The organism is Amycolatopsis azurea DSM 43854 (genome assembly GCF_001995215.1).
Classification (GTDB): Bacteria; Actinomycetota; Actinomycetes; order Mycobacteriales; family Pseudonocardiaceae; genus Amycolatopsis; species Amycolatopsis azurea.
This window is the reverse complement of sequence record NZ_MUXN01000003.1, coordinates 1-54,556: the sequence shown is the minus strand read 5'-3', so window position 1 is coordinate 54,556 and position 54,556 is coordinate 1. Positions and strand designations below refer to the sequence as shown.

Annotated in this window: 61 protein-coding genes and 1 pseudogene (1 of these 62 cut by a window edge); 32 read left to right on the top strand and 30 right to left on the bottom strand. The window is 69.3% G+C overall.

Features of this window, described 5'->3' with window-relative positions:
* Nucleotides 1-616: the 5' portion of an acyltransferase gene (locus B0293_RS05725; protein WP_005167908.1), read on the bottom strand. Its footprint begins 143 nt before the window's first position; only the first 616 of its 759 coding nucleotides appear in the window; its start codon is at nt 614-616; its stop codon lies beyond the left edge, outside the window.
* 53 nt (nt 617-669) lie between these two features.
* Here B0293_RS05725 and B0293_RS05720 point away from each other — a divergent pair, with 53 nt between their 5' ends.
* Both B0293_RS05720 and B0293_RS05715 read left to right on the top strand, forming a co-directional pair.
* Nucleotides 670-1,629: a nucleoside hydrolase gene (locus tag B0293_RS05720; protein WP_005167907.1), complete on the top strand. Its 960-nt coding sequence runs from the start codon at nt 670-672 to the stop codon at nt 1,627-1,629.
* Complete coding sequence (locus B0293_RS05715; RefSeq protein ID WP_005167906.1) at nt 1,629-2,756, top strand: C40 family peptidase; 1,128 nt, start codon at nt 1,629-1,631, stop codon at nt 2,754-2,756. The genes B0293_RS05720 and B0293_RS05715 overlap by 1 nt, the downstream gene beginning before the upstream one ends.
* On the opposite strand, the gene B0293_RS05710 is transcribed toward B0293_RS05715, so the two are convergent.
* Nucleotides 2,726-3,595, bottom strand: coding sequence for an alpha/beta fold hydrolase (locus B0293_RS05710; protein WP_077241255.1), 870 nt, complete (start codon nt 3,593-3,595; stop codon nt 2,726-2,728). The genes B0293_RS05715 and B0293_RS05710 overlap by 31 nt on opposite strands.
* 143 nt (nt 3,596-3,738) lie before the next feature.
* Here B0293_RS05710 and B0293_RS05705 point away from each other — a divergent pair, with 143 nt between their 5' ends.
* Both B0293_RS05705 and B0293_RS05700 read left to right on the top strand, forming a co-directional pair.
* On the top strand, nt 3,739-4,101 hold the full coding sequence (locus B0293_RS05705; RefSeq protein WP_005167903.1) for a winged helix-turn-helix transcriptional regulator: 363 nt from the start codon (nt 3,739-3,741) through the stop codon (nt 4,099-4,101).
* Nucleotides 4,102-4,110: 9 nt separating this feature from the next.
* Nucleotides 4,111-4,641, top strand: coding sequence for a hypothetical protein (locus tag B0293_RS05700; protein ID WP_005167901.1), 531 nt, complete (start codon nt 4,111-4,113; stop codon nt 4,639-4,641).
* Here B0293_RS05700 and B0293_RS05695 read toward each other — a convergent pair.
* The 5 genes from B0293_RS05695 to B0293_RS05675 all read right to left on the bottom strand — a co-directional run bounded on the left by B0293_RS05695 (nt 4,617) and on the right by B0293_RS05675 (nt 9,935).
* On the bottom strand, nt 4,617-5,474 hold the full coding sequence (locus B0293_RS05695; RefSeq protein ID WP_039919959.1) for an NAD(P)H-binding protein: 858 nt from the start codon (nt 5,472-5,474) through the stop codon (nt 4,617-4,619). The two genes, B0293_RS05700 and B0293_RS05695, sit on opposite strands and share 25 nt — an antisense overlap.
* Before the next feature lie 79 nt (nt 5,475-5,553).
* Nucleotides 5,554-6,498: an RNA polymerase sigma-70 factor gene (locus B0293_RS05690; RefSeq protein WP_039919939.1), complete on the bottom strand. Its 945-nt coding sequence runs from the start codon at nt 6,496-6,498 to the stop codon at nt 5,554-5,556.
* Between the two features lie 9 nt (nt 6,499-6,507).
* Nucleotides 6,508-7,638: an FAD-dependent oxidoreductase gene (locus tag B0293_RS05685; protein ID WP_005167895.1), complete on the bottom strand. Its 1,131-nt coding sequence runs from the start codon at nt 7,636-7,638 to the stop codon at nt 6,508-6,510.
* A 100-nt stretch (nt 7,639-7,738) separates the two neighbouring features.
* Complete coding sequence (locus tag B0293_RS05680) at nt 7,739-9,016, bottom strand: carboxylesterase/lipase family protein (RefSeq protein ID WP_005167893.1); 1,278 nt, start codon at nt 9,014-9,016, stop codon at nt 7,739-7,741.
* Between the two features lie 13 nt (nt 9,017-9,029).
* Nucleotides 9,030-9,935: an MBL fold metallo-hydrolase gene (locus B0293_RS05675; protein ID WP_005167892.1), complete on the bottom strand. Its 906-nt coding sequence runs from the start codon at nt 9,933-9,935 to the stop codon at nt 9,030-9,032.
* On the opposite strand from B0293_RS05675, the pseudogene B0293_RS05670 reads away from it, so the two are divergent.
* Nucleotides 9,816-10,856: pseudogene (locus B0293_RS05670) on the top strand (helix-turn-helix domain-containing protein); the annotation flags it as partial. The gene B0293_RS05675 and the pseudogene B0293_RS05670 overlap by 120 nt on opposite strands.
* A gap of 24 nt (nt 10,857-10,880) precedes the next feature.
* Here B0293_RS05670 and B0293_RS05665 read toward each other — a convergent pair.
* Nucleotides 10,881-11,252, bottom strand: a complete 372-nt coding sequence (locus B0293_RS05665) for a VOC family protein (RefSeq protein WP_077241250.1) — start codon at nt 11,250-11,252, stop codon at nt 10,881-10,883.
* 54 nt (nt 11,253-11,306) lie between these two features.
* On the opposite strand from B0293_RS05665, the gene B0293_RS05660 reads away from it, so the two are divergent.
* Nucleotides 11,307-11,756, top strand: coding sequence for a MarR family winged helix-turn-helix transcriptional regulator (locus tag B0293_RS05660; RefSeq protein WP_005167888.1), 450 nt, complete (start codon nt 11,307-11,309; stop codon nt 11,754-11,756).
* Between the two features lies 1 nt (nt 11,757).
* Here B0293_RS05660 and B0293_RS05655 read toward each other — a convergent pair whose 3' ends face one another.
* On the bottom strand, nt 11,758-12,192 hold the full coding sequence (locus B0293_RS05655; protein ID WP_005167885.1) for a hypothetical protein: 435 nt from the start codon (nt 12,190-12,192) through the stop codon (nt 11,758-11,760).
* A 129-nt stretch (nt 12,193-12,321) separates the two neighbouring features.
* Here B0293_RS05655 and B0293_RS05650 point away from each other — a divergent pair, with 129 nt between their 5' ends.
* Nucleotides 12,322-12,783, top strand: coding sequence for a nuclear transport factor 2 family protein (locus tag B0293_RS05650; RefSeq protein WP_245192181.1), 462 nt, complete (start codon nt 12,322-12,324; stop codon nt 12,781-12,783).
* On the top strand, nt 12,761-13,417 hold the full coding sequence (gene lexA, locus B0293_RS05645) for a transcriptional repressor LexA (RefSeq protein ID WP_039919936.1): 657 nt from the start codon (nt 12,761-12,763) through the stop codon (nt 13,415-13,417). Before B0293_RS05650 ends, lexA begins: the two co-directional genes overlap by 23 nt.
* Before the next feature lie 2 nt (nt 13,418-13,419).
* Here the strand turns inward: lexA and B0293_RS05640 are convergent, their stop codons facing one another.
* A complete protein-coding gene (locus B0293_RS05640; protein WP_005167880.1) occupies nt 13,420-13,767 on the bottom strand; it encodes a DoxX family protein in 348 nt (115 codons plus the stop codon).
* A gap of 157 nt (nt 13,768-13,924) precedes the next feature.
* Here B0293_RS05640 and B0293_RS05635 point away from each other — a divergent pair, with 157 nt between their 5' ends.
* The 5 genes from B0293_RS05635 to B0293_RS05615 are packed head-to-tail and all read left to right on the top strand — an operon-like array spanning nt 13,925 to nt 17,624.
* Nucleotides 13,925-14,533, top strand: coding sequence for a TetR/AcrR family transcriptional regulator (locus tag B0293_RS05635; RefSeq protein WP_039919935.1), 609 nt, complete (start codon nt 13,925-13,927; stop codon nt 14,531-14,533).
* 2 nt (nt 14,534-14,535) lie between these two features.
* Nucleotides 14,536-15,192: an enoyl-CoA hydratase-related protein gene (locus B0293_RS05630; protein ID WP_005167878.1), complete on the top strand. Its 657-nt coding sequence runs from the start codon at nt 14,536-14,538 to the stop codon at nt 15,190-15,192.
* A gap of 17 nt (nt 15,193-15,209) precedes the next feature.
* A complete protein-coding gene (locus tag B0293_RS05625; protein WP_005167876.1) occupies nt 15,210-16,232 on the top strand; it encodes a sigma-70 family RNA polymerase sigma factor in 1,023 nt (340 codons plus the stop codon).
* Between the two features lie 58 nt (nt 16,233-16,290).
* The gene (locus B0293_RS05620; protein ID WP_005167875.1) at nt 16,291-17,139 is read left to right on the top strand and encodes a DUF4436 family protein; all 849 of its coding nucleotides are present in this window, start codon (nt 16,291-16,293) and stop codon (nt 17,137-17,139) included.
* 5 nt (nt 17,140-17,144) lie between these two features.
* Nucleotides 17,145-17,624: an alpha/beta hydrolase gene (locus B0293_RS05615; protein ID WP_245192180.1), complete on the top strand. Its 480-nt coding sequence runs from the start codon at nt 17,145-17,147 to the stop codon at nt 17,622-17,624.
* Here B0293_RS05615 and B0293_RS05610 read toward each other — a convergent pair.
* Entirely contained in the window at nt 17,604-18,581 is a 978-nt protein-coding gene (locus B0293_RS05610; RefSeq protein WP_209437374.1) for an acyl-CoA desaturase, read from the bottom strand. The two genes, B0293_RS05615 and B0293_RS05610, sit on opposite strands and share 21 nt — an antisense overlap.
* A 449-nt stretch (nt 18,582-19,030) precedes the next feature.
* Nucleotides 19,031-19,882, bottom strand: coding sequence for a nitroreductase/quinone reductase family protein (locus tag B0293_RS05605; RefSeq protein ID WP_005167869.1), 852 nt, complete (start codon nt 19,880-19,882; stop codon nt 19,031-19,033).
* Nucleotides 19,883-20,669: 787 nt separating this feature from the next.
* Between B0293_RS05605 and B0293_RS05600 the strand changes: the two genes are divergently transcribed.
* Nucleotides 20,670-21,935: an HNH endonuclease signature motif containing protein gene (locus tag B0293_RS05600; RefSeq protein ID WP_005167866.1), complete on the top strand. Its 1,266-nt coding sequence runs from the start codon at nt 20,670-20,672 to the stop codon at nt 21,933-21,935.
* Between the two features lie 383 nt (nt 21,936-22,318).
* Here B0293_RS05600 and B0293_RS44780 read toward each other — a convergent pair whose 3' ends face one another.
* Together B0293_RS44780 and B0293_RS05590 are read right to left on the bottom strand one after the other, a co-directional pair.
* A complete protein-coding gene (locus B0293_RS44780; RefSeq protein WP_005167864.1) occupies nt 22,319-22,543 on the bottom strand; it encodes a hypothetical protein in 225 nt (74 codons plus the stop codon).
* 21 nt (nt 22,544-22,564) lie between these two features.
* A complete protein-coding gene (locus B0293_RS05590; RefSeq protein ID WP_005167862.1) occupies nt 22,565-23,098 on the bottom strand; it encodes a phosphotransferase in 534 nt (177 codons plus the stop codon).
* 277 nt (nt 23,099-23,375) lie between these two features.
* Here B0293_RS05590 and B0293_RS05585 point away from each other — a divergent pair, with 277 nt between their 5' ends.
* Nucleotides 23,376-23,897, top strand: coding sequence for a GNAT family N-acetyltransferase (locus tag B0293_RS05585; RefSeq protein ID WP_005167860.1), 522 nt, complete (start codon nt 23,376-23,378; stop codon nt 23,895-23,897).
* On the opposite strand, the gene B0293_RS05580 is transcribed toward B0293_RS05585, so the two are convergent.
* Complete coding sequence (locus B0293_RS05580; protein WP_005167858.1) at nt 23,898-24,323, bottom strand: acyl-CoA thioesterase; 426 nt, start codon at nt 24,321-24,323, stop codon at nt 23,898-23,900. It lies immediately after the preceding gene.
* Between the two features lie 28 nt (nt 24,324-24,351).
* Complete coding sequence (locus tag B0293_RS05575) at nt 24,352-25,128, bottom strand: helix-turn-helix domain-containing protein (protein WP_005167855.1); 777 nt, start codon at nt 25,126-25,128, stop codon at nt 24,352-24,354.
* 87 nt (nt 25,129-25,215) lie between these two features.
* Between B0293_RS05575 and B0293_RS05570 the strand changes: the two genes are divergently transcribed.
* Complete coding sequence (locus B0293_RS05570) at nt 25,216-25,935, top strand: hypothetical protein (protein WP_005167854.1); 720 nt, start codon at nt 25,216-25,218, stop codon at nt 25,933-25,935.
* A gap of 39 nt (nt 25,936-25,974) precedes the next feature.
* Here the strand turns inward: B0293_RS05570 and B0293_RS05565 are convergent, their stop codons facing one another.
* The 6 genes from B0293_RS05565 to B0293_RS05540 form a co-directional block, all read right to left on the bottom strand.
* Complete coding sequence (locus tag B0293_RS05565; protein WP_005167852.1) at nt 25,975-26,349, bottom strand: DUF427 domain-containing protein; 375 nt, start codon at nt 26,347-26,349, stop codon at nt 25,975-25,977.
* A 65-nt stretch (nt 26,350-26,414) separates the two neighbouring features.
* Nucleotides 26,415-27,176, bottom strand: a complete 762-nt coding sequence (locus B0293_RS05560; protein ID WP_005167850.1) for an HAD family acid phosphatase — start codon at nt 27,174-27,176, stop codon at nt 26,415-26,417.
* Between the two features lie 11 nt (nt 27,177-27,187).
* Complete coding sequence (locus tag B0293_RS05555) at nt 27,188-28,357, bottom strand: class I SAM-dependent methyltransferase (RefSeq protein ID WP_005167848.1); 1,170 nt, start codon at nt 28,355-28,357, stop codon at nt 27,188-27,190.
* Nucleotides 28,358-29,320 (bottom strand): class I SAM-dependent methyltransferase, encoded by a 963-nt coding sequence (locus B0293_RS05550; protein WP_005167847.1) that lies wholly within the window; start codon nt 29,318-29,320, stop codon nt 28,358-28,360.
* A 5-nt stretch (nt 29,321-29,325) separates the two neighbouring features.
* A complete protein-coding gene (locus B0293_RS05545) occupies nt 29,326-30,105 on the bottom strand; it encodes an enoyl-CoA hydratase/isomerase family protein (protein WP_005167845.1) in 780 nt (259 codons plus the stop codon).
* 55 nt (nt 30,106-30,160) lie between these two features.
* Nucleotides 30,161-30,973 carry an ABC transporter ATP-binding protein gene (locus B0293_RS05540; RefSeq protein ID WP_005167843.1) on the bottom strand — a complete coding sequence of 271 codons (813 nt, stop codon included), beginning with the start codon at nt 30,971-30,973 and terminating at the stop codon, nt 30,161-30,163.
* 327 nt (nt 30,974-31,300) lie between these two features.
* Here B0293_RS05540 and B0293_RS05535 point away from each other — a divergent pair, with 327 nt between their 5' ends.
* Together B0293_RS05535 and B0293_RS05530 are read left to right on the top strand one after the other, a co-directional pair.
* On the top strand, nt 31,301-31,849 hold the full coding sequence (locus tag B0293_RS05535) for a cysteine dioxygenase (protein ID WP_005167840.1): 549 nt from the start codon (nt 31,301-31,303) through the stop codon (nt 31,847-31,849).
* Nucleotides 31,846-32,241 (top strand): rhodanese-like domain-containing protein, encoded by a 396-nt coding sequence (locus B0293_RS05530; protein WP_005167838.1) that lies wholly within the window; start codon nt 31,846-31,848, stop codon nt 32,239-32,241. Before B0293_RS05535 ends, B0293_RS05530 begins: the two co-directional genes overlap by 4 nt.
* Here B0293_RS05530 and B0293_RS05525 read toward each other — a convergent pair.
* Genes B0293_RS05525 through glgP form a run of 3 tightly spaced genes read right to left on the bottom strand, consistent with a single transcriptional unit; the run spans nt 32,238 to nt 35,965 of the window.
* Nucleotides 32,238-33,071: a hypothetical protein gene (locus B0293_RS05525; protein ID WP_039919931.1), complete on the bottom strand. Its 834-nt coding sequence runs from the start codon at nt 33,069-33,071 to the stop codon at nt 32,238-32,240. The genes B0293_RS05530 and B0293_RS05525 overlap by 4 nt on opposite strands.
* Before the next feature lie 37 nt (nt 33,072-33,108).
* Nucleotides 33,109-33,402, bottom strand: a complete 294-nt coding sequence (locus B0293_RS05520; protein ID WP_005167834.1) for a hypothetical protein — start codon at nt 33,400-33,402, stop codon at nt 33,109-33,111.
* Between the two features lie 22 nt (nt 33,403-33,424).
* Nucleotides 33,425-35,965, bottom strand: a complete 2,541-nt coding sequence (gene glgP, locus B0293_RS05515; RefSeq protein ID WP_005167832.1) for an alpha-glucan family phosphorylase — start codon at nt 35,963-35,965, stop codon at nt 33,425-33,427.
* A 146-nt stretch (nt 35,966-36,111) separates the two neighbouring features.
* Between glgP and B0293_RS05510 the strand changes: the two genes are divergently transcribed.
* A complete protein-coding gene (locus tag B0293_RS05510; protein ID WP_039919952.1) occupies nt 36,112-37,578 on the top strand; it encodes a neutral zinc metallopeptidase in 1,467 nt (488 codons plus the stop codon).
* Between the two features lie 185 nt (nt 37,579-37,763).
* Here B0293_RS05510 and B0293_RS05505 read toward each other — a convergent pair whose 3' ends face one another.
* Complete coding sequence (locus tag B0293_RS05505; protein WP_039919929.1) at nt 37,764-38,741, bottom strand: tetratricopeptide repeat protein; 978 nt, start codon at nt 38,739-38,741, stop codon at nt 37,764-37,766.
* 98 nt (nt 38,742-38,839) lie between these two features.
* Here B0293_RS05505 and B0293_RS05500 point away from each other — a divergent pair, with 98 nt between their 5' ends.
* Nucleotides 38,840-39,256, top strand: coding sequence for a hypothetical protein (locus B0293_RS05500; protein WP_039919928.1), 417 nt, complete (start codon nt 38,840-38,842; stop codon nt 39,254-39,256).
* Nucleotide 39,257: 1 nt separating this feature from the next.
* On the opposite strand, the gene B0293_RS05495 is transcribed toward B0293_RS05500, so the two are convergent.
* Nucleotides 39,258-39,557, bottom strand: coding sequence for a thiamine-binding protein (locus tag B0293_RS05495; protein WP_005167823.1), 300 nt, complete (start codon nt 39,555-39,557; stop codon nt 39,258-39,260).
* Between the two features lie 87 nt (nt 39,558-39,644).
* Here B0293_RS05495 and B0293_RS05490 point away from each other — a divergent pair, with 87 nt between their 5' ends.
* Entirely contained in the window at nt 39,645-40,145 is a 501-nt protein-coding gene (locus tag B0293_RS05490) for a MarR family winged helix-turn-helix transcriptional regulator (protein WP_005167822.1), read from the top strand.
* A 61-nt stretch (nt 40,146-40,206) separates the two neighbouring features.
* Here the strand turns inward: B0293_RS05490 and B0293_RS05485 are convergent, their stop codons facing one another.
* Both B0293_RS05485 and B0293_RS05480 read right to left on the bottom strand, forming a co-directional pair.
* Nucleotides 40,207-40,575, bottom strand: coding sequence for a DUF3817 domain-containing protein (locus B0293_RS05485; protein ID WP_039919927.1), 369 nt, complete (start codon nt 40,573-40,575; stop codon nt 40,207-40,209).
* Nucleotides 40,576-40,778: 203 nt separating this feature from the next.
* A complete protein-coding gene (locus tag B0293_RS05480) occupies nt 40,779-43,166 on the bottom strand; it encodes a GH92 family glycosyl hydrolase (RefSeq protein ID WP_005167818.1) in 2,388 nt (795 codons plus the stop codon).
* Between the two features lie 284 nt (nt 43,167-43,450).
* Between B0293_RS05480 and B0293_RS05475 the strand changes: the two genes are divergently transcribed.
* The 5 genes from B0293_RS05475 to B0293_RS05455 are packed head-to-tail and all read left to right on the top strand — an operon-like array spanning nt 43,451 to nt 48,329.
* Entirely contained in the window at nt 43,451-44,437 is a 987-nt protein-coding gene (locus B0293_RS05475; RefSeq protein WP_039919926.1) for a LacI family DNA-binding transcriptional regulator, read from the top strand.
* The gene (locus B0293_RS05470) at nt 44,434-45,489 is read left to right on the top strand and encodes a class I mannose-6-phosphate isomerase (protein WP_005167815.1); all 1,056 of its coding nucleotides are present in this window, start codon (nt 44,434-44,436) and stop codon (nt 45,487-45,489) included. The genes B0293_RS05475 and B0293_RS05470 overlap by 4 nt, the downstream gene beginning before the upstream one ends.
* The gene (locus B0293_RS05465) at nt 45,486-46,250 is read left to right on the top strand and encodes an ATP-binding cassette domain-containing protein (protein WP_005167813.1); all 765 of its coding nucleotides are present in this window, start codon (nt 45,486-45,488) and stop codon (nt 46,248-46,250) included. The genes B0293_RS05470 and B0293_RS05465 overlap by 4 nt, the downstream gene beginning before the upstream one ends.
* Nucleotides 46,247-47,308 carry an ABC transporter permease gene (locus B0293_RS05460; protein ID WP_005167811.1) on the top strand — a complete coding sequence of 354 codons (1,062 nt, stop codon included), beginning with the start codon at nt 46,247-46,249 and terminating at the stop codon, nt 47,306-47,308. The genes B0293_RS05465 and B0293_RS05460 overlap by 4 nt, the downstream gene beginning before the upstream one ends.
* Nucleotides 47,309-47,339: 31 nt before the next feature.
* Nucleotides 47,340-48,329: an ABC transporter substrate-binding protein gene (locus tag B0293_RS05455; RefSeq protein ID WP_005167809.1), complete on the top strand. Its 990-nt coding sequence runs from the start codon at nt 47,340-47,342 to the stop codon at nt 48,327-48,329.
* 92 nt (nt 48,330-48,421) lie between these two features.
* Here the strand turns inward: B0293_RS05455 and B0293_RS05450 are convergent, their stop codons facing one another.
* Entirely contained in the window at nt 48,422-48,919 is a 498-nt protein-coding gene (locus tag B0293_RS05450) for a hypothetical protein (RefSeq protein WP_245192178.1), read from the bottom strand.
* Between the two features lie 71 nt (nt 48,920-48,990).
* Between B0293_RS05450 and B0293_RS05445 the strand changes: the two genes are divergently transcribed.
* The 6 genes from B0293_RS05445 to B0293_RS05420 all read left to right on the top strand — a co-directional run.
* Complete coding sequence (locus tag B0293_RS05445; RefSeq protein ID WP_005167805.1) at nt 48,991-50,037, top strand: sensor histidine kinase; 1,047 nt, start codon at nt 48,991-48,993, stop codon at nt 50,035-50,037.
* The gene (locus B0293_RS05440; protein ID WP_005167803.1) at nt 50,034-50,804 is read left to right on the top strand and encodes a LytR/AlgR family response regulator transcription factor; all 771 of its coding nucleotides are present in this window, start codon (nt 50,034-50,036) and stop codon (nt 50,802-50,804) included. Before B0293_RS05445 ends, B0293_RS05440 begins: the two co-directional genes overlap by 4 nt.
* Complete coding sequence (locus B0293_RS05435) at nt 50,801-51,148, top strand: hypothetical protein (protein ID WP_005168537.1); 348 nt, start codon at nt 50,801-50,803, stop codon at nt 51,146-51,148. The genes B0293_RS05440 and B0293_RS05435 overlap by 4 nt, the downstream gene beginning before the upstream one ends.
* Nucleotides 51,148-52,881: a sodium/solute symporter gene (locus tag B0293_RS05430; RefSeq protein WP_005168536.1), complete on the top strand. Its 1,734-nt coding sequence runs from the start codon at nt 51,148-51,150 to the stop codon at nt 52,879-52,881. The genes B0293_RS05435 and B0293_RS05430 overlap by 1 nt, the downstream gene beginning before the upstream one ends.
* A gap of 67 nt (nt 52,882-52,948) precedes the next feature.
* Nucleotides 52,949-53,290 carry a DUF485 domain-containing protein gene (locus B0293_RS05425; protein ID WP_005168535.1) on the top strand — a complete coding sequence of 114 codons (342 nt, stop codon included), beginning with the start codon at nt 52,949-52,951 and terminating at the stop codon, nt 53,288-53,290.
* Nucleotides 53,287-54,556: solute symporter family protein (locus B0293_RS05420; RefSeq protein WP_077241249.1), on the top strand; the 1,270-nt coding region annotated here is incomplete at its 3' end. The genes B0293_RS05425 and B0293_RS05420, both read left to right, overlap by 4 nt.

Genomic DNA, 54,556 nt, shown 5'->3' with positions numbered 1-54,556 from the left:
AGTAGTCCGGGATGTCGCCGCGCACCACGGCGTGCGCGCCGAGGACGCAGCCGCGGCCGACCCGGGTGCCCTTGAGTACGGAGACCTTGGTGCCGATCCAGGTGTCCGGCCCGATCCGCACCGGCGACTTCACGATGCCCTGGTCCTTGATCGGGACGGTGATGTCGGTGGTGACGTGGTCGAAGTCGCAGATGTACACCCAGTCCGCGACGAGCGTGGCCGCGCCGAGCTCGATGTCGAGGTAGCCGTTGAGCACGTTCTGGCGCCCGAACACCGCCTTGTCGCCGATGCGCAGCGAACCCTCGTGGCAGCGGATGGCGTTGCCGTCGCCGATGTGCACCCAGCGGCCGATCTCCAGTCGCCCGTAGCCGGGGCGGCAGTGGATCTCGACGTCCTTGCCGAGGAACACCATCCCCCGCAGGATGATGTGCGGGTTCGCGACGCGGAACTTCAGCAACCGCCAGTACCGGACCAGGTACCAGGGCGTGTACGCACGGTTCCGCAGCACCCAGCGCAGCGAATCCTTGGTCAGGAACTTCGCCTGACGCGGATCACGGCGGGCCTGGCCCCAGGCACGGAGCCGCGTCAGCGCGGGCGCACCCCACATGGACGTCATACCGGTGACCGTAACCTGTGATCAGGCCGCCGACCGCAAAGGGGAGCACGCGCATGGGCACCAAGCTGATCATCGACACCGACCCGGGGGTCGACGACGCCTTCGCGCTGGCACTGGCCACGCAGTCCGAGGACGTAGACCTGCTCGGTGTGACCACGGTGTTCGGCAACGTCCCGCTGAGTCACACCACCGCGAACGCGCGCCGCCTGTTGCAGCTCTTCGGCTGCGAAGACGTTCCCGTCGCTGCCGGCGCCTCGCGTCCGCTGGTCTACGACAACGCCAAACCCGCCGGGTTCGTCCACGGTGAGGACGGCCTGTCCGGCCACGCGGGCACACTGCCGGAGGCGAAGCGCCCGCTCGACGAACGCGGCGCCGTCCGCCTGCTGGTGGATCTGCTGGAGGCCGCCGACGAACCGGTGACCATCGCCCCGATCGGCCCGCTCACGAACATCGCGCTGCTGCTGGCGGCGCATCCGGAGGTCCGCGAGAAGATCGGCCGGATCGTCATCATGGGCGGCGGGGTGACCAAGGGGAACTCCACCACGGCCGCCGAGTTCAACATCTGGAGCGACCCCGAAGCCGCGCGCCGGGTGCTGGTCGACGGGGACATCCCGACGGTGCTGGTGCCGCTGGACATCACGCACCAGTGCTCGGTCGACACCGGCTGGCTCGGCAAGCTCGCCGCGTCCGGCCCGCTCGGCGCGGCACTCGAAGCGCTGACCCCGACCTACGTCGAGCACTACACCCCGATCCTCGGTTTCCCCGGGATGGTCATGCACGACGCGGTGGCGGTGGCCGAAGCGATCCGGCCGGGCATCCTCCACACCGAGTCGTACCCCGTGGACGTCGAGTGCGGCTTCGGCCCAGCGCGCGGCGCGACACTCGTGGACCGGCGAAGGCTGCGAAGCACCGATCCGCAGGCCGTACCGGGCCGCACCATCGACGTCGCGCTGACCACCGATGTCGACGCCTTCCGCGAGTTCGTCCTCGGCTCCCTCACCGGGAGCCGGTGATGGAGCAGCAGACCTCCCGCCGCCGCAGACTTCCGGTGATCATCGCCGCCGTGGTCGTCGCCGGCGCCGCCTTGATCGCCGCCATCACCTTCGCGCCGAAGGACGAGCCGAAGACGGAGGCCGCCGCCGTCCAGTCGTCGACGCCGCCCTCACCGCCGCCTTCGTCGTCCGCCCCCGCGGAGATGCCGAAGGAACAGCCGAAGGTCCCGCAGCAGATGGGGACGGAGTTCGACGCCTGGGTTTCGAAGACCAGCGGCTGGCTCGACATCCCGCTGCGCGCGATGACCGGCTACGCGAAGACCACCGTGACGCTGAGCAAGGAGACGCCGGGCTGCCGGCTGTCCTGGGTGACGCTGGCGGCGCTCGGGAAGATCGCCTCGGACCACGGCCGCGCCACCGGTTCGAGTGTGAACGCCGACGGCGTGATGACCGTCCCGCTCGGCGCCGTCGAGGTCCGCGACTTCTACAACAAGGTCGTCTCGTCCGCGAACGCCAGCGGACCGCTACAGCTGACCCCCGCGGTGTGGAACCAGTTCCAGGCCTCGGCGAGCGGCGCGAAACCGAATCCGCAGAACATCGACGACGCCACGCTGACCGCGGGCCGCGCCCTGTGCGCGGGCGGGCGCGACCTCGGCCAGGGCCAGACCTGGTGGAACGCGGTCAGCACCCTGCAGCCCGCGCCGCTGCTGATGCACCGCACCCTCGCGACGGTGAACGTCTACGGCACCGTCGGCCAGAGCCCGCAGCCGCCGAACGCGGCGGCGCTGAGCGCGGTCAACTTCGCCATCGACAAGATCGGCCTGCCGTACGTCTGGGGCGGGAACGGCACCGGCGGCGGCGACCCCGGTTTCGACTGCTCCGGCCTGACGACGGCCGCGTACGCGAGCGCGGGCGTCCGGCTCATGCGCACCGCCCACACGCAGTACCACAGCGTCAGCAGGGTGACCGATCCCCAGCTGGGCGACCTGATCTTCTACGGCGAGCCGAACACGAAGATCCACCACGTCGGGCTGTACATCGGGAACCAGCAGATGATCGACGCCCCGCAGACCGGGCAGGCGGTGCAGGTGCACACCTACCGGAAGCAGGGCGACGACTACGCCGGAGCGGGCCGCCCGACCGCCTGATCCGGCAGGTCGGCGGCGAGGAAGGGCGCCAGGACGCGGAGCAGTTCCCGGGGCCGGTCCAGCGGAATGATGTGCCCGCAATCCTCGACGAGATGACCGGTGAGGTCGTCGGCGACGGGGCGCAGCTGCTGTTCCAGCGCACGGCCGACCGGGTGCGCGCCGATCGTCATGGTGGGCATGGTGAGCCGGCCACCCGCCACCGCTTCGCTGATCTGACGCGCGCTGGCTGGCTGGGCTCGGTAGTAGGAAAAGGCGCAGCGCAGGGCGTCGTGTCCTGTGTAGGCGCTGACGAAGGCGTCGCGGATCTCCGGCGGTACGCCGCGGCCGTGGGTGCCCGCGGTGAGGAACCAGTCGAGGTACTCCGCTTCGTGTCCGATCAGGACCGATTCGCCCAGACCGGGAACGGAGTGGAACCCGAACCACCACGGCGGGCCGCCGGTGAGGAAGTCCTCGGCGCCGGGCAGGGAACCCAGCAGCGACTCCATCACGACCAGGCGCCGCACCAGGTCCGGCCGCCGCATCGCGAGCAGGAAGGCGACCGGGGTGCCGGCGTCGATGGCGACCACGGCCGCATCGGGTTCCGCGAGGGCGTCGAGGATGCCTTCGGCGTCGGCGGCCAGCGTGCCCGCGTCGTAGCCCTCCGCCGCGCGGGTGCTGGCGCCGAGCCCGCGCAGATCCGGGGCGATGACCCGATGGTGCTCGGCCAGCGGGCCGATGACCTCGGTCCACAGCCGCCAGGTGTGCGGAAAGCCGTGCAGCAGCAGGACCGCCGGCCCGGAGCCGGCGACGGCCACGTTGGCTCGGATGCCGTTGGTGGCGATCCGCCGGAGCGAAGGGATTACGGACACGACGCCTCCAAGCTGGTTACCATTGGTTACTTGGAAACGCTAGGTAACTTCGATCGTGCTGCCAAGACGGCACCTTCCCCCCAGGTGGTGAGTTCCAGGTGACCTCCCAACCGGCACGAAGCGGGCGCGGTGACTTGTTCGATCCCCAGTGCCCGACCCGGCAGCTGCTGGACCGCATCGGCACGAAGTGGACGTCCATGGCGGTCAAGGTCCTCGCGGAGGCGGCACCGCACGAGGTGCGTTTCGCCGAGTTGCGCCGCCGGATGCCCGGCGTGTCACAGAAAATGCTGTCGACGACCTTGCGCGGCATGATCCGCGACGGGCTCGCCGCCCGCCGGGTGGAGCCCACCGTGCCACCGCGCGTGCACTACCGGCTCACCGAGCTGGGCTCGTCGCTCGAGATCCCGCTGGCGGCGCTCCGGGCCTGGGCCGAGGAGCACATGGCCCAGATCGACAACGCCAACGCGATCAGCGACAGCCAAGGTCCACCGGCATAGAGTTGCCGCGTGTACTCCCCGATCCCGGTCCTGAACGATCTGAAGGACCTTTACGACTCGACCAGTGACTTCCTCGCCGGCGGCTTCGAGCTGTACGGATACGACAACAAGAACTGCTTCCCCGGGGAAATGACCGACCCCGGGTTCCTTACGCGGTTGATCCCCATCGCCCAGGCAAACGGGACCGGCTCGACGTATGCGATCTGGCGATCCTCCGACGAGCCGGACCTCACCAAGCTGCCTGTCGTGATCTTCGGTGACGAAGGCGGCGAGTACGTCATCGCCCGCGACTTCCGAGACTTCCTACGGCTGCTGGGCTACGACGTCGAGATCACGGTCGACCACGAGTCGGCCTACTACTTCCGCGACGAAGACTACGAGCACAGCGGCTCGCACGAGCTGTTCATCGAGTGGCTCCGGGAACGCGGCCTGGAACCGGCCGAGGATCCGGACGCCGTGATCGCCGCCGCCCAGGAGATCCACGGGGAACGGTTCCGGGCGTGGATCACCCCGTTCTACGAAAAGGTCGGCTGGGCCTGAAAAGCCGGCGCGTTGTCGCGCGCCCAGTCGGCGAACGTGAGCGCGGGCCTGCCCAGGAGTTCTTCCACCGTCGTGGTCGTGGGGCCGGGGTGAACGCTGTAGTCCGCCAGGGAACCGAGCAGGCGGGCGGGGACTTCCTCGGGCAGCCCCTGCGCGAGCATCGCCTGCCGCACCTGCTCAGGGGGAAGCTCCTGAAAGGACAGTGGCCGGTGGACGGCCTCGCCGAGGAGCCGCACCTTTTCGTACTGGTCCACTGATCGAGGGCCGGTCAAGGTGTACACCGATCCCGCCGGGAAGCCGCCGAGGAGGGCTCGCGCGGCGACAGTGGCGATGTCGGTTTCGTGGATCGGGGAGCTGGCGGCCCGGCCGTACGCGCCGCGCACCACGTCGCCCGCCTTGAGCTGGGGCACCCAGGCCAGCGCGTTGGCGGCGAAATCCGCCAGGCGCAGCACCGTCCACTCCAGACCGGAGCGGGCGACGAGGTCTTCGGCGTGTTCGAACTGGGCGGCGAAACGGGCTTCCCCGGCGGGGTACTCCACAGTCGTGGCCGACAGCAGCACCACGCGCCGGACACCTCGTTCGGCGGCCAGCTTCAGGAGCTCTTCGAGGCCGGCGCCGGTGGCCCGCGGACTGATCTGGATCGCTTCGGCTCCTTCCAGCGCCGTCTCGATCCAGCTCGGGCGGGCCAAGTCCCCGACGACGGCTTCGACGTTGTCGGGGAGCCGTGTCCCGTCGGCGCCGCGAGTGACCGCGCCGACGGAGACGCCTTGCTCCAGCAACACATTCATCACGTGGCGTCCGACGACGCCGTTCGCTCCGGTGATCAGGATCATGATCGTGCCTTTCCGGTCGATGTCGCTTCCTGAACCGGACAGCGGCACGAAACCTGACAGGAGTGACCTGTGATCCGGGTCACCACTCGACGGCGAGCGGCTCCCCGCGTTCGGAGGTGGCCCACCTGCTCGCCGCGCGTTCGAGCTTGGCGGGGTTCGCCTGGGTGTGGATCGCCGTGATGCCGTCGTCGGTCACGTCGAGGGAAACGACGGCCGCGACCCTGTCCTCCACCATCAGCACCAGCGCGGGCGCGCCGTTGGCGAAGGCCGGGAACAGGGTGGGCTTCTCGCCGATCAGCGACCACTGGGCGGCGCTCGGCTTGAAAAGCCCCTGCAGGAACCTCGCCACCCGCAGCGCGCCGGTGACCGGCCGCGGCAGCGAGAAGCGCACGCCGCCGCCGTCGTCCGCGCTGATCGCGTCGTCGGTCAGCAGCCGCACCAGCGCGTCGGTGCGGCCGCTGAGCGCCGCGGCGAGGAATTCCTCGACGATCTTGCGGGCCGCGGCCGCGTCGACCTCCACCCGGCGCCGGTCGGCGGCCAGATGCTGCTTGGCACGCCGGTAGATCTGCTGGCAATTCGGCTCGGTGACGTCGAGCACCTCGGCGATCTCGGCGTGCGAGTACCCGAAAGCCTCGCGCAGGACGTACACGACGCGTTCCTTGGCCGAGAGCCGCTCCATCAGCGTGAGCATCGCGATCGACACCGATTCACGCTGCTCGGCGGTGTCGGCCGGGCCGAGCATCCGGTCCCCCTCGAAGACCGGCTCGGGAAGCCATTGGCCCACATAGCTTTCCCGCCTGGCACGAGCCGAGGTGAGCCGGTTGAGGCAGAGGTTGGTGAGCACCTTCGTCAGCCACGCCTCGGGCGTCTCGACGTACTCGCGCTCGGCGGACTGCCAGCGCAGGAACGTGTCCTGCACCGCGTCCTCGGCGTCGGTCGCCGACCCCAGCAGCCGATACGCGATCGCCTCCAACCGGCCACGGGCCTTCTCGAACACCTCGACCTCGTGCGCACCGACCGGCATCACGCCAGATTAGCCATCCCGCCGCTCGAAGATGTTGAGCAGCTGCTGGGGGATCTCGTCGCCGAAGATGCTTTCGAGCAGGAAGTCCTCCTCCAAGGGCGTTTCGCAGCGGACGAACATCGCCAGCTCGTACTCGGCGAGCGCGGCCTCGACGTCGCCGGGACGCGCCGCGAGGGCCTTGCCGAGTTCGGCGCCGTCGAGCATGGCCAGGTTGGCGCCTTCCCCGTTCGCCAGCGCGAGATGGGCGGCGTCGCCGAGCAGGGTCACGCCCGGGACGCGCTCCCACCGCAGCCCCGACGGCAGCGCGTAGGCGGGACGGTGGATCGGCGCGATGTCGCTTTCGGTGATCAGCGCGGTGAGCTCCGGAACCCAGCCCTCGAACTCCGCCACGATCCGTGCCTTGGCAGCTTCCGCGTCGGTGAAGTCGATGGCGTCGAACCACTCCAGCGGTTTGTTGAGCTCCACATAGGCGTGCAAGGTGTCGCCGCTTTCCCTGTGGGCGTTGATGCCCAGGCCCGGCTCGATGCCGTTCCCGAACATCGACCCGCCGCCGACCGTTTCCGCCACGGCGGCGTGCCGCGTTTCCGAGTCGTACAGATAGGTCTCGACGATCGAGGTCCCGCTGTATTCGGGTGTGGCGCCGGTGAGCAGCGGCCGGATCCGCGACCACGCGCCGTCCGCGCCGACCAGCAGTCCGGCGACGACGGTGGCGCCGTTCTCGAACGTCACCTCGTGACGGCCGTCGTCGAGCGTCCGGGCACCGGTGACCTTGTGGCCCCAGCGGACGGTGCCTTCGGGGAGCGAGTCGAGCAGCATCTTCCGCAGGTCGCCGCGCTGCGCCTCGGGACGGCCGCCGGTGCCGTCGTCGGCCCGCTCGAACAGCACGGTTCCGTCGACGTTGAGGACCCGCAGCGCCTGGCGCCCTTCCAGGACGATGCCGCGGAACTCGTCCATCAGTCCCGCCGCATCGAGGGCGAGCTGGCCGTTGTAGTCGTGGATGTCGAGCATCCCGCCCTGCAGCCGCGCCGTCGGGGACGCTTCCGCTTCGTAGACCGCGGACGGGATGCCGTGGACGTGCAGGACACGGGCCAGGGTGAGACCGCCGAGACCGGCGCCGATGATCGTGACAGGGGTGTTCATGGTGACTCCTCGGATTCGCTACTGGAATGACATTCCAGAGACTGTCGCGGTCCGCTGGCAGGCCACGCACACCACGCTGGCACCGGCCTGGCACGTCCTGTCAGCCGAAGAATTCGACGGCGTCGTACTCCGCCCAGCCGGGGTCGCCGGTCCTGGCGAACGCGACCCACGCGCCGTGCATCCTGGCCGCGAGCCCTTCCGGGACGGGATCGGGACCGAGCAGACCGGTTTCGCCGTGCAGCCACGGCTCGTCGGCGACGTCGAAGACGAACGGCAGCTCGACGGTGTGCGCGGCGCCGAGCCGTCCGCCCGACGCCGTCGAGCGATAGCCGAACGAGTAGACGTGCGTGCGGCCGCCCGAGGCCCGCGCGTGCGCCCGCGTCAGCTTCGCTGTTCCGGCACCGAACAGCGTTTCCCCGAGCGCGGCGGGATCCGCCGTGCCGTAGAGGTTTCCCTCCTCGGTGTTGGTGCCGATGAGCAGGTCGACGTCGCCGCCGAGGAGAGCGTCGGCGGGCTGGACCGGCAGCACCAGGCTGAACGGGCTCAGCCCCGCCAAGGGATCCGGCGCGGTTCCGGTCCGCAGATCGAGACCGGCCAACGCGGGCAGGATCTCCAGGAACCGCTCGTCCGGGATCTCCCCGAACGCTTCCGCGGTGGGCTCGACGCCGAGCGCCGAAGCCGCCGCTGCGGTGACCCGGCCCGCCTGCTCCGGCGTGAAAGCGCCGGTCCCGCTGCCACTCTGGACGATCGCCCGCCGGAACAGCCCCTTGGCCTCGGACGTCGCCAGCAACGCCCCGGTGAGCGTGGCGCCCGCGGACTGCCCGAAGACGGTGACGTTGTCCGGGTCTCCCCCGAACGCCGGGATCGTGTCCCGCACCCAGCCGAGCGCGGCGATCACGTCGAGCAGGCCCCGGTTGACGGGAGCACCCGCCAGATCGAGGAAACCGGGAACGCCGAGGCGGTAGTTCACCGTCACCAGGACGACGCCGTCGCGCGCGAACGCCCTCCCGTCGTAGAGCGCGGCACGGTTCGAGCCGGTGACGAAACCGCCGCCGTGCACGAAGACCATGACCGGCCGCCGTCCGTCGTCCGCGGCGGGCGTGGAGACGTCGACGGTCAGATACTCCTCGCCGCGCACCCAGCCCGGCCCGAAGTACGGCGTCATGTCGAGAGCGCCGAAGTCGCGCACCGGCTGGGGCGCCGTCGGCGAGGGCCTGGTCGCGTCGCGGACGCCGGACCAGCCCGGGTGCGGCACCGGCGGATGGAAGCGTCCGGGACCGACCGGAGCGGCCGCGTACGGGATTGCGCGGTAGAGCTCGCCGAAGGAATCGCGGTGGCCGCGCACCGCGCCCGTCGGGGTTTCTGCTTGCGGGTACACGAAAACGGTCCTCTCAGGAGAGGTGGGAGAAGCCTGCCCACCGCGCGATCGCGAACTTCGACCCCCGGCGTTCGACCCGCACGGCGCCCTGGGCACCGAAGTGCGCGGGGAAGACGAGGGCGTTGCCGTCGGCGGCCTGCCCGAGCAGCTTGTGCCGGGTGGCCCGGGAGCCGGCCGGGTCTTCGCAATAGGGCGAATTGGTGTCCGGCTCGACGATCTGCAGCGCGGTGTGCACGAGATCTCCCACGAACAACGCCTGTTCACCGCCCGATTCCAGGACGAGCACGGACGAGCCGGGCGTGTGACCGGGGGCGAGGTCGAGCCGCAGGTTCCGGTCGATCCGGTACGTGTCGTCCCACAGGTGGGTCAGCCCGGCCTCGTGGACCGGCGCGACGCTGTCCTCGAAGACGTTCTGATTTCCGCGTCCCAGCACGGAATCGTGCGCTTCGGCGGGGTTCCAGAACTCGAAGTCGGGCCGCGCCATCAGGTACGTGGCGTTCGGGAAGGTCGGCACCCAGGTGCGGCCGTCGAGCCGGGTGTTCCAGCCGACGTGGTCGATGTGCAGGTGGGTGTTGACGACGACGTCGACGTCCTCGGGCCGCACGCCTGCCGCCGCGAGGTTGTCGAGGTAGGCGGTGTCGAGCCGGTTCCAGACCGCCGCGTAGGGCCGGTCCTTGTGGTTGCCGACGCCGGTGTCGACGAGGATCGTGCGCCCTTCACTGCGGATCAGCCAGGACTGGAGCGCGGCGCGGCATTCGTTCGTCTCGGGGTTCCAGAAGTCGGGCACGAGCCAGCCGCGATGCTCGTCCCACGAGCCGTCCGGGCTGTCCGGCAGGAACTCCGCCGGGGCCATGCCGAGCGAGCCGTAGAACTCCTTGACGCGGGTGACCGTGACGTCTCCGAGGGTGATCTCGTCCATGGGACCGAGCCTGTCCGGCCCGCCGGACGCGAACCACGCCCCTGTTGTCCTCCCACTGGGAGGGTGTGGCTGCGGAGGGACAGGCCACGGATACTCGGGATCATGGACGGACCTGGCCCGCTCGGCGACTTCTTGCAGGCGCGAAGGGCCCAGCTGCGGCCGGAAGACGTCGGCCTGCGCGACTTCGGGGCGCGCCGCCGGGTGGCCGGGCTGCGGCGTGAGGAACTGGCCCAGCTCGCCGGTGTCAGCGTCTCGTATTACGCGCGGCTGGAGCAGGGCATGTCGCGCGGCGCCTCGGCCGAGGTGCTCGACGCCATCGCCCGCGCGCTCCGGCTCGACGGCCACGAACGCGAACACCTCGACCGGCTCGCCGATGCCGCCCGCCGCACGCCGCGGGCGCGCCGTCCACGGCCCGAGAAACTCCACGACGAGACCCGGGACCTCCTGAGCACCGTCGACGCGCCCGCGCTGGTGCTCGGCCGCCGCTCGGACGTCCTGGCGTGGAACACCCTCGGCCACGCCCTGCTGGGCGGGCATCTGGATTTCCACGCCCCGGACGACCCGGCGCGACGGCCGAACATGAGCCGGATGCTGTTCCTGGACCCGCACAACCGGGAGCTGTACGCCGACTGGAAGCGGAAGATCCGCGCGGTGGTGGGGAACCTGCGGATCTCCGTCGGCAGGCATCCCGACGATCCGCTGCTCGCGGAGCTGATCGGCGAGCTGACCATGAAGAGCCCCGAGTTCGTTTCGCTTTGGGGCGATCACCGCGTGCAGCCCTGCGACGCGGCGGCCTACGAGCTGCGTCATCCGGTCGTCGGCACAGTGACGGTGACCCAGCAGACCCTGTCGATCGCCCGCTCGCCGGATCAGCTGCTGATCGTGTGCACGACTCCCGCGGGCTCTTCCGACGCGCGGGCCCTCGCACTGCTCCGGCAGCTGGGCTCAGGCCTTGTCGTGCATGGTGATCGCGTAGCCGTCCGGGTCGGCGAAGGCGAACGTGCGGCCGAACGGTCCGTCGAACGGCTCCGTGAGGATGGTGACGCCCGCGTCGACCAGCCGGTCGTGCAGCGCCTGGGTGTCGTCGGCGTGCAGCCACATCGCCACCCCTGACCCCGGCCGCGGGGAGATGGCGTCGAGGTCGGTCCCCGGCACGGGTTCCCGCACCGCGAACGGGATCGTCTTGGTGCCGAACACCACCGCGTGGGGTGGTGCGACGGGCAGCCTGCTCAGTCCGAGGTGGGTCTCGTAGAACGCGGCGGCGCGGTCGAGGTCGCGCACCTGCAGCGAGAAGAAATCGGGTCCGGTCACGGTCATGTCGTCCTCCATGTCAGCGTGTTGACATCGCAAAAGGTATGTCATGATGCTGACATGAGTCAAGGCGAGACGGTCGGACCACTGGACCAGTCGGTGGGGTACCTGCTGAAACGAGCGGCGACTGCGCTGCGCACGGCCATGGACACCGCCTTGCGGCCCCTCGACCTCACGGTGCCGCAGTACTCGTGCCTCGAAGTGCTGTCACAGCGGCCGGGGCTGTCCAACGCGGAACTGGCCAGGGCCGTGTTCGTCACCCGGCAGTCGATGAACCTGGTGCTGCGCGGATTGCAGGACCGCGGGCTGGTCACCCGTCCGACGACGGCGCCGCAGGGCCGCGCCCTGCCCAGCACGCTCACTCCCGACGGACGCGCCCAACTCCGCGCCGCCAGCGGTCTCGTCCGCGCCGTGGAGAAACGGATGCTCGAACCGTTTTCGCCCGCCGATCGGGACCGGCTGCTGCACGGCCTGGCCGCCTGCGTCGACGCGCTGTCCCCGCAAGAGTGACTCAGGACCTCGTGCTCACCAGCGTCTCCGGCTTGAACGCGAACACGTCGTCGCCCTGGACGAGCACGTGCCATTCGCCGCAGACCTTGTCGGTCCGGCTCTCCTGTCCCTGCGGCCACCACTGGGCGACGAGCGTGGCCGCCTGCGTCGCGGCGGCTCCCGGCACGCATTCGGCGGGCAGCGTCCCGCCGGTGAACCGCAGGATCCGCTCCGAACCCGTCGTCCGGATGACCTCCGTGACCGACCTCGCCCGGTCCGGAACCCATTCCGGCAGCCTGGCCTTCTCGTCGCGTTTGCCCTCCGCGCCGGTCGTGTAGCCGACCGTTTTGACGTGCCCGTTCGCCTTTTCGGTCAAGCCTTCCTTGAGCCCACATCCGGACAGGGCGACAGTGGCGGTCGCGGCGGCGAGGACCGCCGCGGTGATCTTCGTGTTCATACGATCGAGTCAACCTCGCGGAAGCGTCCGCGGGATCGGACTTTCGGTCCGGCCGGGGCGGCCATCCGGCCGATCTTCACGGCCGATATCCGCCAGCGTTTCCCCTGGCCGCGCGCCACAGTGGTCGTCGTGACCTCGACGACAGACACCCTCGCCGTACTCAAAGGCATGTACGCGGCGGAATCCGCCTACTTCGCCGCGGGCGGCCCCGGCCACACGACGTTCGCGCCGCTCGCCCCGTTCTTCTCCCCCGACGTGGTGCTGCACCAGGCGGACGGCCTGCCGTACGGCGGGATCTGGCGCGGCCACGAAGACATGGAGCGCTTTTTCGCCGCCATGAGCGACACCTGGGAGGTCTTCGACCTGGTGGAGCAGAGCTTCCTGAGCGAGACGAGCCCGCTGGTCGTCCTGACGCACGTGCACGTCCGGTCGAGGGTCACCGGCCGCGAACTGGACTTCCCGATCCTGCAGACGATCACCGTCGAGGACGGGCGCATCACCGAGGTGCGGCCGTTCTACTGGGACACCGCGGCGATCGCGGCGGTCTGCACGAACTACCATTCCGCTGATGACCGCCTACCACGATCTTGACGTGTTCGAGGAAGCCGCTTCGCTGCCGGAGCGCCAGCAGAAGATCCTGCTGACCATCCGCGAATGGGTGGTGGAGCACGGGTACTCGCCGAGCACGCGCGAGATCGGCGAAGCGGTCGGGCTGCGCTCGACGTCCTCGGTGTCCAAGCATCTGGCGGCCTTGGAGGAGAAGGGTTTCCTTCGCCGCAGCAGCTCCATCTCCCGCCCCATCGACGTCCGTGCCTTCCTGCACGGCACGACGTCGCGGGAGTCCACAGAGGACTCCGTGCCGGTTCCCGTCGTCGGCGACATCGCCGCGGGAACGCCGATCTCGGCCGTCGAGCACGTCGACGACGTGATGACCCTGCCGCGTGAACTCACCGGGCGGGGCAACGTCTTCGGGCTGCGGGTGCGCGGTGACTCGATGATCGACGCGGCGATCTGCGACGGCGACATCGTCGTGGTGAAGCAGCAGCAGGAGGCGCACTCCGGGCAGATCGTCGCCGCGATGATCGACGAGGAGGCCACGGTGAAGGTGTACCGCCGCCGCGACGGTCACGTGTACCTCGAACCGCGCAACCCCGCCTACGACGTCATCGACGGGGATCGCGCGGCCGTGCTGGGAGTCGTGGTCTCGGTGCTGCGCAGCGTCTGACTTCAGGCCGCGAATCCGAGCACCAGCGACGCGGCGACGGGCGCCATGTACATCAGCGGGAACGCGACGTGCGACGCCCAGTGCGCGCGGAGCACGGTGATCACGGCGCCGGCGAAGTAGAGCACCAGGCCGATCCCGGCGGCGACACCGAGCGCGGGCACCCACAGCCCGGCGATCAGGCCGAGCGCGCCCGCAGCCTTGGCGACGCCGAGCGGGGTCCACCAGGTGCGCGGGACGCCGTAGTCGGCCAGCGGCTGCACGACCCACTTGGCGCGGAAGAAGATCGAGGCGGCCGAGAAGGCGGCCATGAACGCTCCGAAGACGGTGACGATGACGTAAGCGGTGGTCATTTCGGTTTCTCCTTGGGGTTTCGGTGGTTCGCCGGGTTGACCCCGGCCGCCGGACCGATGTGACAGCGCGACGCGTGAAGCACGTCACAACCGGCGAAACCGCGTCCGGGGCGGCCGTTCCACAGTTTTGGAGCAAACGCTCTGTTACTCTCGCCCCATGGCCCGCCCCCGCGTGCACGACCTGGACCGGCTGCTCGACGCGGCCGAACACCTCGTCGTCGAGCGCGGCGCCCAGGGCGTCACCGTCCGGTCGCTCGCGGCCGCCGCGGGAGTCCCCAACGGCACGATCTACCACGCTTTCGGCTCGCTCGGCGCTTTGCTCGCCCGCGTCTGGCTCCGCGCGGCGAGCGAGTTCCTCGACCTCCAGACCGAACTGGCCGACCGGGCCGGAGACCCGGCCGAGGCGGTCGCGGCCGCGGCGGACGCGCCGGCCGCTTTCGCCGACCGCAGGCCGGACGCGGCCCGTCTGCTCATCACCGTCAAGAAGGAGCACCTGCTCGGCCCGCAGGTACCCGAAGACCTCGCCGGCGACCTCCTGGCGCTCGACAAACGCCTGGTCACGCTCCTGGTCAGGCTCGCCGAACGGCTCTGGGACAGGCGGGACGCGCCGGCGGTCGAGGTACTGACCACCTGCGTGGTCGATCTGCCGACCGCCCTGTTCCGCCGCGCCTTTACCGCAGGCGAACCGATCCCCGAAGACTCCCGCGTCCGCCTGGCCGCCGCGGTGCACGCCATACTCCTGCTCCCACCCCCACGAAAGGACTGACCATGCCGACCCTTCGTCACGACGCCCCGGTGTTCCTCCTGGACCTCGGCGACGACGAAAACCGTTTCTCGCCGTCCTGGCTGGAAACCGTGCACAGCCAGCTGGACACCGTCGTCGCCTATCCGGATCCGGCGGTACTGGTGACGGTCGGCTCCGGGAAGTTCTATTCCAACGGCCTCGACCTCGAATGGCTCACGAGCAACCCCGCCCAGGCCGCGCAGTACGTCGCCGACGTCCACGAACTGCTGGCGCGTGTGCTCACCCTCGGCGTGCACACGGTCGCCGCGATCAACGGGCACGCCTTCGGCGCCGGGGCGATGCTGGCGATGGCGCACGACTTCCGGGTGATGCGCGCCGACCGCGGGTACTTCTGCTTCCCCGAAGCCGACATCAACATCCCGTTCACGCCGGGGATGGCCGGGCTCATCCAGGGCAAGATCACCCCCGCCGCCGCGATCGCGTCGATGACCACGGGACGGCGCTTCGGCGGCACGGACGCGCGCGATCTGGGACTCGTGGACGCCGTCGCCGAGAAATCCGCGCTGCTGGAATACGCGGCCGACCTCGTCCGCCCGCTGGCGGGCAAGGACCGCGGCACGCTGGCCGCGATCAAGACGACGATGTTCACCCCGGCCGTCACCGCGCTTCGCGCCAAGTAAGGGAACGAACTTCGACCGTGAGCGAAGAAAGCCCGCGCACCGAGGACCCGGACGTCGCCGAAGCCCGCAACGGGGACGACGCGGCGTTCAATCGTCTGGTGGAGCCGCTGCGCCAAGAGCTGCACGCCCACTGCTACCGCATGCTCGGCTCGGCCCACGACGCCGACGACGCCCTCCAGGACGCGCTCCTGCGGGCCTGGCGGGGGCTGGCGCGGTTCGAGGGCCGGAGTTCGATGCGGACCTGGCTCTACACCGTCGCCACCCGCACCTGCCTCGACACCGCCGCGGCGCGCGGCAAGCGTGCCCTGCCGATGGACCTCGGCCCGTCGAGCGAACGGGCGGTGCTGGAGCAAGTCCCGGTGACCGAGGTCGCGTGGCTCGGGCCGTACCCCGACGGGAACCTGGGCCCGGCCGTACCGGACGTCCGGTACGAACAGCGCGAGGCAGTCGAACTGGCTTTCGTCGCCGCGTTGCAGCACCTGCCGGGCAACCAGCGGGCCGCCCTGCTGCTCTTCGACGTCCTCGGCTTCTCCGCCGCCGAGATCGCGTCCATGATGGACACTTCGGCCGCGGCGGTGAACAGCGCGCTGCAACGCGCGCGGGCGATCGTGGCCGAGAAGGTTCCGCCACCGGGCGGGCAGCGGACGCCGCGGAAGCTCGAAGACGCGCGGATCCGCGCGATCGCCGCGGACTTCGCCTCCGCGCTGGACCGCGGCGACGCCGACGCGCTCGTGGCGTTGCTGACCGAGGACGTCACGTGGTCGATGCCGCCGCTCGCGCACTGGTATCGCGGCATCGAAGCCGTCTCCGACTTCGCCGTCGAAGTCCCGATCGGCCGGTGCCCGAGCTGGCGCAACGAGGTCGTCACCGCCAATGGCCGGCCCGCCGTCGCGTGCTATCTCGGCGAATCAGCGGACGCCGTCCACCACGCCTGGTCGATCAACGTGCTTTCGCTCCGGGACGACAAGATCAACGGAATCACCTCGTTCCTCGATCCGGGCCTGTTCGCCCGGTTCGGCCTGCCGCCGACGAAACCCTGATCACCCTTCGGCATGACAACGACGGCCGAACCGGCTCAGCCCTGCCACGATGGCCGCCATGCGAAAGATCACTCCGGTGGCCAAGGTCGTCGCCGTCGCGCTGACCGTGGTGATCGCCGCCGGTCTCGGTCTGTGGCTGTACTCCGCGGACCGGACCGCGGGCGACACCGGGCACTGGGCCGGCTCGCACGCCCCGGACCGGATCGAGGTCAACGCCTCCGTCCTCAAGGTGGACGCCGCCGCGCGGGAGGCCGTGCTGCGCGTGCTGGTGGTCCCGCTCGGGCGGTTCGGGGAAGACGACGGCGTCGCGCCGACCGGAGAACTGCGGCTGCTGTCCTCCTCCAGTCTTCGCGACGACCGCGTCTTCCCGGCGCACCAGCGGATCTCCAGCCTCGACATCCCGATCGCGCTGACCGGCGGAGCCGTCACGGACTACCCGTTCGACGGCTACGAGGCACGGATCGAGTTCGCCGCCGTCCACAGCGGGGAACCCGCCCCCGTGCTGTTCACACTGGACAAAGTGGACAGTCTGTTCTCCTTCTCCGTCAAGGACTATCGCGCGACGGAGGACCAGGGCGGCCTCGACGTCCGGTTCAGCCGGTCGGCCAGCGTGCTGGTCTTCGCCCTGTTCATGATGATCACCATGTGGGGCCTCGCCATCGCGGTGTTCTTCGGCGCGCGGCATCTGATCGCGCGAAGGAAGGGCCTGGTCTGGCCGTCGTTCGGGTTCATGGCCGCGACACTGTTCGCGCTCGCCGGATTCCGCAATCTGGCACCGGGTTCGCCACCGATCGGCTCACTGCTGGACTACACGGCCTTCCTGTGGGCCGAGGTCGTCATCGCGCTGTGCGTCGTGGTCGCGGTGGTGACCGGCGCGATCACCGAACAGGGCAAACCGGACTCCTGACGAGCATGATGGAGGAATGCGCGGACGGCACCGCCGACGTCCTGCCCGGCGGCCGGGACGTCACACTCGCCACCTCCGACGGGCTGCGCCTCGCGAGCTGGTACTTCCCGGTCGCCTCCGCGAAGGCGGCCGTACTGGTGGCGCCGGGCAACGCCGGGCACAGGTCGTACCGGGTGCCGCTGGCCCGCGCGCTGACCGCACGCGGGCTTTCGGTGCTGCTCCTGGACCCGTTCCTGCCGGTTCGGTGGCTGCTGCGGGACGAGTTCCCGACGCGGGACAACGTCGCGCGGGTGAAAGCACCGGTCACCGTCGTGTACGGCTCAGCGGACTCGATCGTCCCTGCCGAGCAGAGCCGTGAAGTGGCGCGGGCGGCGGGTGCCAAGGTGGTCGAGGTCCCCGGCGCCGATCACAACGACCCGGCGTTCTCCGACGGGCCGGAGCTGATCGACGCCATCGCGAACGGCTCAGGCGCCCCGGCGCAGTGACAGGGAGTGGCCGGGGTTGAGCTTGCGGCCGAGACGGTCGGCCTTCGGCCAGCGGACGTCGGTCGCCCAGCCCGCCTTCTCGAACAGCCAGATCAGCCGCGCGGAGATGTCGAGCTGGCCGCGGCGGACGCCGTGCCGGGCGCCGGTCGGGTCGGCGTGGTGGGAGTTGTGCCACGACTCGCCCATCGAGGCGATGGCGAGCGGCCAGAAGTTCGCGGACTTGTCGCGGGCGGCGAACGGGCGGTCGCCGATCAGGTGGCACAGCGAGTTCACCGACCAGGTGACGTGGTGCAGCAGCGCCACCCGGACGAGGCTCGCCCAGAAGAACGCGGTGACCGCGCCCCACCACGACAGGGTGATCACGCCGCCGAGGACGGCGGGCGCGAGCAGGGTCACGACGGTGAGCAGCGGGAACAGCCTGTCGACGCGGGCGATGTCACGATCGGCGAGCAGGTCCGGGGCGAACCTCTGCGCGTTGGTCTTCTCACGTTCGAACAGCCAGCCCATGTGGGCGTGCCAGAAGCCACGGGCGAGTGCGGCCGGGGTGGTGCCGAACCGCCACGGGGAATGCGGGTCGCCTTCGCGGTCGGCGAAGGCGTGGTGGCGCCGGTGGTCGGCCACCCAGCCGATGACCGGGCCCTGCATGGCCATGCTGCCCGCGACCGCGAGGGCGATCCTCAGGCCGCGGTTGGCCTTGAAGGCGCCGTGGGTGAAGTAGCGGTGGTAACCGATGGTCACGCCGAGACCGGTCAGGAAGTAGAACCCGGCGGCCAGGCCGAGGTCCACCCAGCCGAGTCCCCAGCCCCAAGCGAAGGGGACGGAGGCGGCCAGCGCCAGCAGGGGAACCACCGCGAACAGCTTGACGAGGAGGTTTTCGGTGCGGGACTGCTCCCCGGACATCAAGGGTTGCGGCGTCTGCCGCTCTTCGGTGTCCGGGGTTCGCAAAACTGAGGTCATGTCGCCGTTTCTTGTCGAGGGCCGAGGCTTGTGTCAGCTGCGAGAGCCTGAGCACGACGCGGCGCACGAAAAGACATGCCCGCGACGAATTCTGCGCGAGCGTGCTTGGACAACACGACACCCAAAACGTTGGACCGGTTCGTTCAACGAACGGCGTCGGCCGAAGGTTCCGGTGCGGGACAAGAGGGTTCGCGAAAAAGATCCACGTATCGCTCGCCCTGGGTGGTCTTGTGGTCGTATCGCTCGGCCTGAGCTTCGACCGGATGACTGAACAGCGCACTGTTCGTACTGTGAGTACTGACGATGAAACCTTTCGAAAGGGGACCGCTGTCGCGCGGTCTTCAGCGAGGCCAGGGGCGAATTCCACCGCCTCGCGGCGTCACGCCCCGAGGGCGCCGCCATCGTTCACGGTACACGCCCCGGGGCCGGACCCCGGGGCGTCCACCCGATCAGCCGTGCGTCGTCACGTTGAGTGCCGTCACCACGGTTCGTTCTTCATAGGCGAAATGTGCCTCCAGCTTGCCCGCGAGCTCGTCGAAGTCGTCACGCAACCGGCTCGGGTCGCTCTCGCCGTGGACGTAACCCTCGACGAGCTCACGGATCCGCTTCTGCAACTCCGCGACGACGACATGGTCCTCACCCAGCTTCGTCAACGCCGGCGCGAGCGCGGGAAACCGTTGCGCCAGCATCGGAAAAGCGCCCATGTCCTCACCGGTGTGATGTTTGGTCAGCGCCTCGCAGAACGAAACACAGTGCGCCCGCAGGGATTTCTCCATGGTGAGCGAATCCGCGCGTCCCGCCACCAGGTCGTCGACCCCGGCGCGCAGCGTCTTGATCTCCTCCCGCAGCCACTCGTGGACCTCCACCAGGAAGTCCCCCATCCCCTGCACGCGGTCGTCGATCCGGTGCAGGATCACGACGGGCAGCTCGCGCGTCGTTTTCGCCTGATACTCGGCGAATCCCGGGTCCTCGGCGATGACCTTCGCGAACAACGCGTCCCGTTCCGCCGCGGACGGAACGGCAGCGATCGCCTCGTAGCTTTCGGCTCCTGTCTCGATCGTGACCCGATGGTCGTGCCGGATGTTGTGATACCAACCGGGATTCCTCGGCGCTCCCATATTGGAAGCGACGACGACGGTCTTGCCGTCGATCTCGAGGTATCCCAACGGATTCGTACGCCGCTCACCACTCTTGGCGCCGGTGGTGGTGAGCAGGATCAGCTTCCACCCCTCGAACATGCCGCCGAGTTTTCCTTTGTTGTTCCTGAATTCTTCGATCACTTGGTCGTTGAAGCCGGTCAATGCGGTCCTTTCCCATCGATGTGACGACAGGAGGACGCGGAACGATCACCGAAAAAGGGCACAAGTCCGAGTACGCCCGGCTTTTGAGCGCACGCATGGAGACGCATCCCACCGACGAGGGGATGAGTGAATACAAGAGACGGTGTGTGCCGATCTCTGGTGGCCGAGTAGCCGCTACCTCCATGCGTAGGCCCATATGGGGCTCGGGATCGAGGTTAGCACAAGGTTGGCCCGTGGTGCGCTGTTGCACGCGGTGGCGCGCGAGGTGAACGGCGCCGGGATTCCGGGAGGCGACCTTCATCGACCAGACCCGACGCCATCGCCGACGAACTCAACGACCGACCGCGGAAGACGCTGGGCCGAATTATTGAGGGGTGAGGCAAAGGTGGCGTTTTCAGTCGCTCGCCCGTACGCCGGCCCCGGGTGTTGCGAAAGCCACTTCCGCAACGTTGAAGGTTGCGAACGTGGCTTTCGTAACGCTTCAGAGCCTTCGCCCCTGGAGACCACGTGCCCAGGGGTGAAGGGGACTTTCCGCTCGTGCGATGAGGTGAAAGTCCCCTTCACCACGCTGATCGCCACCGAATACCGGTCCGTGAAGGCCTCCTTGAGGGACCTAGGGTCCCCCAAAGAGGCCTTCACGGACTTGGCACCCGACAGGACACCTTTGCCTTTCTGCCCAATAAGCCGATCGAAGCGTTCAGCAAAAGTGTTGCCAGGCCAGAGGTGGGGCACTCACCACTCGAAACCACCTAATGGTGAATAGCACAGGTGTTCGAATCGGAGTAATATGGATCTCGTGGCCGACGACAACAGACCCGAGACGACGCACACCGAGTGGTGGCGCGTCGAGACGGCTGCGCTGCACGCCCGCAAACAAGAGTTGGAGGTCTTGAAGCGTCGGGTGGATGCGGAGCAGAACGCGATCCTCGCGGAGATCAACAGTCGCGGAGTTCGGGGATGCAGTGGTCATTCGACGTTGGCGGCGATGATTTACGAGGACTTCCTTGTGTCGGACAAGGAGGCCAAAGATCGTGCGGATCGGGTGCTGGCTTTGTATCCCGGTCCGTCCATCGGCGGGGAACCTGAACCTCCGTTGGCGCCGTTGACCGCCGGGGCCGCCGCGGAGGGCGCGATCGGTGGCTCACAGATCGACGCGATCATCCGCACTCTCGCGCGGATCCCGTCCAGCGTACCGGAGGAGAAGGTGCGGGGCGGGGAGAAGATCCTGGTCGACCTCGCCCGCCGTGCCGGGCCTCGTGCCATCGCCCAGGCCGGGCGGCGTCTGCTGGACAAGCTCGATCCCGACGGGAAAGAGCCCCGCGATGAGGATCCCAAGGATGTGCGGCCGGAGTTGCGGTTCGTCAAGCACCGTGACGGGACCCTGGGGCTCAAAGCCACCCTCGACCTGGAAACCTACGCACGTTTGAAGTCCGACCTCGACCCGATGGCCAAGCCACACAAGGCCATCGAGGGGATTCGCGACTCCCGCACCCAGGATGAACGCTATGGCGATGCCTTCACCGACTATGTCCGGCTCAAGACGACCAGCCGGAACTTGCCGGGCCAAGCGGGAGAGGCCACGCACATTCTGGTGACCATGTCCTATGAGGACCTGATCAACGATCTCGGCGAAGCCCACCTGGACCTGGTCGGTCCGATCAGTGCGACCGACGCCCGGATCCTCGCCTGCGACGCCCGCGTCCGGCCCGGAGTCCTCGGCACAGCGGGCGAGCCGCTGGATATCGGCCGATCCAAACGCACCGTGTCGCTGGCGCAGAAGTACGCACTCACCATCCGCGACGGCGGCTGCGCCTTCCCCGGTTGTGACATGCCCGTCCCGCGCTGTACGGCTCACCACATCGTTTTCTGGCGACACCACGGTGAAACGAAGATCGACAACCTCGTCCTGCTCTGCACCAAACACCACAGGCTGATCCACCACAGCGAGTGGAAGGTCCAGATCGCCCAAGACGGACTCCCCGAATTCACCGCCCCCGCCTACCTCGACCCCACCGGGGAACCGAGGCGCAACACCATGCACCTCAGGACATAGGCCGATCCCCGTGAACCCTCCGGAAAGTGTTTCTGATCCGACTTCGTCAGCGGATCAGATTCTCCGGCACGCGCGCAGATCCTCGTGACCGTAAAGCGCGGTCACAGCCTCAGGATCGTCGGTGACACGCGCTGGCGAGCTCATCGAGCGCGAGCGGATCCACGCCGTCGAGGCTGGTGAGCGGTCCGGGGTTGCGAGTCATTGGCCTCTGCCATGATGCCGACCCGAGTCTTCTTCCGGCGGCACCAAGGCGAAATGCCTAGTCCAACGCCAACTCCCCGATCGTCTGATCACCACTCGTCTCTCCTGTCGGGACGAATCCGAGCCTCAGGTAGAAACCCTCGGGGCCGTCCGCGCCCGGGTGCCAGGTGGTGGTCATCCGGTCACCGCCTCGACGACGGATCTCGGCGGCCACAGCCTCGACCGCGAACCGGCCGGTCACCGTCGAGAATGAGGCGGGGCCAGGCCGTGCCAGCGTGCACGTATGCCTCGGCGAGGGACTTCACGACCGGCGCGACCAGATGATCCTGGTCAGGATGGACCTGGACACCGATCGCGGCGTCGAAGTTGGCGGCGGTGACCTCGGCCAGCCGGAACGTCGTCGTCATGCCGCAACCGTAAGCAGCGCATCAAGCGGTTTCCCGGAGCACCGTCCGGATCACGTACCGCGCGTTGCCCGACATCGCCGGGTTGGTGTTCCGGTAGTACGGCAACGCGATCAGGGCCTGCGAAAGCGTCCGTGCACGGCCTCGGCTCCAAGTCGCGTCGTCCACGTTCAGCGCCTCTCGGAAGACTTTCCTCGCCTCGTCGGCCAACAGGTTCCACGCCGGGAACAGATCACAGGCCGGATCGCCCGCTCCCATACAGCCGAAGTCGATCACCGCGGAAAGCCTTTCGCCGTCCACCAGCAGGTTGCCCGGCATCAGGTCGGCGTGCAGCCATACCCGCGCTTCCTCACCGCCTGGGGCTCGCAACGCGTTCTCCCAGAGTCGGAGGACGGCGTCGCAGTCGACGTTCTCCTCCGGGATGGCGCGCAAGCGCTCGATCGCCGACCGGGTGGCCGTGCCGAGTGCCGTGAGTGGCCCGCCACGGTATGCCTTCGGCGCTCCTTCCAGGGGGATGCTCCGCATCGCGAGCACGAACTCGGCCAGGTCTTCGGCCAACGGCGCGTGGGCAACCGGGACGCGATGCGGGGCAGCCAGGTCTGCTCCAGTACCACGTCCTTCGCGCCGCTCTCCGTCAGAGGCAACCGCACGACCATGTCTTCGCCCAGGCGGAACATGGCGTTGACCGTGCCGCCGGACGGCCATCGCTCGACCGATGCCCCGGCCCAGCGGGGGAACTGGGCCGCGATCAACTGCCTCACGAGGTTCTCGTCGACGGTGTCCTCCACGTCGGCCATCCAACCACCGCCACCCGATCAGGAGGCACTATCGAGCCATGCCGATCATCACCAATCCCGAGCCGCTCACCCCGGACGCCACCATCCGCCCGGCCCGCCCCGGCGAGGAGGAAGCGGTGCTCGACGTCCTCGCCGAAGCCGCCGCCTGGCTGACCGGTCGCGGAATCCGTCAATGGCCGCAGCGCTTCCCCTGGGAATCGGTGAATCGCCAGATCGAACTGGGCGAAGCGCTGCTGATCACCCGGTACGACAAGCCGATCGCGACCTGCGTGGTCACCGAAGCGGAGCCGGATCTCTGGGGCGACGACACGGAACCGGCCTACTACCTGGGACGCCTCGCGGTGGCGCGGGAAGCGGCCGGAGCAGGACTCGGGGGCCGGATCATCGACTGGTCCTGGCAGAGGGCGGTGGCGCACGGCAAAGCCTTCATCCGGGTGGCGACCACGCGCGACAATCCGGCCCTGCGCGCGCTCTACGAACGCGCGGGATTCGAGCACGTGACGGATCCGCTGGGGCTGAAGTGGCCCACGAGCCTGTACCAACGGCGAACCGGTGGGTGATCACGTCAGGCCGAGGACTTCCGGCCGCGCCGCGTACTGCCGCCAGTGGTGACCGGGATCCTCGACCAGGCGCCGCCGTTCGAGATCCAGCAGTCCGGAGAGGCTTTCGACTTCGGCCACCACGACGCCGTCCGGCGTCACGAATTCCTGGACCACCAGAGAGACCTTGCCCGGATCCCAGGAGAACCGGGTCAGGACGTCGATCCGCGCGCGGGCCCGGAGTTCCCGGCGGAACCGGATGGTCGTTTCGAGGTTGACCGGGCCGAGGTTCCCGGCCTTGAGCGCCAGCGGGTCCACTCCGGCCGCCCACACGCATTCCCAGCGCGCGTGATCGGCGTACGCGAGATAGGCGGGGCCGCGGACGTGCCCGTTGATGTCGAGGTCGTCCGTGCGGATGTCGATGGTGACGCGGAAAGGTTCGAGCACGTCCCGATCTTCGCCTCGGCGACCCGCCTCAGTCTGGAACGTTTCGGCCAGTCCACGATCGCACCAGCGAGCCGGGCGAGGTGCGCGACAGCCGCCGGCATTCGCGGCCGAGATGGGACTGGTCCGCGTAGCCCACTTCGGCGGCGACGTCGGCGAGTGACGAATGGTCCCGCGCGACGGCCTCGACCCGGTTGAGGAACCGGCGGAACCTCAGGACCCGCTGCAGTTCCTTGGGGCCGACGCCGATCGCGTGCCGCACGTGCCGCCGGAGTCCGCGCTCGCTGACGCCCAGCGCCGCCGCCACCCGATCGGTGCGAGCGCCGGGCGCACGCAACGCGCGAGCGGCCTCGATCGAGAGACCGTCCACCTCGACGTCCCGCAGCCTTTCGGCCACCAGCTCCTCCAGTACCGACCGCGCCTCGCCCGGTGCCTCGCACTCGGCCAGCCTGGCTTCGGCGCGCCGAGCGCTGCCCGCCCACAGGTCGCGCAGCGGCGTGGCCTCCGCCGTCAGGTCCGTCATCGGCAGTCCCAGTACCGCGCCGCCGGCACCGCACCGCAGGCGGAGCCCGACGGTCCACTCGGCCGACGGCAGTTCGTGTCGCAGCACACCGCGCACGGTGGTGACCGCGGCGATCCCTCGCCCGTCCCAGACGAGATCCACGCAACCGTCCGGGAAGACCCGCAGCGGACGGCTGCATCCCACCCAGCCCGTCCAGGCGCTCTCGACCACACCGGCCACCTTCGCGACCGGCTCGGCCTCGCGGTACACCGAACGGCCCGAACGACGACGCAGCGGAACACCCACGCCCGGCAGTATGCCCCCGCCCACCGACAAAAGACCGGCGAGAACGACAAGATGCGCGTCACTTGATCTTCCTGAAGACTTGCCGTCGTGCTGCGGCCGGTGCTCGACCCGTCCCCCGCCGAGTGGATCTCCTCCAGGCTCGGCGGGGCGTTCGGCGCGGCTTGCCGCACGGTTCCGCGTGGTTACCGCGCCTACGCCCGGCTCTGCCACCCCGCCGAACGAGACCGCGGCGGCTGGGCGAGCTGGCGCGACGCCGCGGCCGAAACGGGGCGGCGCGCCCACGGCGCCATGCAGTGGCACGCGCTCGTCGGCTCCCCGGATCCGGTGAACCTCACCGGCTCACTCTGGCGAGGCTCCCCGCCGGGACGCGGCACGTTGCCGTCGCACAGTCTCATCGCCCTGCTGGCCGTCCTCGGCGACCACACGACCGCTTCGGACGCCTGGTTCTGTCTGTGGGATGGCTACGGCTGGGCCGACGAGAAGACGTTGTCCCGCGAACACCTCGACGCGCCGCGCCTGCGGCATCCCGGCCGCGACTATCTGCTGTTCCGCGGGCCGCTGGCCTCGGCGACCGAACTCGGCTGGCGGCCTCGGCCGAGCTGGTTCGAAGCGCAGTCCCCCAACCTGTTCTGGCCGGACGACCGCGCCTGGTGCGTGGCCACCGAGGTCGACTTCGATTCGACGCTCGTCGCGGGCGAGGAGGCCTTGATCGACGCGCTCGTCGGCGCGCCCGGCCTCGACGCCTGGCGGATCGAGCCCGACACCTCGCTCGCGGCCGACGGGGATCGGATCAATCACCTCGCGTGACCGCGAGGCGGGAAAACCCGCCTCGCGGTCACCGCGCGATCAGCGCTCTTCGATCGCGTCCACCTTCGACGGGTAGAACGCCACGTGGTCCTTGATCTCGGCGACCGCGTCGTGCGGCGCCTCGTAGGTCCAGACCGCGTTCTCGGCGACGCCGTCACCGGTGCGGATGCTGTAGTACGACGCGTCGCCCTTGAACGGGCAATACGTCGAGTGTTCCGTCCGCTCCAGCAGGCCGAAGTCGACGTCGGCACGCGGGATGTACTGCGCCGGCGGATAGTTCGCCTCTCGCAGCGTGAGCGCGTTCGCGCTGTCCGCCACGACCTTCCCGCCGACCGTGACGACCACGCGCGCCTCGTTCGGCGCCACCGTGATCGGGTGGTTCGCGCTGGGCTTCAGCACCTTCTTGTCAGGCATGGATCAGCTCCCTCGGGGGTTTCTCCGCTACCTGGCACAGCGACGCCGCCCCTGCGGATATTCCGTCAGGGCAGGTAGTACATCGGGTTCGGCAGCTTCACCGGGAACTCCGCGTAACCGCCTTCGAGGTCGCTGAACTGGTCGCCGAAGTTGGCCACGATGGTCGCGCCGGTCGAGGCGATGTGCTTCCGCGTGCCCGCCTTGTACTGGACGGTGGTGCAGGTCAGCCCGCACGGCAGGTAGTCCGGCGCGGTGGTCTTCGGCTTGAAGAACGCCCCCGCCGGCGCCGGGTAGCCCTCGTTCGCGAGGTTCTTGAGCGACTGCGGGCCCTGGAACTCGTTGCGGCCGGTCAGGAAGTAGATCTTCACACCGCGCTGCGACGCCCAGTTCGCCAGTTCCAGCACCGGCTTGTTCGCCACGAAGGTGCCCTTGTCGATCGCTTCCTGCTGCTTCACCGGGTCGAACCCGAAGTCGTTGTCGACCTCCCAGCCGTAGGTGACCTCGGCGGTGTCGTCGACGTCGAACACGACGGCGGGGTTCTTCACGCCGCGATCCAGCCTCCGCTGCAGATAGCGCTTGGCGTCGGCGACCTGGCGCTTGGTGTCGGAGACGAACCGGCTGTTCTCCGAGTACTGGTGCTTGCCGTCGACGACGACGTCGCCGTAGTAGGCCTTGACGTCGAGCTTGACCTGGCCGATGTTGGCGGGCTCGTGTCCGCGCCTCCAGGCTGCGTCGTCCTGGTTCGCGATGGCGGTGGCACCGCCCGCGAGGACGGCTCCGGCGGCCGCGGCGGCGGCCAGTTTCAGCAGACCGGTGAACCGGCTCATGGAAGTGCTCCTCACGTCAGCTGTGCGCGGCAAAGGAACGCTACTCCAGAACGGCCGATTCTGGTCAGTACCAAAGTCGCTTCTTCATCACCGCGGGGTTTCAGCTTGCGCCGCAACGCATCCGGGTCTATGTCGAGACCGCGGACGAGAATCTCCAGCCGACCGATATCGTGTTTTTTCAGCAGTACACGAAGATTCTTCTCGCTGTACGGTCCGTACTCGAACACCCGGAACGCCCGGATTCCCGGTGGCGGAGCGTCCCCGGTCAGGTACGCGATGCGTTCGTCGAGCTGCCACAAGCCATGCCGCGCCGCGTAGTGCCGCACCAGCCCGGCCCGGACGACGGCGCCGTCGGGGTCGACGATCCATTCTCCCGGCTCACGCTGGGGAATCTCGTCGGACTCGGCGTCGGTGATCGTCCACTGTGCACCGTCCGAACGCAACACCGTCGCGCGACGGGAAACCGTCGAGCCCACACCACGCCACAGGCAGGCCTCGCGGACCTGACCGTCCAAAGAGACCAGTTCGACCTCGTCCGCCCAGGGCGCGATGGAGAAATCCAGGCCCGGCGCGCATTTGACCGAAAGCTCCCGGCCCGCGTACGCCTCGAGGAGGCCGTCCAGCGGCGGCAGGAAATCAGCGGGCTTCCATGCCCGGCGCCCGGCGGAGTCACGGCGAGCAGGATCGGCGACGACGACCGAAGACCGGCTGACCGGCCGCAGCGCGTCGGCCCTCAGCAACACCGCCGACACGGAAGCCTCGGCGGCGTTGTGCCGCGCCATAGCCAGCCGGACCTCGTCCAGGTCCGAACCCATCGCCCGGGAAGCGACCCTGGCGATCTCGACGAGGTCCGCGCCGACGGAACAGGTCACGTCGTGGACCTCGCGGCCGGTCAGCCGCGATGCCCGATGCCGCGCGACGAGAGTGGCGCTGGCCTGCTGGAGGGCGTCGCCGGTGAACAGCCACGAGCCCGCGGAGTCCAGTTTGGCCGACGACTTCCGCCGCAGCACCACCGTTTCCAGCACCGCGGCCGCGTGGTCCGGGGCGATCCGGCGGACGGCGGCGACGTCGGCGATGCGGGTCTTGTCGGTCAGCGGCAGGGAAGAGCATTCGGCGAGCGCCGCGCTTCCCGCGCCGGAGCGCAGGAAGGCGACGTCGTCGAGCGTGAACTGATAAGGCACCTACGGACGCTTGGTACCGGTGATCATCACGTTGTAGAACAGTTCGCGCGGCAGCACCTTCGCGAGCAGCTTCTTGTCCAAAGCGGACAGCCGCAGCCACAGCCGGTACGCGAACAGGCGCCAGCGCAGGGTCAGTTTCTCCTGCGGCACGGCGGCTTCGAAGGTCCGGATCGGCCAGCCCGCGAGCGCGGCGGCGAACTCCTCGGTGACCGCGCGGACGTCCTGCGCGCCCGCGCCGCGGGCCATCGACTCGAGGTCGGACGGGTCGAAGGTGTGGATGTCGACCACGGCCTCCAGCGCGGCCGCGCGGGAGGACTCGTCGAGTTCCTCCTGCGGACGACGCCAGCCGTTCAGCACCGGGATCTTGGTCAGGTTGGTGGTGAGGTACCACGTGATCTGGCCGAGTTTGCGCGCGTAGAAGTCACCGACCTTCGTCGGCTCGCCCGCGAAGACGAACCGGCCGCCCGGCTTCAGCACCCGCAGCACCTCGGCGAACGCCGCGCGGACGTCCGGGATGTGGTGCAGCACCGCGTGCCCGACGACGAGGTCGAAGCTGTTGTCCTCGTAAGGGATCCGCTCCGCGTCGGCGACCCGGCCGTCGACATCGAGGCCGAGGTTTTCGGCGTTGCGCAGCGCGACCTGGACCATGCCGGGCGAGAGGTCGGTGACCGAACCCTTCTTGATCACCCCGCCCTGCATCAGGTTCAGCAGGAAGAAACCGGTGCCGCTGCCCAGTTCCATCGCGGTCGGGTACGGCTGGCCGTCTTCACCGGCGACGGCGTTGAACACGTCCGTCGCGTAGGTGATGCAGCGCTCGTCGTAGGAGATGGACCACTTCTCGTCGTAGGTCCCGGCTTCCCAGTCGTGGTAGAGCACGTTGGCGAGCTTGGGGTCGTCGAAGGCGGCCTTGACCTCTTCGGCGGTGGCGTGCGGGTTCGGCGCCGGGTCGTTCACCTGGGTCATCGTGCTTACTTCCCCTCGAAGGTGGCCTTGCCAGGGCCGTTTTCGATGAACGACTTCATGCCGTTGCGCTGGTCCTCGGTCGCCCAGAGCGCGGCGAAGAGGTGGGATTCGAGCTTGAGACCGCTCGCGAGGTCGGTGTCGAGACCGCCGTCGATCGCGGCCTTCGCGGCGCGCAGGGCGACGGCGGGACCGTTCGCGAACTGCGAGGCCCACTTGTGCGCGGCCGCGTAGACGTCGTCCGGTGCCACGACCTCGTCGAGGATGCCCAGCGCCAGCGCCTCTTCGGCCTTCACGAAGCGGCCGGTGAACACGAGGTCCTTGGTCTTGCTCGGGCCGATGAGCCGCGCGAGGCGCTGTGTGCCGCCCGCGCCGGGGATGACGCCGAGCTGGATCTCCGGCTGGCCGACCTTGACGTTGTCGCCGGCGATCCGGCGGTCCGCGGTCAGCGCGAGTTCGAGCCCGCCGCCGAGCGCGTAACCGGTGATGGCCGCGACGACCGGCTTCGGGATGTTCGCGATGGTGGCCAGCGACGCCGTCAGCGCCGCGCCGAACTTCGCGATCTCGGGGTAGGTGCGCTCGGCCATCTCCTTGATGTCCGCGCCGCCCGCGAAGGTCTTCTCGCCGCCGTAGAGGATCACCGCGCGCACGTCGTCGCGCTCGGAGGCCTCACGGGCCGCTTCGGCCAGCTCGGCCTGCACCTGGTTGTTCAGCGCGTTGACCGGCGGGCGGTCCAGCCGGATCGTCCCGACCCCGCCTTCGACCTCGAGACTTACGAACTCTCCCACGCCGTCCTCCTTAACCGTCCAAGACAGATTGCAGGCTACCGGTCAGTACGACCCGTCAACGGCGACGGGCGAAGAAGCGATCACCGGACCGTTCGAGCAGGAGGTCCTGGTCGAACGTCTTGGACAGGTTGTCGCTGGTCACGACGTCGTCGACGAGACCGGACGCGACCGCGCGGCCGTCGCGCAGCAGCAGCGCGTGGGTGAACCCCGGCGGGATTTCTTCCACGTGATGGGTGACGAGCACCATCGCCGGGGCCTCCGGGTCGAGGGCCAGCTCGGACAGGCGGGCGACGAGGTCCTCGCGGCCGCCGAGGTCGAGCCCGGCGGCGGGCTCGTCGAGCAGCAGCATCTCGGGGTCGGTCATCAGCGAACGCGCGATCAGCGTCCGCTTGCGCTCGCCTTCGGACAGCGTGCCGAAAGTGCGCTCGGCCAGGTGCGGGATGCCCAGCGCGGTCAGCAGTTCGACGGCGCGGTCGGTGTCGAGCCTGTCGTATTCCTCACGCCAGCGGCCGACGACGGCGTACCCGGCGCTCACCACGACGTCGAGGACGCGTTCCTCGGCGGGCACCCGCTGGGCGATCGCGGCCGAGGTGAACCCGATCCGCGGGCGCAGCTCGAAGATGTTGACCTTGCCGATCCGGTCGCCGAGCAGGTCGACCGTTCCCGAGGTCGGGTGGAGTTCGGCCGCGGCCAGCCGGAGCAGGGTGGTCTTGCCCGCGCCGTTCGGGCCGAGCACCACCCAGCGCTCGTCCAGTTCCACGGTCCAGTCGAGGTCGGCGAGGAGGTCGTTGCCTGTTCGGCGGACCCCGACACCGGTCATCCTCACCACGAGGTCGTCAAGTTCGCTGGGCTGGATCGGCTCGCTCACGCGCCCATTGTGTCCGGACACGCGCGCGCGTGTGCACCGGGCCGCCGGTCGGTGGAAAGCGGCAGGTCCAGGGAGTGGGACGGAACGACTCCTGGCAGGACGCTGTGGCACGATCGGGACCGTGATCAGGTCCGTGGCCGCCGCCTTCCCCGTCATCGGGGGTTCTTTCTGGCGCCGTCGCACCATCGACCTGCTCCTCGTCGCCTCGTCCGGGTGTACCACCGCGCGACACGGCTGAATTCCGCTCTTCCCCGGCACCCGCGTGCCGGAAGACCCGTGTCGCGCCGCGTCCGGCCCCGCCCGCGAACCTTCACGAGGAGCCTCACCGTGACCACTTCCGTCTCGTCCCGTCAGGACTTCGAGATCCACCCCCAGCTGGTCGACCCGCTGCTACCGGAACTGCTGCACCCCGAGCGCCTGCTCTGGACGCCCAGGGAGCTGGCCGACCTGACCTCCACCGTCACCACCGAACTGACCACGGGCCTGCGCGGTCTGCTGCGGTTCGACGAGGACCACCGCTGGTGGGCGCGGCTCGCGCTGACCGACGGCGTCGAGCTGTGGCTGCTGTCCTGGCTGCCCGGCCAGCGGACCAAACCGCACGACCACGGTGGCGCGTCCGGCTCGTTCACCGTGCTCCAGGGCGAACTCGGCGAGGAGTACCGCTACCCGGGCGGCCCGGTCCGGCGCCGCACGCACGTCGCGGGCGAGGGCATCGGCTTCGGCGCGGGGCGCGCGCACCAGGTGACCGGCATCGGCACCGAGCCCGCCGCCAGCGTCCACGCCTACTCCCCGCCGCTGGTCGCGACCCGGGAGTACGGCACGCTCGCCGAAGTCCCCGCCGAGATCCCCTCGCTGGCCCCGATACTGGGACGATGAGCGCGATCGACGACCTGCTGGCCGCCGCCCGGTCCGGGCTGGACCGGGCGGAGCCCGAGCAGGCACAACGGCTGCAGCGCGACGGCGCCCTGATCGTGGACATCCGGCCGCACGTCAACCGGCTCGAAGAGGGCGAGATCCCGGGCTCGGTGGTCGTCGAGCGGATCCATCTCGAGTGGCGGCTCGCGCCGGACAGCGAATGGCGGCTGCCGGAGGTGAAGCCGGACTCGACGGTGATCGTCGTGTGCAACGAGGGGTACTCGTCGAGCCTGGCCGCCGCCGACCTCAGGCGGCTCGGCCTCCCCGGCGCCACCGATCTCGAAGGCGGGTTCCGCGCCTGGCGTTCGGCGGGCCTCCCGATCCGCGAGGGTGGCACCCCCGCCGTTCCCTAGCGGCGGATCGCCAGCCGGGCGATCGAGTCCGGGGAGAGCGGGAGCGCCGCGTGGATCCCGGCGCCCCGCGTCGGCCTGGGGTTGACCAGGACACCCGTCGCCACCTCGCGCCTGGCGGCCGCGAGCACGACCTCGCGGCCGGTCCGGGGACGGATCCGAGCCCAGCCGGCACCGGTGATCGCGCGGTACTCGGCCAGCAGGCGTTCGTCGGTGAAGACGCAGAGCCAGTCGCCGTGTGTGCCGAGCCGGGCCGGGACCGGCGCGCCCGCCTCGTCCGCCGGGCCCCACACCGTGCCGTCGAGGAACATCCGCATGACCGAGGGGACGGGGTCGCGCAGGGCGCCGTCGTTCTGCTCCCGCTCCGGACGGACGTTGCCGGAGATCCATCCCGAAGCGACCCTGAAGTCTTCGCCGGTGAGGTCTTCCTGGAAACCGTCCAAGCTGTTCTTGACGGTCCCCAGGAAGTCGTAGAAGCGGCGGGTGCAGGTCCGCTCGGACACCGCCACCCTGCCCCGCTTGACCATCGTCCTGATCCGGCCGACCATGCCCGCCCCGCCGTTCACCGGATCCACGCCGAGGTTGTAGGCGGTCCAGACGATCTCCGGCATGAGCGGGTCGGCGAACCGTTCGAGGACGCGGTTCAACCGCAAAAGGACGATCTCGCGCACCCTGCCGGGCTCGGCGTCGTCCGCGACACCCCAGATGTCCCGCAGTTCCGGTCCCAGCGCGCGGCGCAGCCCGTCCTGCTGGATCCCGGCTCGGGCGTGGATATGGTGCAACCGGTCCTTGGCCCTGCGCGATGTTTTCGTCTCTTTCGCCGAAGCCACCATTCCTCCGCGATTCAGGATCGGCCCGGCAAAGTGTATTTCACCCGCCTGTTCCGCATTGTTCGGCGGAAATCGAGAATCGATGGTTTCTTTTGTTCGGTACCGGCTTGACGGCGGTGGCGGCCATGCCCAGTGCCTGAATGTGCGGCTCGAACTCGAACCGGTCGCTCAGACCGAGCCCTGGAAACGGCCGCACGGGGGCCACCGTGCGGCCGCGGCGAACCCGGCCCCGATCCGGCCGGATGCGATGCCCGCCGGGGAGTGTGCGCGGGGGAATCCCCGAGTACCGCGCGCTTCTGGTCAGCTGTTCCAGGATCGCGACGTAGTCGTCCAAGGGCCGCCGTTCCTGGGCTGAGTCACGCGTGGACGACGCGGGCGAGTTCGGCGGGAGTGGCCAGCAGACGGTGTTTCGGCAGCACGCGGACGGTGTAGCCGATCGAACCCGGATGCGGCAGTTTCAGCCGGGCGGCGAACGCGCCGATCCCGTCGCCGGACATCGGGACAGTGAGGGGCTCGCTCAGCTCGTCCCCGTCGCCCACCTTCCCGACGACGGCCTGAACGTCCACTTCGGACGGTTCGAGACCGGCGAGGTCGATCCGCGCCCGGATGGTCACCTCGGTCCCGGTGACCAGCGGGGCGGCGTCCTCGATGAGCAGTTCGGTGTCGAAGATCCGCACCCGCGGCCAGGAGACGTCGAGTTTGGTCCGGTAGTCGGCGAGCGAAAGCGCGCCGCGGTACCCGTCACCCGTGGCTTCCGCGACCATCCGGGAAGCGGGCAGGTAACCGGACTCGACGTACTCCCGGACCATCCGCGAGGCCTGCACGCGCGGCCCGAGGGTCTCCAGCGTGTGCCACACCATCGACAGCCAGCCGCCGGGCACACCGCCCGCGTCGCGGTCGTAGAACAGCGGCGCGATCTGGTGGCCCAGCAGGTCGTAGAGCGCCGCGGCCTCGAGTTCGTCGCGGCGCAGCGGGTCGGCGACGCCGTCCGCGGTCGGGATCGCCCAGCCGTTGCTGCCGTCGTAGCACTCGTCCCACCAGCCGTCGCGGATGGACAGGTTGAGGCCGCCGTTGAGCGCGGACTTCATCCCCGAGGTCCCGCACGCCTCCAGCTGCCGCACCGGCGTGTTCAGCCAGACGTCGCAGCCGCGGTAGAGGTAGCGCGCCATGGACATGTCGTAGTCGGGGAGGAAGACGATCCGGCGCCGCACCTCGGGATCGTCGACGAACCGGACGATCTGCTGGATCAGCTGCTTGCCGCCCTCGTCGGCCGGATGCGACTTGCCCGCGACGACCAGCTGGATCGGGCGCCGCTCGTCCAGCAGCAGCGCGCGCAGGCGCTCCGGGTCGCGCAGCATCAGCGTCAGCCGTTTGTACGTCGGCACGCGGCGCGCGAACCCGACGGTCAGCACGTCCGGGTCGAAGACCGTGTCGGTCCAGCCGAGTTCGAGCGCGGACGCGCCGCGCTGCATCCACGCGGCCCGCACCCGGCGCCGCACCTCGGCGACCAGCTTCTCCCGCAGCTCACGCCGCAGCGCCCACAGCTGCTCGTCGCTGACGCCGTCCCGCAGCGGCTTCCCCCGCGCGCCGTCGAGCCCCAGCTCCTCGTGGTTGCGTCCGAGCAGCGCGCTCAGTTCGCGCGCCACCCAGGTCGGGCCGTGGACGCCGTTGGTGACCGAGGAGACGGGCACCTCGTCGAAGTCGAATCCGGGCCACAGCCGGGAGAACATCCTCCGCGACACCCGGCCGTGCAGCGCCGAGACGCCGTTCGCGCGCTGGGCGAGCCGCAGGCCCATGTGCGCCATGTTGAACAGGCCGGGGTTGTCCTCCGCGCCGAGCGCGAGCACCCGGCGCGGGTCGACGTCCGGGACCAGCCTGCCGTCGGTGAAGTACCGCTGGACGAGGTCGACGGGGAACCGGTCGATCCCGGCGCTGACCGGCGTGTGCGTGGTGAACACGGTGCCGGCGCGGACGGCGGGCAGTGCCTCGTCGAACGCCAGCCCGTCGGCCTGGATGATCTCGCGGGCGCGTTCCAGCCCGAGGAAACCGGCGTGGCCTTCGTTGGTGTGGAACACCTTCGGCTGCGGATGCCCGGTCAGCTCGCAGTAGCGCCGCACCGCGCGGAAGCCGCCGATCCCGGCCAGGATCTCCTGCCGGATGCGGTGGTCCGCGTCGCCGCCGTAGAGCCGGTCGGTGACCGCGCGCAGGTCCTCGTCGTTGGCCTCGGTGTCGGTGTCGAGCAGCAGCAGCGGGATCCGGCCGACCCTGGCCTTCCAGATCTGCGCGTGCAGGGTCCGCCCGGCGGGCATGGCGACGTCGACCACCACCGGCTCACCGCCGTCGGTCAGCAGTTCCAGCGGGAAGGCGTTCGGGTCGATCACCGGGTAGTGCTCGACCTGCCAGCCGTCGAGCGACAGCGCCTGCCGGAAGTACCCGGCGCGGTAGAGCAGCCCGACGCCGATCATCGGCACGCCGAGGTCCGACGCGGCCTTGAGGTGGTCCCCGGCGAGCACGCCGAGGCCGCCGGAGTAGTTCGGCAATGCCTCGGTGACGCCGAACTCCATCGAGAAGTACGCGACGGCGGGCGGGAGCTCGGCGTCGTCCTGCTTCTGGTACCAGCGCGGCTCGGCGAGATATCGGTCCAGATCGGCGACCGCCTCGCGCGCGTGAGCGAGGAAGGCGTCGTCGACGGCCAGCTCGTCGAGCCGGGCCGGGGGCAGGGCGGTGAGCATCCGCAGCGGATCGCGAACCCGGTTGAACAGCTCCGCGTCCATCGACGCGAACAGGTCGCGCGTGGGCGGGTGCCAGGTCCAGCGCAGATTCGTGGCGAGGTCACCGAGGCCGGAGAGCGACTCCGGCAGGCTCGCGCGGACGGTGAACCGGCGGACTGCTCTCATGAGGAGCGACCATATCGGGACCGCCCCCGCCCCGCTCAAGACCCACTTCGGGGATTACCTGCACGCGGGCCATAAGCGCTGGGTAGGGTCCCTGCTTGCCGGTGTACGCGCGGCCCGGTCGGGGCCCTGACGACAAGCGAGTGAAGATGATCCAAGGGGGATTGCGGGGCTTTCGCCGCCCGGCTCTGATCGCGATCGTGGCGGTGGCGGCCCTCGGGCTCAGCGCCTGCAACGACAAGGGCGGCACCGCCGGGGGCCAGCAGGGCAGCCAGCCGGGAGCCGGTGACATCGCCGGTCTGCCGGTCACCCACTTCGAGAGCGGGCTGAAGCCGGACGCCCCCAAGCCGGACCTGCAGGTCCGCAACGAGGACGGCTCCGAAGACGACCAGCTCGCCATCGCCGCGATCGCCGACGCGCAGACCTACTGGACCGAGGTCATGCCGCGCGACTTCGGCCAGCAGTACGAGCCGCTGAAGTCGCTGCTGTCCTACAGCGCGCGCTCCGACGACGAAGACACCAAGTGCGGCAGCGTCAAGGGCCTGGTCAACGCCTTCTACTGCCCGCCGGACGACTCGGTGGCGTGGGACCGCGGCGTGCTGCTGCCGATGCTGCGCGAACGCTTCGGGAAGATGGCGAGCGCCGTCGTGCTCGCGCACGAACTCGGGCACGCCGTGCAGTACCGGCTCGGCGAGAAGGCCAACATCAAGAAGAACACCCCGTCGATCGTCAAGGAGCAGCAGGCCGACTGCTTCGCCGGCGGCTACTTCCGCTGGGTCGCCGAGGAAAAGAGCAAGTTCTACAAGCTCTCCACCTCCGAGGGCCTCAACCAGGTCATGGCGTCGCTGTTCCTGATCCGCGACCAGGCGGGCACCAGCGCGACGAAGCAGGGCGCGCACGGCACCGCGTTCGACCGCACGTACGCGTTCCAGGTCGGGTTCGAGAAGGGTCCGAAGGAATGCGCCGCGATGAACGAGGAGAACATCAAGGCGCGCATCACCGAGCGCCCGTTCGACAAGGGTGACAAGGGCAAGGGCGACGCGAAGCTCGACGCCGAGATCATCGGGATCCTGAAGAAGAGCCTCGACGAGGCCTTCAAGGGCGCCGGCGTCCCGGGTCCGGAGATCACCGAGGACGGCAACGGCAGCTGCTCCGGCGGCCCCAGCACCCCGCCCGCGTCGTACTGCCCGTCGAACAACACCGTCAGCATCGACATGGCCAAGCTGCGCGAACTCGCCCAGCCGGTCGACCAAGAGGCCGAATGGAAGAGCGGGCAGAGCGAGGGCAAGGGCGACTTCGCCGCGTTCTCGGAAATCGCGTCCCGCTACGCCATGGGCATCCAGAAGGGTGTCGGCGCGTCGATCGACAACGCGAACGCCGGACTGCGTACCGCCTGCCTGGTCGGCGCGTGGGCGAAGGCCAGCTCGGTGCCCGGCGCGACGCTGCGGCTCTCGGCCGGTGACCTCGACGAGGCCATTTCGGACCTGCTGAGCCCGGACAGCCTGGTCTCGGCCGACGTCAACGGCAAGCGCGTGGACAACGGTTTCGAGCGGATCGAGGCACTGCGGAAGGGCTACCTGGAGAGCTCCTCGGTGTGCTCGACCCAGTACGGCTGATCGGGCCCAGTACGGCTTATCGGCCCGGGTCGCAGCCCCTCAAGTGGGTCGTGAGTGGTAAGTGACGTTAGAACGTCACTTACCACTCACGACCACCCCGACCAACCGCGCACCGCACCCGCAGTACATGAAGGCCCCCTTCCTTGCGCTAGACGCAAGGAAGGGGGCCTTCATGTACTTGGGGCTCAGTAGAGCGCGCTCGCCAGGTCCCGGCGCGCCTTCATCACGCGCTCGTCCGCGGGATCGAACAGCTCGAACAGCGCCACCAGGTGCTCCCGCGCCTTGTTGCGGTCGTCGCCCGCGGTCCGGCGCACGGCCGCGATCAGCCTCGCGAAGCCCGCCTCGGGCTGCTGCCCGGCGACTTCGAGGTCGGCGGCGGCGAGCTGGGCGTCGAGGTCGGCCGGGTCGGCGTCGGCCTTCGCGATCGCGTCCGGGCCCGCGGCCTCGGCGCGGGCGGTGAACTTGACCTGCGCGAGCGCGGTCTTGGCCTCCTCGTTCGCCGGCTCGACGTCGAGAATGCGCTCGTAGGCCGACTGCGCCGCGGCGAAGTCACCGCGTTCGAAGGCCTCCTCGGCCTCGGTGAACCGCGGGTCTTCCGGCACCTCGACGCCGCCGCCGTTCTGCTCGGCGGCCTTGATGCCGGGCAGCCGGTCGCGCAGCGCGTCGAGCAGCGAGCCGAGCCACTTGCGGATCTCGGGTTCGGGCAGCGCGCCCGAGAACGCGTCGACCGGCTGGCCGCCACCGATGGCGATGACCGTCGGGATCGACTGCGCGCCGAAGAGCTGCGCGATGCGCGGGTTGGCGTCGACGTCCACCTTCGCGAGCACCCAGGCGCCACCGGACTCGGCGGCAAGGCGTTCCAGCACCGGGCTGAGCTGCTTGCACGGTCCGCACCATTCGGCCCACAGGTCGACGACCACCAGCTGCTGCAGGGAGCGCTCGACGACATCGGCTTGGAAGGTCGCTTCGGTGACGTCTATCACGGCGCCTGCCGTCGCGGGGGCGCCCGGTGCGGCGCCGTCGGCGGAGGGGGCCCGCGGCGGGGCCGGAGGCTGTTTCTGGGGCGCCTCGGCACGCGCCTTGAGCGCGGAAAGGTCGACCGCGCCGGAAAGCGCGGCGGAAAGGGCCGCCGTCTTCGATGCTGATCCGCGTGGGTGTGTCACGGGCTCCATCCTGGCACGCATCCCCGACCGTTTCACCGCATGCCCCCGCCTGCCCGCTTGGCAGGACGGTCCCCGTCCGGCAGGCTCCCTGCGAGGGGGTGATCGACATTCCGACACGCAGGACGGCCACGGTGGCCGTGGCGATAGCCATCGCGGTCACGTGGGTGAGCGTCATCACGGTGCTGATCGCCCATCAGCCCGACCCCGGCGTCGCCAGCCCGGGGCAACTCCGGGAAGGCCTCGCCGCCGCGCTCAACGAACACGACGCCGAGGCCCTCTCCGAGCTCATCGACTACCCGCCCGCGGCGGCGGACGAGTTCGCGAAGTCCTATCTCGACGCGCTGGCCGGTCGCGGCGCCCACGACGTCGCGGTGAAGTTCGCACCGGACGACCTCGCGCCGACTTCGGCGACCGTCAGCGGGAAACTGGGCGACGGCAGCGCGTTCGGCTACCCGGTGGCCATCGCGGTCAAGAACAAGCTGTGGCTGGTGTCCTTCACCCCACCGCTGCCCTGACTTACTCGCTCAGGTGCTTTTCGACGCGTTCCACCTTCGCGGTCAGCTGGCCCTCGTACCCCGGCCGGATGTCGGCCTTGAGCACCAGACCCACCCGTGACGATCCCTCGCCCGCGGCCTCGACGGCGCGTTTGACGACGTCCATGACCTCGTCCCAGGAACCCTCGATGTTGGTGAACATCGCGTTGGTCGAATTCGGCAGGCCGGACTCACGGACCACTTTCACCGCGCGGGCGACCGCTTCGCTGACACCGCCGTCTTCCTCGGCGGCGGACGGGCTGACACTGAAGGCCACGATCATCTTCTGCTCCTCGTTAGGACACTTTTCCCACGCATAACACCCGGTCGCGCACCATGGCACGGGTACCCGCTGGTAACTTCGATCGCCATGAGCCGTCCGTTGCCGTTCGACCCGATCGCCCGCGCGGCGCAGCTGTGGGAGGCCCGCATCGGGCCGTCCGAAACCATGGCCGCGGTGACCGGGATCATGCGCGTGCAGCAGATCATCCAGTCCGCGGTGGACGGCGCGCTCAAACCGCACGGGCTGACCTTCGCCCGGTACGAAGCGCTGGTCCTGCTGACCTTCGCCCGCGCATCCCACCTGCCGATGCGTGTGATGGGCGAACGGCTCCAGCTGCACCCGACGAGCGTCACCAACATCGTCGACAGGCTCGAAAAGGACGGGCTGGTCAAGCGCGTCCCGCATCCGACCGACCGCCGGACCACGCTGGTCGAGATCACCGACGAAGGCCGGGCACGCCGCGAAGAGGCCACCGCGGCGGTCACCGAAATCGACTTCGGGCTGACCGGGCTCACCGGCAAGCAGACCGAGCAGCTGACCGACCTGCTCACCGAGGTCCGCAAGGCCACCGGCGACTTCACGGAATGACCCCGCGAACGGAAAAGGCCCCCATCCATCGGACGGGGGCCTTTTCGCGGGGACCGGCGGATCAGACGGCGGCGGGTTCCGCGGACTTGGCCGTGAACAGGCCGACACCGCCGTGCGACAGCCGCTGCGGGCCGTCCAGCTTGCCGTTGCGCAGCGCCCAGGACTCGAACAGCCAGGTGAACAGCGGCGGGATGCTGGAGAGCAGCGCGAGGATCAGGGTCTTCGGGCGCCAGCCGAGCGGCTTCGCCACGGACAGGGAGACCAGCACGTAGAGGACGAACACGACGCCGTGCACCATGCCGAGGACGGGAACGCCGCCCTCGCCGAGCTTGACGGCGTACTTGAGGAACATCCCGACCAGCAGCCCGGCCCACGAAAGGGCTTCGGCTACCGCGGCCACGCGGAATACTAGAGCGGCCTTGCTGGACACTTTCTCCTCCTGTGGGGTCTCACCACTATGTGTGCCTACATGACTACGTCCGACGAGCACTGTCCAAGGCGGACTCGCCAGGGACGTCAACAGCGCTGTCGGACGTGGTAAGACCAGTGTGAGGCGTGACGGCCCTCACCGGAACACCGGGGGTCGTGATGCTGCTCACGACCCCCGGTGTGAACCGGTCTAAACCACTCGGATCACCCGGCGCACGGCGATTTCGGCGCGCCTTCCGGGCCGGTCGCCCAAGTGGCCTTCGTCTCATCGCCGGTGAGCTTGAAGTCCAAAGTGGTCCCTCGCGTCAACTGTTCCAGGCCGACGTAAGCCTGCTGCGAGCCGGATCCCAGTCCTTGGACGTACTGGAGCTTCGACGGGTCCGCGCCGCCGGCCTTGATCGTGATGTCACGGCCGTTCTCCAGATGTACCACCGACTTCTCGAACCGCGGCGCGTTGAGCAGGAACTGCCCGGTGCCCGGCACCGCCGGATACAACCCCAGCGCACTGAAGACGTACCACGCGGACATGGTCCCGAGGTCGTCGTTACCGGTGACACCGTTGGGCGCGTTGGTGAACAACGTGTGCGCCGCGCGGACGACGGCCGAGGTCTTCCACGGCTGCCCGGTCAGCGTGTACATCCAGGGCGAGTGCAGATCCGGCTCGTTGTTCGGGTTGTAGCGGAACTGGTTGTAGTAGTTGTACGGGCCGACGACCCATTCCTCGCGCACGGTCTTCGCCGGGTCCTTGACCAGATCCCCGTAGGCGAAGAAGTCGTCGAGCCGCTTGCCCACGTTCTCCTTGCCGCCCATCCGGTCGACCAGGCCGGGCACGTCCTGCTGGGTCAGCCATTGGTACTGCCACGAGGTGCCCTCGTGGAACCCGTCCTGGCTCTGCGGGTCGAACGGCTTGCCCGCCGGGCTGAACCACTCGCCGCCTTCGAGCTTGGGCCGGTAGAAACCGGTGAAGCCGCGGTCGGTCACCGAAGAGTCCCACAGCGTGCGGTAGCTGCGTCCCTTGTCGGACAGGGCTTTCGCGTCGTCCTTCTTGCCGAGACCGGCGGCCATGATGGACAGCGAGCAGTCCGCGAGCGCGTACTCCAAGGTGGCCGAAGCGCCGTGGTTCGGATCGGTGTCCTGTCCCTTCTTCGGGAAGTCCTTGTCGTACTGGACGAACCCGTCCTTCTGGTAGCTCGCGTTCCCCGAGCGGCCCTGGAACGGCGAAGACGCGGGCGGGATCTCCCGCGAGTTTTGCAGAAGTGCCTGGTACGCCTTGAACTCCTGACCGGACAGCGCGCCGAAACGCCACAGGTCGACCAGGAACGGGGTGACCGGATCGCCGGTCATCGTGTTCGTCTCCTGGTTCGCGTACGCCCAGCGCGGCAGCCAGCCACCCTGATCGTGGATGGCGAGCACGGATTTCGCGACGTCCTTCGCCCGCGACGGCCGCAGGAGCGCGAGCAGCTGGTTCTGCGTGCGATAGGTGTCCCACAACGAGAAGAACTCGTAGTACGTCCAGCCCAGCGCGCGGTGGATCTTGTCGTCGAACCCGCGGTACCGGCCGTCGGCGTCATTGCCGGTCAACGGTTGCAAAAGCGCGTGGTAGAGCGAGGTGTAGAACACCGTGCGGTCGTCCTTCGCGCCGCCCTTGATGTCCACTGAGGACAGTTCCTTGCGCCAGGCGCGCTGGGCGCCGTCGCGGACCGCGTCGAACGAGCGGCCCTTCTCGGACGCCAGGTTGAGCTTGGCGCCGAAGGCGTCGACGTGAGAGATCGCCGTCGTGGCGGTGACCTGCCCGCCGCCGAAGGTCAGCCAGGCGCCGCGCAGGCCTTCACCGCCGGCGGACTCCTTCGAGCCCGGCGTGCCGCCCGTCGGCGACCAGGTGCCGAAGGATTCGAACGGCTTGTCGAACGTCGTGGTGAACCAGGTCTTGTACGGCTTCCCGCCACAGAAAGCCTGCGACTCCACCATTCCTTCGACCGTCCGGTCCCCGACGACGCGGATCTGGCTCGCCGTCACGGGTTCCTTGTCGTTGGCCTGGCCGACGTTGACGAAGACGTTGGCGTCACCGGATTTCGCGAACGTGTACCGCTCGACGCCGGTCCGCGTGGTCGCGGTGGTCTCCGCGTCGACGCCGCCGTAGCCGGTGAGCCGCACCTTGTAGTAGCCGGGCTTCCCGACCTCGCCCTCGTGCGTGTACGGCGAGGCGTACTTCTTGTGGTCGAAGGTGTCCGGTTTCGTGGTGTCGAACGCCGCGCCGGGACCGACCGCGCCGGTCGTGGGCAGGGACGACACGAGACCGCCCTGCTCCCAGCAGCCCGCGCCGGACAGGAAGAAATGCCCGAAGCCGCGGATCGCGGTGTCGTCGTAGCGGTATCCGGCGTAATGCGAGGAGATCGGGCTGACCTGGGTCATCCCGAAAGGCGCCGAGGCGCCGGGGAAGGTGTTGCCGTCGTCCTTGGTGCCGATGAAGGTGTTGACCGCGTCCACGGGGTCGCCACCGGGCGCCGCCGCCGCGACGGGCGTGAGCAGCCCGGCGGGGACGACGAGCGCGGTGAGCAACCCGGCGACGCGGGTCGAAGTGCGTGCAGGCATGGGAAAGGCCGCCTCCTGACAACGTTGTCGCTGCCTGCTCACCTTCGACAAGAACAGACCACCCGGTCAAGAGGTCCGTCAAACCCTGTCCGATTCCGGACAAGGACCACGCGGAAGGCGTACCGAGACCATCCGGCAGTAACGGTTCGACCTCGGAAAGCGTCTCCCAGGCGAACCGGGCATTGACATCACCGCGTTCTCGCGTTTCAATTCCCGCCACTATGACAACGTTGTCTTCCAGCGGACCGGACAACGTCCACCGCACCACCAGCCGACGGGCCACGATGAGCGACGTGGCCCGGCTCGCGGGCGTGAGCATCAAGACCGTCTCGCGGGTAGTGAACGACGAGCCCGCCGTCCACCCGGACACCGCGGAGCGCGTCATGGCGGCGATCGAGCAGCTCGGCTTCCGGCGCAACCTCGGCGCGCGGAACCTGCGGCGCGGCTCGACGACCGGGACGATCGGCCTGATCGTCGAAGACGTCGGGAACCCCTTCTATTCGGAGCTCAACCGGGCCGTCGAGCGGATCGCGACCTCGTTCGGCCGCCAGGTGCTGACCGGTTCGTCGGAGGAGAACTCGGACCGCGAGCGCGAACTGGTGCTGGAGTTCTGTTCCCGCCGCGTCGACGGGATCCTCGTCGTCCCGGCCGGGATGCAGCACGGGTACCTGGTCCCCGAGATGCGCGCCGGCACCCCCGTGGTGTTCCTCGACCGGCCCGCCGGCGACATCGTGGCCGACACGGTGCTGGTCGACAACATCGGCGGCACCGTCGAAGCGGTCGCCCAGCTGGTGAAACACGGCCATCGCCGGATCGCGTTCCTCGCCGACAGCCCGGACATCTTCACCGCGGGCGAGCGCCTGCGCGGGTTCCGGGAAGGCTGCGTCCGCAACGGGATCCCGTACGACGAAAGCCTCGTCGTGATGCGGACCCCGACGGCCGAGAGCGTCGGCGACGCCGTGCGGCGGCTGCTCACCGGGCCGAACCCGGCCACCGCCGTGATCGCGGGCAACAACCGGGTCGCCGTGCACCTGCTGCGCGCGCTGGCGCACGCCGACCGGCGTCCCGCGATGATCAGCTTCGACGACTTCGAACTGGCGGATCTGCTGGATCCGCCGGTCTCCGTGATCGCGCACGACGTGAGCGCACTGGGCCGGGCGGCCGCGGAACTGCTGTTCGCCCGGGTCCAAGGAGATCAATCCGCACCGAGAAAGGTAGTTCTGCCCGTGCATCTCGTAGCCCGCGGTTCCGGGGAGGTCGCCCCTTCATGAGCGGCCACCTCGAACCGATCCGCCTGCCGGCGAACCAGCCGCCGCAGTTCTACCGCGGCGGCGATGCCATCGCCGCGTTGCGGGGCGCACCGTCGGATTCCAAGTACGGCCCGGAGGACTGGGTCGGCTCGGCCACCACGATGTTCGGCCAGGAGACCAACGGCCTGACCAAGCTCCCCAGCGGGCTCTGGCTGCGCGACGCCGTCCGCGAGAACCCGTCGGCCTGGCTCGGCGCCAAGCACGTCGAGGCGCTCGGCGACTCGACCGGCCTGCTGGTGAAGCTGCTCGACGCGGGCCAGCGCCTGCCGGTGCACTTCCACCCGTCGGATTCGTTCGCCCGGCGGCACTTCGACTCGCACTTCGGCAAGACCGAGGCGTGGATCGTGGTCGGCACCTACGGCGACGACCCACGCGTCTACCCGGGTTTCAAGGAGACCGTCGACAAGGCGACGGTCAACGAGTGGGCCCGAAGCCAGGACGCGCCCGCCATGCTCGAAGCGCTGAACAGCGTCGCGGTCACCCCCGGCGACACGGTCTACATCCCCGCCGGGCTGCCGCACGCGATCGGCGAAGGCGTGTTCGTCGTCGAACTCCAGCAGCCGACCGACTTCTCGCTGACCCTGGAATGGCGCGACTTCCTGGCGAACCCGGAGAAGGCACACCTCGGGATCGGCTTCGAAACCGCCATCGAGACGCTGGACACCTCGGGCTGGGACGAAGAACGCCTCGGCTCGATCGTCAAGCGCACCGCGGGCGACCCGGCGTCCACTGTGGACCTGCTCGCCGACGGCAGTGACGCGTTCTTCCGCGCCGATCAGCTCCGCCCCGCTGTTTCCGGTGGGTCGACAACGTTGTCACTCGACCCGTCGTTCGCGGTGCTGGTCGTCATGGACGGTTCGGGAACGCTCCGGACCGAACACGGCGGCGAGTACGCGCTGCGCAAGGGCGAGACCTACGTGATCCCGCACGACGCCGGTCAGTCCTCTGTGGAGGGTGACGTCACCGTCATCCGCTGCCGGCCACCGGCCCCCGAGAAGAGGGAGCGATCGTGAGCGAACTCCTGCTCGACGCCCAGAACCTGGTCAAACGGTACGGCTCGGTCGAAGCCCTGCGCGGCGCGTCCTTCCAGGCCCGCGCCGGTGAGGTCACCGCGCTGATCGGCGACAACGGCGCCGGGAAGTCCACTTTGGTCAAATGTCTGTCCGGTGCGGAGCAGCCGACGTCGGGCAAGATCCTGCTCGACGGCGCCGAGGCCCACCTGGACTCCCCCACCACGGCACGGAAGATGGGGATCGAGACGGTGTACCAGGACCTCGCGGTCGCACCGGAACTCGATCCGGCCGCGAACCTGTTCCTCGGCAGGGAAATCCACCGCAAGGGGATCCTCGGCAAGCTGGGAATGCTGGACAAGAAGGAAATGCGCCGCCAGGCCGTGGACGAGTTCCAGCGGCTCGGCGTGACGTTGCAGAGCACCGACGTCCCGATCGGCTCGCTTTCGGGCGGGCAGCGCCAAAGCGTCGCGGTCGCGCGGTCGGTCGTCTGGGCCTCGAAGGTCGTGTTCATGGACGAGCCGACGGCCGCGCTCGGCGTCGTGCAGCGCGAACGCGTGCTCGACGTGATCAAGAAGGTGCGGGACAAGGGCATCGCCGTCGTGCTGATCAGCCACAACATGCCCGAGGTGCTGTCGGTGGCCGACCGCATCGAGGTGCTGCGGCTCGGCAAGCGCGTCGCCCGGTTCACCGGCGCCGACACGAAACTGGAAGACCTGGTCGCCGCGATGACGGGCGCCCTCGTACAAGAGGAGGCGGCGTGACCGTGTCCACTCCGACGAAGAAGGACCCCGAGATCCAGACGTCCGTGGACGGCGGCTTCGGCAAGCGGTCGATCGGCCAGCGGCTGATCGGGGCCAACACGTTCTGGATCGCACTGGTGCTGCTGGCGCTGATCATCGTGTTCACCGCGATCGCGCCCGCCGAGTTCGCGACGCTGTTCACCTTCCAGACGCTGCTCATCGAGACCTCGGTGCTGCTGGTGCTCTCGGTCGGCATGACGTTCGTGATCATCACCTCGGGCATCGACCTGTCGGTCGGTTCCGTGCTGATCTTCGCGGGCATGGTGGCCGGCAAGACGATGGAGGCGATGAGCCCCGGCGGCGACGCGACCAAGGCCGGCTGGGACGTCATCCTGGTCGGACTCCTGGCGGCGGTCGTCGCGGGCACGATCTGGGGGCTCATCAACGGTTTCCTGATCGCGGTGGCGAACATCCCGCCGCTGATCGTCACGCTCGGCACGATGGGTGCCGCGCTCGGCGCCGCGTACCTGCTGAACAACGGGTCCGACGTGCGCAGCGTGCCGACCGAGCTCAACAAGACGCTCGGCTACGGGACATCGTTCGGCGGGGTGCCGAACCTGGTGCTGGTGGCCGTGGTGATCACGCTGATCGGCGCGTGGCTGTTGCACACCACCAAATTCGGCCGCTACACCTACGCCGTCGGCTCCAACGCCGAGGGCGCGCGCCGGGCGGGCATCGGGGTGACCGCGCACCTGCTGAAGGTGTACACGCTCACCGGTTTCCTCGCCGGTGTCGCCGGTTTCCTCTCGCTGGCGTACTACGCGTCGACGACGATTTCGGCGCACACCACCGACAACCTCAACGCCATCGCCGCCACGGTGATGGGCGGTACGAGTCTCTTCGGCGGTGTCGGTTCGGTGCTGGGCACGGTGATCGGCGTGTTCATCCCGGCGGTGCTGAAGAAGGGCTTCAACATCACGCAGGTCCAGGACTTCTGGCAGATGATCGCGGTCGGCGCGGTGCTGATCGCCGCGGTCTGGTTCGACCAGCGGCGCCGTCGTCGCCGCAACTCTCGTTAGTTCTCCCTACGCACAAAGAGGTGCAATCCCCATGAAGAAGACCCTGCTCGTCACCGGTGCCGCCCTTTCCGCGGCCCTCCTGCTGACCGCCTGCGGTGGCGGCACCGTCGGCCAGTCGTCGTCGGGCGACTCCGGCGCGAAGACCAACACCAAGAAGCTGTCGCTGATCCCGGGTGTGCAGGCCGAGCCGTTCTACATCTCGATGCAGTGCGGTGCCGAAGCCGAGGCCAAGAAGTCCGGCTACGAGATCACCACGCAGGCGCCGCAGAAATTCGACGCGGCCATGCAGACCCAGCTCGTCAACGCGCTGGGCTCCAACCCGCCCGCCGCGCTGCTGATCGCGCCGACCGACGCGCAGGCGATGCTCGCGCCGATCCAGCAGGTCAAGGGCCGCGGCGCGAAGATCATCGAGGTCGACACCGCGCTGAAGGACACCAGCGTGGCGGAGTCGTCGATCTCCTCCGACAACGCCGAGGGCGGCAAGCTCGCCGCGAAGACGATGTCGGAACTGGCCGCGGGCAAGACCGGCTCGGTGCTGGTGCTCGACACCATCGCGGGCACCTCGACCACGAACACCCGCGCGAAGGGATTCGAGGACGAGCTGAAGAACTACCCGAACCTGAAGTCGGCGGGCGTGCAGTTCACCCAGAACGAGCCCGACCAGGCCGCGTCCAAGGTGACCGCCGCGCTGGCGTCCACCCCGGACCTGATCGGCATCTTCGCGACCAACCTCAACACCGGTGAGGGCGCCGCGACCGGTCTGCGGAACGCGGGCAAGGTCGGCGCGGTCAACCTGATCGGCTTCGACGCCTCGCCGTCGGAGATCGAGGGCCTGAAGAAGGGCGAGTACCAGGGCCTCATCGCGCAGGACCCGGCCTCCATCGGGCAGCAGGGCGTCCAGCAGGCCATCGCGGCGCTGGAGGGCAAGCCGGTCACGCGCAACCTGACCGCTTCGCTGCACTCCATCACCAAGGCGAACATGGACGCGAACGCGCAGTACTTCTACAAGCAGAGCTGCTGACGCACCGGCGGAACAGCGTGGGTCGGGTTGGTCGTGAGTGGTAAGTGTCGTTCTAACGACACTTACCACTCACGACCACCTGGACCGGCGGCTCACTCGAGCTCCAGGCGCGTCGTGGGTGGAGCGAGCCGCTCCAGCGCCGCGTACAGCCGCGCGCCCCCGCCCAAGTGCCCCAGCGCGTAGAGGTACTCGCCGTCCTCCAGAAGCACCTCGGGTCCGGAACCGGTCCACTCGAGCCGGTAGTGCCACCAGTGCATCCAGCGCCCCACCCGGCGTTTCTCGCGCCAGACCCGCAGCCGGGTCACCTCGGTCCAGCGCACCTCGAAGGCGTCTTCCCTGGCCGCCACCGCGAAGCCCGAGGCCGAGATCGTCAGGGAACCGGCCGACCGCCGCAGGCCCACCAGGATCAGCCCCGCGAAAACCACGCTGAGCAGGCCGAACAGCACCCCGTACCCGGTCTGCCGGGCATGTCCGGCCAGTGACACGACTACGGCCACCACACCTCCGGCGCCGAAGACCACGAAACCGACCAGTGCGAGCCGACGCATCACGACGTCCAGGCGCAGCACCACAGCATCACCGGGGACCATGCCCGGAGCGTAACCGGCGAAACCACGCACCGACGTTAGGATCTAGGCCCCGACGTCGTGGAGGAGGCCGGATGACCACCCGTCTGCCCTGGCGTCCCGCCGCGAACGCGGATCCGGTGCCGGTGCTCGCCGCCGCCCAGCGCGTCTCCGACGATCTGATGGACGGCCTCGCCGGACCCCGCGCCCGCCACGCCACGCACGGCCTCCGCAGGCTGTTCGGGGTCCCCGGCCTCGGGCTCACCGACCTTTCCGGCTCGCTCCTGTGGTCCGGCCGTCCGGCGGCCGACGACGTCGTCGCCTCCGCGCTCGACGAGGTCCTCCATTCCGAGACGCCGGTGTCCGAACCCGGGCTGCTGGCGCTGCCGCTGCACGTCCACGACGAACTGGCCGGGGTCCTTCTGGTCACCGAAGGGACGAACGCCGTCGCGAGGCAGGCCGCCGAGCTAGTCGTCCACGCGCTCGAACGCGGCAGGCTGGAAGCGTCCGCCGAGCAGGCCGCGGAGGCGGAACTGCGCGCACTGCGTGCCGAGATCTCGCCGCATTTCGTCTACAACGCGCTCACGGTGATCTCGTCGCTGGTCCGCTCCGACCCGGACCGCGCCCGTGACCTGATGCTCGACTTCGCCGACTACACCCGCTACAGCCTCGCCCGGCACGGCGAGTACACGATGGTCGCCGAGGAGTTCCGCGCCATCGAGACGTACCTCGCGTTGCAGCGCGCGGTGCTCGGCGAGCGGCTCCGGGTGCAGGTGCGCGTCGCGCCGGAGGTGCTGGCCGTCGCGGTGCCGTATCTCGTGCTGGAACCGTTGGTGGAGAACGCGATCCGGCACGGGATCGAGCCGCGCGCCGAGGCCGGGTCCATCCAGGTGCAGGGAATGGCGGAAGGGAACGACTGCGTGATCAGCGTCGAGGACGACGGTCTCGGCATGGACCCCGCCCGCGCGGCGGCGATCCTGGCCGGGCGCGGCGACGACGGCGGCGTCGGACTGGCCAATGTGGACAGACGGCTGCGCAGCGTCTACGGACCGTGGTACGGCCTGACGGTCGAGACCGAGACCGGCGCGGGCACCAGGGTCGTGGTGCGCGTGCCCCGATTCCAGCCGGGGGTGCTGCCGTGACGAACGGGTTGCGGGTGCTGGCGGTCGACGACGTCCCGCCCGCCCTCGACGAGCTGTGCAGCCTGCTGCGCGAGGCCCCGGAAGTCGCCGAGGTGGTCGCGGCCGGTGACGCGCTCAGCGCGCTCAAGCTGTTGCAGGGCAGTCATTTCGACGCCGTCTTCCTCGACATCTCCATGCCCGGTCTCGACGGGCTCGAACTCGCGTCACTGCTGGCGCGGCTCAGCGAACCGCCGGTGATCGTGTTCGTCACCGCGCACGACGGGCACGCCGTCGCCGCGTACGGCATCGGCGCCGTCGACTACCTGCTCAAACCGGTCCGCGCGGAACGACTGTCGGCGGCACTGTCCAAAGTGGTCCGGATGGCGGGCAACCAGGACGGCGAGCCGAAACCGGCGCCGGACGCGATGTCCGCGCTGCCGGTGGAATCCGGCGGGCGCACCCGGTACGTCCGGCGCGACGACGTCCAGTTCGTCGAGGCGCACGGCGATTACGTCCGGCTGCACACGAAGTCCGGCGTCCACGTCACGCGGATGCCCATCTCCCGGCTCGAAGAGTATTGGGAGGGAACGGGTTTCACCCGGGTGCACCGGGGTTTCCTGCTCGCCGTGGACGCGGTGCTCGAACTGCGCAGCGACACCACCGGCGGGCTGCTCGCGCACACCGAGGCGGGCGACGTCCCGGTGAGCCGCCGCCACGCGCGCGACCTGCGGGACCGGCTGCTCGCCGCCGCGCAACGCGGTGAGCTGGGCCGGGGAAGCCGCGCGTGAGCCGCGTCAAACGGGTCGCCGTCACCAGCCCGCAGACCCGGCTCGCGCATTCGCGGCGCCGGGCGCGCGGACGCTGGCGGGTCCCCCGGCTGGCGGCGGGCGACGCCGAACGCGCGGACCGGCTGTACCGGGCCCAGCGCCGTCGCGGGCTCCCCGCGCTGGCCGGGATGTTCGGGCTGGTGTTCGGGCTCCCGCTGGTGTTCGGGCTGTTCCCCGGGCTGGATTCGGTGCGGCTGCTGGGCATCCCGCTGTCCTGGCTGATGATCGCGATCCTCCCGTACCCGGCCATGGCGCTGCTTTCGTGGTGGCAGCTGCGCCGGGCGGAAAAGATCGAGGACGACTAGTGGTCGCGGCGCTCTCGGTGGCCCCCGTCGTGCTGGTCACCCTGCTGATCGGGTTGCGCGGCGTCGCCGCCATGCGCACGACGTCGGACTTCCTCGTCGCCTCGCGCCGGATCTCGCCGCTGGTCAACTCCGCCGCGGTCTCCGGCGAATACCTGTCCGCGGCGTCGTTCCTCGGCGTCGCGGGGCTGGTGGTGAAAGACGGCATCGGCGCGCTCTGGTACCCGGTCGGGTTCACCGCCGGGTACATCGCGATGCTGGTGCTCGTCGCGGCGCCGATGCGGCGTTCCGGCGCGCTCACCGTGCCGGACTTCGCCGAGGCCCGGCTCGCCTCGCCCGCCCTGCGCCGTCTCGCCGCGCTCGTCGTCCTGGTGATCGGAACCCTTTACCTGGTACCGCAATTCAGGACCGCGGGGCTCGTGCTGACCGCCGTCGGCGGGACGCCGTACTGGGTCGGCGTCGTCATCGCGGGCACCGCCGTCAGCGCGACACTGGCGCTCGGCGGGATGCGGGCGGCGACCTACGTCCAGGCGTTCCAATTCGTGCTGAAGCTGTTGCTGTTCATCGTTCCCGCGATCTGGCTGGTCTCCCAGGTCTCCCCGGAGGAACGGTCGGCTTCGGTGCATCCGGTGGAGTTCACCCACTTCGCGCGCGACACCAAGCTGTCCTTCGAGATCGACGTGACGCTGACCCTGCGCGAGCCGACCACGCTGCTCACCCCGGAAAAGCACGTCGTGCCACCGGGAGAGCTGGTGGCCAGGAGCGGCGAAACACTGGAATTCGCTTCGGGCGCACCGGTTCCCGCCGTCCGGGGCGGTGCGCCGCTCGGCGGTCCGGACTGGCAACGGCCGCTGCTCGACCTCGGCGACCACGGCTACCCGCTGCTGGGCACCTGGGCGATCCTGATCGCCACCATGCTCGGCACGATGGGCCTGCCGCACGTCCTGATGCGCTTCCACACCAGCCCGGACGGCCGCGCCGCCCGCCGGACCGCGGCGATCACCGTCGCCCTGCTCGGCGTTTTCTACCTGTTCCCAGGGGTTTACGGCGTCTTCGGCCGGGTGCTGGTGCCGGAGCTGTACGTCTCCGGTGCGACCGACACCGTCGTCGTCGCGCTGCCGGCGCAGATCGACGACGGCTGGGCGGGGTCGCTGTTCACCGGATTGCTGACGGCGGGCGCGTTCGCCGCGTTCCTGGCGACGTCGCTCGGCCTGCTGCTGGTGATCTCCGGCGCGATCGCGCACGACCTCGCGCCCGGTGGACTGCGGAGACTGCGATGGTCGGTGCTCGGAGCAGCCGCGGTGATGGTCCTGCTCGCGTTGCCGTCGGCCAGATTGGACGCGGGCGTCCTCGTCACCTGGGGTTTCACCGTGGCCGCGTCGACGTTCTGCCCGCTTCTGGTACTCGGAATCTGGTGGAACCGGCTCACCGCGGCGGGCGCGATCAGCGGTGTCCTCACCGGACTGGTCGCGTCCTCGGGCTCGATCCTCGTGGCCCTGTTCGCCCCGAGCCTGAGCGGTCTGCCCGCGATCCTGATCTCCCAGCCCGCGCCGTGGTCGGTTCCACTGGCATTCGGCGTAATGATCGTGGTTTCCTGGCGGGGCAGGCCGCCGGCCTGGTCGACCGCCGCCATGCTGCGGCTGCATTTGGACGATCGCACGGCCGAGACCCCTTCGTCGTGGTCCGAGTACCGTTCGTCGACCGTTCGTCGTCTCGGCAGGCGTTTGAACCGCTGAAGGTTCCGGTCCAGTTGCCCCCTCCCTAACGTGTCGCGGAACACATTGGCGGCGCGAGGAGAGCACGATGAGTACCGAAACGGACACTCAGGGTCCGCCCGAAGTGGACTGGGACAAGGCCCACGACAGCCCCGAGTTCAAGGAACTGCGCTCGCGACTGCGCCGGTTCGTCTTTCCCGTCTCGGCGCTGTTCCTCGTCTGGTACCTGCTCTACGTACTGCTCGCCGACTACGCGCACGGCTTCATGAGCACGAAGCTGGTCGGCAACATCACCGTCGGCCTGGTCTTCGGTCTGCTGCAGTTCGTTTCGACGTTCGTGATCACCGGGCTCTACGTCCGCTACGCGAACAAGAAACTCGACCCCATCGCGGAGAAGATCCGCACGGACCTCGAGAGTGAGACCAAATGACACTCGCCGCCGGAGTCGAGGGAAGCAACCCCGCACTCAACATCACCATCTTCGGCCTCTTCGTGGTGGTGACGCTGTTCGTCGTGTTCCGGGCCAGCCGCAACACGAAGACGGCGTCGGACTACTACGCCGCGGGCCGCGCGTTCACCGGTCCGCAGAACGGCGTCGCCATCGCCGGTGACTACCTGTCCGCCGCGTCGTTCCTCGGGATCGCGGGCGCGATCGCCGTCTACGGCTACGACGGCTTCCTCTACTCCATCGGCTTCCTGGTGGCGTGGCTGGTCGCGCTGCTGCTGGTCGCGGAACTGCTGCGCAACACCGGCAAGTTCACCATGGGCGACGTGCTGGCCTTCCGGATGAAGCAGCGCCCGGTGCGGGCCGCGGCGGCGACGTCCACCCTGGCCGTGTCGTTCTTCTACCTGCTGGCGCAGATGGCGGGTGCCGGTGGCCTCGTCGCGCTGCTGCTCGGGATCGAGAGCAAGGCCGGGCAGGCCGCGATCATCGTGATCGTCGGCATCATCATGATCGCCTACGTGCTCATCGGCGGCATGAAGGGCACCACCTGGGTCCAGATCATCAAGGCGGCGCTGCTCATCGTCGGCGCGCTGGCGATGACGCTGTGGGTGCTCGGCATGTACGGCTTCAACCTTTCCTCGCTGCTGCAAGGCGCCGTGGACAAGGCGGGCAAGGCCGGTGAGGCGCTGCTCGGGCCGGGCAACCAGTACGGCAAGACCGGCACCACCAAACTGGACTTCCTCTCACTCGGCATCGCGCTGGTGCTCGGCACCGCGGGCCTGCCGCACGTCCTGATGCGCTTCTACACCGTGCCGACGGCGAAGGAAGCCCGCCGTTCCGTGGTGTGGGCGATCGGCCTGATCGGCGTCTTCTACCTGTTCACCCTGGTGCTCGGCTACGGCGCGGGCGCGCTGGTCGGCGCGGACAAGATCAAGGCGGCGCCCGGTGGCGTGAACTCGGCCGCCCCGCTGCTGGCGCTGGAACTCGGCGGGCCGATCCTGCTCGGCCTGATCGCGGCGATCGCCTTCGCGACGATCCTCGCGGTGGTCGCGGGCCTGACGATCACGGCGTCGGCGTCGTTCGCACACGACGTCTACGCCAACGTGATCAAGAAGGGCAAGGCGACACCGGCTTCGGAGGTGAAGGTCGCCCGGATCACCGCGCTGGTGATCGGCGCGGTCGCGATCCTCGGCGGCATCCTCGCCAACGGGCAGAACATCGCGTTCCTCGTGGCGCTGGCGTTCGCGGTGG

What these genes read in the sequence shown, in the direction of transcription:
- B0293_RS05585 (WP_005167860.1), top strand. Translation starts at nt 23,376, where the DNA reads ATGCCGATCATCACCAATCCCGAGCCGCTCACCCCGGACGCCACCATC.
- B0293_RS05685 (WP_005167895.1), bottom strand. Translation starts at nt 7,638, where the DNA reads ATGAACACCCCTGTCACGATCATCGGCGCCGGTCTCGGCGGTCTCACC.
- B0293_RS05490 (WP_005167822.1), top strand. Translation starts at nt 39,645, where the DNA reads ATGAGCCGTCCGTTGCCGTTCGACCCGATCGCCCGCGCGGCGCAGCTG.
- B0293_RS05495 (WP_005167823.1), bottom strand. Translation starts at nt 39,557, where the DNA reads ATGATCGTGGCCTTCAGTGTCAGCCCGTCCGCCGCCGAGGAAGACGGC.
- B0293_RS05600 (WP_005167866.1), top strand. Translation starts at nt 20,670, where the DNA reads ATGGATCTCGTGGCCGACGACAACAGACCCGAGACGACGCACACCGAG.
- lexA (WP_039919936.1), top strand. Translation starts at nt 12,761, where the DNA reads ATGACCGCCTACCACGATCTTGACGTGTTCGAGGAAGCCGCTTCGCTG.
- B0293_RS05655 (WP_005167885.1), bottom strand. Translation starts at nt 12,192, where the DNA reads ATGAACACGAAGATCACCGCGGCGGTCCTCGCCGCCGCGACCGCCACT.
- B0293_RS05620 (WP_005167875.1), top strand. Translation starts at nt 16,291, where the DNA reads ATGCGAAAGATCACTCCGGTGGCCAAGGTCGTCGCCGTCGCGCTGACC.
- B0293_RS05615 (WP_245192180.1), top strand. Translation starts at nt 17,145, where the DNA reads ATGATGGAGGAATGCGCGGACGGCACCGCCGACGTCCTGCCCGGCGGC.
- B0293_RS05715 (WP_005167906.1), top strand. Translation starts at nt 1,629, where the DNA reads ATGGAGCAGCAGACCTCCCGCCGCCGCAGACTTCCGGTGATCATCGCC.
- B0293_RS05565 (WP_005167852.1), bottom strand. Translation starts at nt 26,349, where the DNA reads ATGCCTGACAAGAAGGTGCTGAAGCCCAGCGCGAACCACCCGATCACG.
- B0293_RS05640 (WP_005167880.1), bottom strand. Translation starts at nt 13,767, where the DNA reads ATGACCACCGCTTACGTCATCGTCACCGTCTTCGGAGCGTTCATGGCC.
- B0293_RS05665 (WP_077241250.1), bottom strand. Translation starts at nt 11,252, where the DNA reads ATGACCGTGACCGGACCCGATTTCTTCTCGCTGCAGGTGCGCGACCTC.
- B0293_RS05630 (WP_005167878.1), top strand. Translation starts at nt 14,536, where the DNA reads ATGCCGACCCTTCGTCACGACGCCCCGGTGTTCCTCCTGGACCTCGGC.
- B0293_RS05450 (WP_245192178.1), bottom strand. Translation starts at nt 48,919, where the DNA reads ATGGTCCCCGGTGATGCTGTGGTGCTGCGCCTGGACGTCGTGATGCGT.
- B0293_RS05550 (WP_005167847.1), bottom strand. Translation starts at nt 29,320, where the DNA reads ATGACCCAGGTGAACGACCCGGCGCCGAACCCGCACGCCACCGCCGAA.
- B0293_RS05675 (WP_005167892.1), bottom strand. Translation starts at nt 9,935, where the DNA reads ATGGACGAGATCACCCTCGGAGACGTCACGGTCACCCGCGTCAAGGAG.
- B0293_RS05660 (WP_005167888.1), top strand. Translation starts at nt 11,307, where the DNA reads ATGAGTCAAGGCGAGACGGTCGGACCACTGGACCAGTCGGTGGGGTAC.
- B0293_RS05530 (WP_005167838.1), top strand. Translation starts at nt 31,846, where the DNA reads ATGAGCGCGATCGACGACCTGCTGGCCGCCGCCCGGTCCGGGCTGGAC.
- B0293_RS05425 (WP_005168535.1), top strand. Translation starts at nt 52,949, where the DNA reads ATGAGTACCGAAACGGACACTCAGGGTCCGCCCGAAGTGGACTGGGAC.
- B0293_RS05635 (WP_039919935.1), top strand. Translation starts at nt 13,925, where the DNA reads ATGGCCCGCCCCCGCGTGCACGACCTGGACCGGCTGCTCGACGCGGCC.
- B0293_RS05470 (WP_005167815.1), top strand. Translation starts at nt 44,434, where the DNA reads ATGAGCGGCCACCTCGAACCGATCCGCCTGCCGGCGAACCAGCCGCCG.
- B0293_RS05610 (WP_209437374.1), bottom strand. Translation starts at nt 18,581, where the DNA reads ATGACCTCAGTTTTGCGAACCCCGGACACCGAAGAGCGGCAGACGCCG.
- glgP (WP_005167832.1), bottom strand. Translation starts at nt 35,965, where the DNA reads ATGAGAGCAGTCCGCCGGTTCACCGTCCGCGCGAGCCTGCCGGAGTCG.
- B0293_RS05720 (WP_005167907.1), top strand. Translation starts at nt 670, where the DNA reads ATGGGCACCAAGCTGATCATCGACACCGACCCGGGGGTCGACGACGCC.
- B0293_RS05455 (WP_005167809.1), top strand. Translation starts at nt 47,340, where the DNA reads ATGAAGAAGACCCTGCTCGTCACCGGTGCCGCCCTTTCCGCGGCCCTC.
- B0293_RS05525 (WP_039919931.1), bottom strand. Translation starts at nt 33,071, where the DNA reads ATGGTGGCTTCGGCGAAAGAGACGAAAACATCGCGCAGGGCCAAGGAC.
- B0293_RS05510 (WP_039919952.1), top strand. Translation starts at nt 36,112, where the DNA reads ATGATCCAAGGGGGATTGCGGGGCTTTCGCCGCCCGGCTCTGATCGCG.
- B0293_RS05445 (WP_005167805.1), top strand. Translation starts at nt 48,991, where the DNA reads ATGACCACCCGTCTGCCCTGGCGTCCCGCCGCGAACGCGGATCCGGTG.
- B0293_RS44780 (WP_005167864.1), bottom strand. Translation starts at nt 22,543, where the DNA reads ATGACGACGACGTTCCGGCTGGCCGAGGTCACCGCCGCCAACTTCGAC.
- B0293_RS05475 (WP_039919926.1), top strand. Translation starts at nt 43,451, where the DNA reads ATGAGCGACGTGGCCCGGCTCGCGGGCGTGAGCATCAAGACCGTCTCG.
- B0293_RS05480 (WP_005167818.1), bottom strand. Translation starts at nt 43,166, where the DNA reads ATGCCTGCACGCACTTCGACCCGCGTCGCCGGGTTGCTCACCGCGCTC.
- B0293_RS05560 (WP_005167850.1), bottom strand. Translation starts at nt 27,176, where the DNA reads ATGAGCCGGTTCACCGGTCTGCTGAAACTGGCCGCCGCCGCGGCCGCC.
- B0293_RS05695 (WP_039919959.1), bottom strand. Translation starts at nt 5,474, where the DNA reads ATGATCCTGATCACCGGAGCGAACGGCGTCGTCGGACGCCACGTGATG.
- B0293_RS05690 (WP_039919939.1), bottom strand. Translation starts at nt 6,498, where the DNA reads ATGCCGGTCGGTGCGCACGAGGTCGAGGTGTTCGAGAAGGCCCGTGGC.